The sequence below is a fragment of the Sutcliffiella sp. NC1 genome, assembly GCF_027594365.1.
GTDB classification, from domain to species: Bacteria; Bacillota; Bacilli; order Bacillales; family Bacillaceae_I; genus Sutcliffiella; species Sutcliffiella cohnii.
In genome coordinates this window covers 3487851-3545521 of sequence record NZ_CP115153.1, presented here as the reverse complement: position 1 = coordinate 3545521, position 57671 = coordinate 3487851, and the positions used below count along the sequence as shown (strand labels likewise).

The window sequence follows — 57671 nt, the reverse complement described above, 5'->3', positions numbered from 1 at the left end:
CCTTCGGCTCCCAAAGCGTTTCCTTTATCTCCTACCGGAATAGTCCAGTTTGTACGGGCCAGAGCGAGCCGCCTTCGCTTTTGGAATTTGTCGAAATAAAATTCTAAAAATTATGTTTACAAGGATGGTAATGTTGGATATAATTACCTGTGTAATAAAAAAAGTGAGATAAAGGAGGTCGAATAAAATGATCAGAATCAATGCAATGATGAAACAAACTAAATATGCTTTAAACGTTCGACCAAGCGGAGCTGTGCTCACTTATTAATGTATTGCACTAATCTTAACTTATACATTAAGCTGCAGGTGGAATGTCCGTCTGTGGCTTTTTATATGCTTTAAAAGTCGCAACGGGATACTTGCGGCTTTTTTGTGCCTAAAAACGAAGGGTGGTGAAATAGTATGACATTAAATCTTTTATTTTTAACCGTAACGATTTCAAAAAGAACACAAACGGTAGATGAATATTTACATTATGAACAAATTCACAAAAGGTTAGAGGAACAGAAAGTGCGTCAACTGCTGAACACTTATTTGTAAAACGAAAGGATATGAAAAAGAATGACATTAAATCTATTATTCATGACAGTTACAATTTCGAAAAAAACAACGTCTGTAGAAGAATATTTACATTATGAACAAGTGAGCAAAAGTATAGAAGAGCAGAAAGCTCAACATCCTTTGTACACTCATCTGTAATAACAAGGTGGTGAAAACATATGACATTAAATTTACTTTTTATAACAGTAACGATTAAACGTTACAAAGAAAGTGTAGAAGAAACACTTCATTATGAAGAAGTGCAAAAAAGAATGAACGATGAGAAAGTGAAACAACTAATGGATTACCGTCCATACTAATTTCTGAGAAATGTAGAAAGGGAGGGAATAGTGATGATCATAAAAGTAGTGTATTTACATTGGATGAAAGTGGAGGAAGATTCCACTTAGTTAAAGGAATCGGAGGGAAACGGGAATGTTTTTACATGTAATGCTGCCATCAGTTATTTGGAAACTGATTAATAAGAAACGCAGAGGATAAAGTCCTCTGCGTTTTTAGCTACTCGTTATTCTAAATAAAAGCCATTTTCACTAGCGTAGTTTTCAATACTCCAAATCCCTATTTCTTGTTTTTGTGCTTCCTTCTGGATAGATTGAAAATGATCGACATACTTCGTATTAGGCTCATATATGTAGGCAACTCTTGCCAACCCATTTCGTAGCAGTTCTTCTTGAATATTTTTATCTTCCACATAAAGGTAAGCTAATAAGCGCCCGTATCGGTCCCGCTCACTAATATCAAACTCTAGTTCAACAGTCCCGCCCTCTAACAACTTCTCAACATACTCAGTTGCTTCCACCGCGAAAGGTTGAGGCTCTTCTGGCGTAGAATGATTCATTTCAGGTGTGTCAATTAACAAAAATCTTACTCGTTCCTCTTTTCCATTAATTAAAACTCTAATTGTGTCGCCATCTATCACACTCGTAACGGGTACTTCTATTCTTTGAGCTTCTTCGCTGTTGTTTAAAGAACAAGCAGCAGCTAATAAAGTGATTAACAATAATAATAAAATGATTTTATGTAGTTTTCTCATGCTGACCTTCCTTTTCTCACAAAATTGCCATATTTCTTTAAAGAAATGTTCAATTCTTCCAAAGTGCAACTGCCCTTTAAACACTTATACTATAAGTATAAAGGAAAAGGAAAGAGGGATGCTACATGTTTTCCGCTGTGATAGGACTTGTCATAACGTTAAGTATTTTATTAGTAATTGGTTCAGAGTTGAGTACAGAAGAAATATAAAGAAATACAAAACACACGAGAAATTAGAATCTCGTGTGTTTTATTTCGATTTAAAATATAGTCGAAATTTTATATTATTTATCCGTATTTTGTAAGAAATAAAAAGAGTATAAGTATATGGAAGTAGTACAGTAGTATGATTTTATAGTTTCGTATGTTCTTTCTCTCTCAAATATAGTATTATAACTTTACTTTGAGTTCTTCAATTTTCTCCTTAATATGTTTAACGAAGGTTTGGTCTTCTTGTAAAATAAAAATATCAATTGATTTTTTAAAGTGTTCAATTGCGAGTAGATTGTCATCCCTTAAACTATAATTATAGCCTAGATGATAATATATATCCCCTAATAAATACATGTTATTATGTTTAATACACCATCTAACACCTTCTTTACAGGTGGATATGGATTCTTCTAATCTTTTTAAACGAGTTAAAGATTTTGCCTTATTATATAATAGTTTTGTTTTAATTGTTGGATCATGAATGTATGAAATTTTAATATAATGAACCAAAGCTTCATCGTATGTCTTAATTGCATCCATATAGCAACTAGTTTCCGAATAAATAATTGCAATACTATTTAAAATTTCAACTTCTCTTTCACCTAGCAATTTTGAAGTCATTTTCGTAAGTTCAAGTGCTTCTCTTAACAATTTTAAAGAGGCATTTTTGTCATTCTTCAAATGGAAAATACAAATTCCTTCACTCCATAAAAGGAATTGTTTGTATTTCCTATTATTAATAAATAAGCTGTTTTTCTTTTCTGCTTCAACGATTTTATAGACTTCTTTGTAATCACACTTAACGAGTAAATCTCTTACTTGAGAAATTACTTCTTTAACATACGATAACCTAGGGTTGGTAGCTAGGTCATAAAAATAATTAACATCTACACCTAACCTTTCAGCTATAAAATATAATGTGTTTGCTAGCGGGTACACTTCTCCCTTTTCTATTTTACTTATTTGTGACTGTGTGCAAATACCGTCACTTAATTCCGCTTGGGAAATTCCAAGTTCAGATCTTAGGATTTTTATCTCTCTCCCAATTATTGAAAAGTCCAACTTTATACCCCCTTAAAAATATTCCTACAGTTATAATTTTTATGTAAATTAGAGAAAAATAGAGGAAAGCTTGTATTTTCTAGCCCAAATCGCCTATAATCGCAAATACGTCAATAATTAATATGTTGTATTATTCTTTATAAGAATAGTTTACTAATTTTATTGAATCTTTGTAAAATAAAAAAATTGGAGGTTGGTTGTAATGAAAAAATTCTTAATTACTCTTTTAGTTGTTTCTTGTGCATTGTTTGGTGCTAGTGCGGTGTCAGCGAGTCCATTAGAAATTACTCCTAACGAACTACCACACCGTCACTAAGGAACTGATACTTATGACGACGACTAGTACTAATAAAAAAAGTTCACCATTTTCTTGCTTCTGGTTTATTGTTGTAGATCGTGATGGGGTAGATAGAAAGAATAACTATCGCGTTGCACAGTTAGTGGATTACAAAAACAAATCTTTAGAAGAAGTTGCCAAATGGTTTGAATCATTGTTTCACGAGTACAGCGTCATCAAAGTTGGAAGAGGAACACTTCCGGCAAACTTGAAAGAAATTCCATATATTCATTATTAAGTCTCTCCTATTAAAAGGGGAGGCTTTTTTGTGTTCAATTAAATGCAATTTGTAAAAGCTAAGTTTTCTAAAAATTATACCATTAGTTGAGCGTGAAATACATTAATATTCATTATTTTACCAACAATATTTTTGACAGGTACATGCACAGAAAAGCCCACCTCTACATAAGAATTAATACTAGGCTCTTGCCTATGACAATAAGGTGGAGGTGAGAATGTGTCGAGTTTATTAGCATCAATAGGATACTTATTTCGAGAGTTAGTTTTCTTAGTTTCCTATGTGAAGAATAACGCATTTCCACAGCCATTATCCGCTGCAGATGAAGCAAAATATTTGAAGCTGATGGCAGAGGGCAATGAGGAAGCAAGAAATACACTAATCGAACATAATTTACGACTAGTCGCCCATATCGTAAAAAAGTTCGAAAACACAGGTGAGGATGCTGAAGATTTAATTTCAATTGGAACGATTGGTCTAATTAAAGCAATTGAAAGCTACCATACTGGTAAAGGAACGAAACTAGCTACTTACGCTGCTCGGTGTATCGAAAACGAAATACTAATGCATTTGAGAGCTTTGAAGAAAACGAAAAAAGACGTTTCCCTTCATGACCCGATCGGTCAAGATAAAGAAGGGAATGAAATAAGCTTAATCGATGTGTTGAAATCAGAATCAGAGGATGTTATTGATACAATTCAACTAAATATGGAATTAGAAAAAATAAAAGAATATATCGATGTATTAGATGAAAGAGAGAAAGAAGTAATTATTGGGCGTTTTGGTCTTGATTTAAAAGAAGAAAAAACACAACGTGAAATTGCTAAAGAACTTGGAATATCTAGAAGCTACGTTTCACGTATTGAAAAACGTGCGTTAATGAAAATGTTCCATGAGTTTTATCGAGCAGAAAAGGAAAAGAAAAAAACATAGTAATTGGAGCAACCGTCTATAGGCGGTTGTTTTTTTAATTAATCCGAAAATCCTCAACAATTCTACTACAATTTTCTTTAATCTGTGCGCATGCCCGGTCCAAATTTAGGTGAATGCATATGTTGTAGTATAAACCGTAAGCTAGAGGAGGAGAAAAGAGTGTACGGATATCCTTATGTAAATCCTTGTTGCCCACCTCCATATCCAATTGCGTGTGGTCGCCCTGGTTTTGGAGCTGGCTGGTTATTTGCACTAGTAGTTATTCTTTTCATTTTACTTCTACTAGGTGGAGGCTACTGGTGCCGCCAGAAGTTTTTAAGGTAGAGGATGTATATAGCGAAATGAAACGCAAATGAGGAACTTACGTTTTTATCCAGAAGCTTATGCCCGCGCATAAGCTTTCCATTTTCTCTAACTCCTTCGACTCTCGAATATTTTGTAAAACTAATAGTTTTGAATTGTGCAAAAATTAATTTTCTTTTATAATAAAGACAACTACAAAAAAGGGGGATATAACATGGCGGTAACAACTTATGTAGATACTTGGGATTTAGAAGTATTTTTTAAAGGTGGAAGTGAATCAGAGGAATTCCAAACATACTTAGAGGGTATACATACAGACCTTAACGAATTTGAAACAACTATAGCCAATTTTAACATAGAACAATTAGAAGAAGTGCTCGATCAATTTGAAAGTATCCTTAAGAAAATTGGTCAATCGTCCGCGTTTGTAAGCTGTTTATTTGCAGCAAATGTAACAGATAAAAAAGCCCAGCAGCTACAAGGAAAAGTAGCGGCATCTTATGCGAAGCTACAAGGTTTATTAAGTCAATTAGACGAACAGTTTATTCAATTAGCTGATGAGGAATGGAATACTCTCCTTTCCTCTAAATCATTAGCACCATTACAATATTTTTTAACAGAAAGAAGAAGAAGAGCAAGCGAAAAGCTATCTGCAACCGAAGAAAAATTAATTACTTCGCTATCTGTCGATGGGTATCACGCTTGGGGTAATTTATACAATTCTATTGTTGGAAGAATTAAAGTTCCTTTTGAGGGAGAAGAGCTCTCTGTTGGACAAGCTCATAATAAATTTTCAAGCGGTGATCGGTACGTTCGTAAAACAGTTTTTGAAAACTGGCAAAAAGCTTGGCGAAAAGAAGCGGATACGATTGCTTCATCCTTAAACCATTTAGCAGGTTTCCGATTATCGGTATACGAAAAACGCGGTTGGGATTCTGTGTTAAAAGAGCCACTTGATAATAACAGGATGAAAGAAGAAACGTTAAATACAATGTGGCAAGTAATCACTGATTACAAAGAGGTATTTTCCGAGTACTTACAAAGAAAAGCGAAACTTCTAGGTTTAGAGAAGCTTAGCTTTTACGACGTAGGTGCACCATTATCTCAAAATGAAACGAAGCTTTCTTACCAAGAAGGAGCAGAGTTTATTTTAGAACAATTTGCTAAATTCGGTCCAGAATTAACGAAGTTTACTCAAAAAGCATTTGAAGATCGTTGGATAGAAGCGGAAGATCGACCAGGAAAAAGACCAGGTGGCTTTTGTACTAGTTTTAAAGATTCTGGTCAATCACGAATCTTTATGACGTACTCTGGGACAATGTCCAATGTATCAACGTTAGCACATGAGCTTGGCCATGCATTCCACCAACACGCAATGGCAGGAGTACCAGTGTTAAATAGTTTATATGCAAGTAACGTTGCAGAAACGGCTTCTACTTTTGCTGAAATGATTGTTGCGGATGCGGCTGTGAAAAATGCAAAAACAGAGGAAGAAAAATTAGCATTGCTAGAAGATAAAATCCAGCGTAGTGTAGCATTTTATATGAATATATATGCTCGCTTCTTATTCGAAACAAGATTTTATGAAGAGCGTAAAAAAGGATTAGTATCAGCAGAAAGATTAGATGAGCTGATGGTAGAAGCACAAAAAGAAGCTTTTAATGACCAATTGGCTGAATACGAGCCAACATTCTGGGCATCGAAAATGCACTTCTTTATTACACAAGTGCCATTCTATAACTTCCCTTACACATTCGGTTATCTTTTCAGCCTTGGAATATATGCGCAAGCGTTAGAAGAAGGAACAGCATATGAAGAGAAGTATATTGCACTATTAAAAGATACAGCAAGCATGACAGTTGAAGATTTAGCTGCCAAACATTTAGGTGTTGACTTAACTCAACGTGACTTCTGGGAAAAAGCAGTTCAACTATCTGCTCAAGACGTAGAAGAGTTTTTAAGACTTACAGATAAATAATGGGGCTGTCCTAAAAGTCAGTACAAACTGACTTTTAGGGCTTTTTTTGTTAGTTGACCTTAAAGGGCACAAATACAAATTTTTCTTTAATAGAATGGTATAGATTACTACTTTATTGTTCCCCAAAGAAAGAACTCTTCTTAAAAACAATAGTAGTACTCTATAGAAGATGGTATAATATCAGTCGGAACAAATTACAATATGAATTATACATAATCAATAGCCTATACTAGGAGGAAAAATATTGCGCTCGTTTTTTTATCGTTTTTTTATTGAATTAACGAACCATCGGTTATCATCTTATATCATAAAGTCTTTTGCACAATCAAAGTTAAGCAAGTTAATCGTTCCTTCCTTTGCAAAAGTGTATAACATTAACCAAGAAGAAATGCATGGCGAACTATCATCTTTTCCGACATTACAGCAACTATTTATTCGTACATTAAAACCTGGAGCTAGGAAAATAGATGAAGCATCAAACACAATCGTTAGTCCAGTAGATGCAGTTGTAGAGAAGTCTGGCCCCATTACAGAGAACCTAGAAATGATTGTAAAAGGGAAGCACTATTCGATAAAGGATATGCTGTCTGATAAAAGTATCGCAACGAAGTATATGGGTGGTACATACGTCATTCTTTACTTAAGTCCAAGCCATTACCATCGTATTCATAGCCCAATTGCCGGTCGTGTTACAAATCAATGGACGTTAGGCAAGAAATCTTATCCAGTTAACCGTTTAGGACTACTATACGGAAAGGATCCTCTTTCTAAAAATTTTCGAAAGATAACAGAACTAGAAAGTGACGGCAAGCATGTGGCTGTCGTAAAGGTTGGGGCAATGTTCGTTAATAGTATTGAGATGACTCATAAAGGTGAAGTGTTACAAAAAGGTGAGGATATGGCATACTTTTCTTTCGGCTCAACGGTAATACTTTTATTTGAAAAGGGCACTGTGGAATTGAATGATGCATTGAAAGAAAAAGCAGATGTTAAAGTAGGGCAAGTTATTGCAAGTTGGAAGTGATAGATCCAATAGACTGATGGCTATCTTATTGTCATCAGTCTTTTCTTTGACAAAGAAAAAAGTCCATAAAGGACTTTAAGATGCTTTAATTTTATGGCTGAGACGACGACGTTGTATTTCTAATTCAATTAAACGAATAAAGTCTGAACTTAATTTTAATTCCGTAGCTTTAAAATATGATTCTAATAAAAGCTCATCAGAGAGTTTTCTCATACTGGGGAGGACTTAGCCTCGTACACCTCCTGCTAATATTGTATACTATCAAAAGCGATGAACTGTCAGCTAAGAAGATGGAATCGATGTGGTAGACAGTATTAGTGAAACACCGTCAAAAATAAACGATTTTTCCTATTGTTTTAGTCTATCTATAACGTGATCAACATATAATATTAATTTGATAGTTTTACTCTACCACGTTCTTAAAAGTGGAACAACCGTTCTGTTATCCACAGATAAAAGTGGATAAGTTGTGAGTAGATTGTTTATAATGGTGGAAAACCTTTACATATCAATATGGATAATGTAGATAAGTTTATCCACATTGTAGAATGCTTTTATAATTTGTCGAAAAATTTTTCTTTTTATTCTATATTTCTTTTGTTTTTTTCGTGAAAAGACAGCATTCGACACGTATTTTAGCTTGGAACGTAGAGAAATATTGGATATGATGGTAAAGTATAAATTTTGAGCGGTAGCGTTTGAGGAGAAGCTTTAAAGGGGGAAAATTAGATGTTAAAATACTTTTTACCAGCAGAACATGTAAAAACTGTATATGATATAAAACCTACACATTTAAAAGATAAAGGAATTAAAGCTATCATTACGGATTTAGACAATACGTTAGTAGAATGGGATCGCCCGTTAGCTACACCAGAATTAATGATATGGTTACAATCGATGAAAGATGCAGGCATTGATGTGACCATTGTTTCGAATAATAATATGAAACGAGTTCAAGCATTTTGTGAACCATTAGGAATACCATTTATTCACGAAGCGAGAAAACCGATGAGACGTGCATTTAGACGAGCGCTGAATAACATGAATGTAAAACCAAAAGAAGCTGTAGTTATTGGTGACCAACTAATGACTGACGTACTAGGAGGCAATCGCCAAGGATTACATACAATTTTAGTTGTTCCTGTTGCACAAACGGATGGTTTTTTTACAAAATTTAACCGAATGATGGAAAGACGTATTTTAAATTGGTTACGAAAAAAAGGAATGCTTCATTGGGAGGAAAAATAAAGAATGGAAGAAAGAATTGTTTGTGTCGGTTGTGGAGTAAGTATTCAAACTGAGAATAAAACAGGATTAGGTTATGCTCCGCCGTCCTCATTAGAAAAAGAGGAAATTGTTTGTCAAAGATGTTTTCGATTAAAGCATTATAATGAAATTCAAGATGTTTCGTTAACAGACGATGACTTTTTAAAAATATTAAATTCAATAGGAAATACTGATGCACTTGTTGTGAAAATTGTAGATATTTTCGATTTTAACGGCAGCTGGTTGCCTGGATTACATCGTTTCGTTGGAAACAATAAAGTGTTGTTAGTAGGTAATAAAGTAGATTTACTACCTAAGTCGGTGAAACAACAAAAAGTAGTACATTGGATGAAGCAAGAGGCGAGTCAGCTAGGCTTAAAACCAGAAGACGTATTTTTAATTAGTGCTAATAAAGGAACGGGTGTACAAGAAGTAGCTGAGAAAATCGAAACATATCGAGAAGGTAAAGACGTGTATGTTGTAGGATGTACGAATGTTGGTAAGTCGACATTTATTAATCGAATTATTCGTGACTTCTCAGGAGAAAAAGATGTTATTACAACATCTCAATTTCCAGGTACAACTTTAGATTTAATTGATATTCCACTTGATAATGGTGCTTCACTTTACGATACACCAGGAATCATTAATCATCACCAAATGGCTCATTTTGTAGACAAGCGTGATTTAAAAATGATATCACCGAAAAAAGAAATAAAGCCTAAAGTATTTCAGTTAAATGAAGGGCAAACGTTATTTTTCGGTGGATTAGCAAGATTTGATTACGTTACTGGTGGACGACGTTCTATCACTACGTACGTTTCTAACGACCTGTATATTCATCGAACAAAATTAGAGAATGCAGATTCTTTATACAAGGAACATGTAGGGGATTTATTACAACCTCCTCGACAAGAAGATGTAGAAAGCTTTCCAGAGTTTACAAAACAAGAATTCACGATTAAAGAAGCGAAAACAGACATCGTGTTTTCTGGTTTAGGGTGGGTTACGATTAATGAACCTGGAGCAAAAGTTGTAGCGCACGTTCCTAAAGGTGTAGGTATCATGATTCGCAAATCATTAATTTAAGTAAAGTGGGGGAAATTAATGAGTAATTTATATGGGGTAATCGGATGTCCTATTGCCCATTCACTATCACCGCTCATTCATAATGACGCATTAGCTCAACATCATATAAAAGGCTATTATGACGCTTTTCATGTAGAAGTTGAAAATTTAGAGGACGCGGTGAAAGGATTTCGTGCTCTTGGCGTAAGAGGATTTAATATAACGATCCCGCATAAAGTAGGGATGCTTTCTTTAGTGGACGAAATTGATGAAGGTGCGCAAAAAATAGGAGCTATTAATACAGTCGTTAATGATAATGGAACATTTATCGGATACAATACGGACGGGGTTGGCTTTGTTAACGGGTTAAAAAATGTAACGCAGCTAGATGATAAAAAAATACTCGTAATTGGAGCTGGAGGGGCATCACGTGCGATTGTATATTCGCTTCTTTTAGAAAAAACAGCAAAAGTAGATATTGTTAATCGTTCTACTAAAAAAGCGGTAGATTTATTAGAGGAATATGAAGCATTTAAAAGTGACGTTTTCTCGTTTGATACAATAAATAATATAGAGGATTATGATATTATCGTAAACACAACGTCTGTCGGAATGCATCCGCATGTAAACGAGATGCCGATAAGTTTGGATGGACTAAAAAAAGGTGCAATTGTTAGTGATATAATCTATAATCCACTACAAACTACATTATTGAGTAAGGCTTCTGAAATAGGAGCAATCACGCAAAATGGAGTACCAATGTTCGTAAACCAAGGGGCTGTGGCCTTCCAATTATGGACTGGTATTTATCCGGATACGGAAAGAATGACAAAGTTAGTTGAACAACAATTAGGAGGAACTACATCATGTTAACAGGTAAACAAAAACGTTTTTTACGCTCAAAAGCACATCATCTTGATCCGATTTTTCAAGTAGGTAAAGGTGGAGTGAATGAAAATATGGTAAAGCAAATCTCTGAGGCTCTAGAAGCACGTGAATTATTAAAAGTGAGCGTCCTGCAAAACTGTGAAGATGATAAACATACAGTTGCGGAAGAACTTGTAGATGGAACTAGAGCAGAGTTAGTACAAGTAATTGGAAACACGATTATTTTATATAAACAATCGAGAGAAAATAAGCAACTTCAATTACCTAATTAATGAAAGGAGGTAAGGGATTGAAGATTGGCATTTTCGGAGGAACATTTGATCCTCCCCATATTGGTCATTTAATTATTGCTAATGAAGTGAAGCATCGACTATCGTTAGATGAAATTTGGTTCATGCCTAACCGTATCCCTCCTCACAAACAACGAGATTCGATTACGAGTACAGAACTAAGAATACAAATGATTGAGACTGCCATAAACCATAATCAACACTTTCGACTAGAGACAATTGAGTTAGATAGAGAAGGTCCGTCCTATTCCTATGACACGATTGTTTTATTGTTAAAAAAACATCCAGATAAACAATTTAATTTCATCATTGGGGCAGACATGGTAGAATATTTACCCCACTGGTATAAAATTGATGAGCTAATTAACAAAGTACAATTTGTTGGGGTAAAACGACCAGGTTACCAATTAGAAACGCCGTACCCTGTTTTAGAGGTGGAAACACCACTTTTTGATGTTTCTTCCACTTATGTGAGAGAGAGAGTAAAGGAAGGAAAACCAATTCAATATTTTGTTCCACAAGAGGTGGAGCATATCATTGAGGAGAATCGGCTCTATGGAAAGAACTAAAGCATTACAAATTGTAAAAGAAGCACTAACGGAAAAAAGATATATACATACAGTCGGTGTGATGGAAACAGCAATTCAGTTAGCAAATCGGTTTGGAGCAGATACGCAAAAAGCAGAAATCGCTGCGATTTTTCATGATTATGCAAAATTTCGCCCGGTTGAAGAAATGCGTCATATTATTATCACACAACATATGGCGTCAGACTTAGTAGAGCATAATGAAGAATTGTGGCATGCTCCAGTTGGTGCGTTTCTCGTAGAAAAAGAAGTTGGTGTAAAGGACTCTGAAATTCTTGATGCAATTAAGTATCATACTTCGGGAAGAATAAATATGACCTTGCTAGATAAAGTTATTTTTTTGGCAGATTATATTGAACCGGGACGTGATTTTCCAGGTGTAGAAGAAGTGAGGCAATCTGCGAAAGAAAATTTAGATATAGCGGTCGTTCAATCATTACGCAATACTATTCAATTTCTTTTAAAACGAAATCAACGAATTTACCCCAAAACAGTGGATGCATATAATGACTTACTTTTAAAAATAAAGGGAGGAAACAAAGGATGAACGAAAACTTATTACAAATTACAGCGAAGGCTGCAGATGATAAAAGAGCGGAAGATTTAGTTGCGCTAAACATGCAAGGAATTTCATTAGTGTCGGATTACTTTTTTATTTGCCATGGTAATTCAGATAAACAAGTACAAGCGATTGCGAGAGAAATTAAAGAAAAAGCGGAAGAACAAGGAGTGTCTGTACGAAGAATGGAAGGGTTTGACGAAGCGCGCTGGATTTTAATTGATCTAGGCGATGTTATTGCTCATGTTTTCCATCGTGAAGAGCGTATGTATTATAACTTAGAACGACTTTGGGGCGATGCTCCGCGTGTTGATCTACAAATTAGCGGAATATAATAATGGCTTACGAACAATTTGCTTTTATTTACGACAAGCTTATGGAAGATGTACCATATGATCAATGGGTAACGCTTGTAGAAAAAATAAAAGAACAATATTTCCTGAACGAGGAATCATTCTCCATTTTAGATGTTGCTTGTGGTACAGGAGAGCTCTCGGTTCGATTTGCGAAAAAGGGGTGGGATGTAACTGGGGTAGACTTGTCGGAAGATATGCTTGCAATTGCAAATGAGAAAGCATTCGAAGCACAAATACCCATTCCCTTTTTTCAACAAAACATGGCGGAACTTCAAGGGTTTGAGCGACAAGATTGTATCGTTATCTTTTTAGATTCTATAAATTACTTACAATCGGAACAAGAAGTGATTCAAACGTTTTCTTCTGTTTATGACCAGCTAAAAGAAGGTGGAATCTTCTTGTTTGATGTCCACTCAGCTTACAAAATAAATGAAGTGTTTGCTAGTTCCACGTTCACTCTAGTTGAAGATGAAGTATCCTATATTTGGAACTCATTTAAAGGTGAATATAAGAATAGTATCGAGCATGAGCTTACTTTTTTTGTTTTGGATGAAGATACGGATCAATATGAAAGAATTGATGAATTACATAAACAACGCACTTATCCAATCGAGCAATTTCAAGCATGGCTACAGGAAATTGGGTTTTCAATCGTTTCACTTTATGGAGATGAACCATTTTTACCAGTAAGTGATACTTCTGAAAGATTATATTTCGTGTGTAAAAAATAAAAGAGCAAGAAGAGTAATGTGGACTACTCTTTTTGCTCTTTTTGCTGTAACAAATTTACCTAAACAAAAAATTAATAAAAAATGGTACATGATAAAGGATTTTTGTATGGAAATATCGTATTATTTAAATTGGTCATCCACTTCACTAATATCTTCGTAATATTTATCGTGTGTCTTATGGAATAAATGATGAAATATTTCACCTAGTTCTCCTTCTAGTACTTTTATTCCTTCTCCAGTTACACCACCCTTTACACAAACTTTCTCTTGTAGGGTTGGAAGAGTAAAAATTTGCTTTTCTAACAATTTACCCATACCGATCATCATCTCACTAGCGAGGGAAGTTGCTTGCTCATGTGAAATTTCCGTTTCGCTTACTGCAGCGTCAATAAATCTTTGTAGCAAATAGCTGAAAAATGCTGGTCCACAACTTACGATATCGGAAGCAACTCTTGTTACATTGTTCTCAATTTCAATCGGTGTAGAAAGTTGGGAAAATAATCGCCATAAGTAGTCTTTATAATCTTTTCCCATCGATTGTCCATACGTAAATAACGAAACACCAGCGAGTGCTTGATTCGTAATACTCGGAATAATTCTTGCGATTTGGCACGGTACTACACTTTCTAATTGTTCAACAGACACGGGGCTTGTAATGGAGACGATGCATTGCTCCTTATTTAAATTCGGAAGAAGTTTTGTTAAAAGGGGACGAATCTCTAATGGTTTTACGCAAATAAAGATAACATCACTTTCTTTTGCAACTTCTTCACCTGAATGTTTAACGTTAACGTCATTATATCTTTCTTGTATTGTTAGTGCTTTTTTTATAGTACGATTCGTAATCGTTATATTTTCAGGAGGTACTGCATGTGATTCAACAAATGCGTCAATAAGGATGGTCCCCATATTTCCTGTGCCAATAAATCCTATTTTCATTATTGTTCCCTCCTTTTAACCGTGATTTCTCTCCTAAACTATATGTGTACTTTGTATGAAATATGAATAGAAAGGATGAAAACTTCCATGAAAGAAACATTTGAAGTTCATAAAAATAAGTTTTTAATTGGGATAGGTATTCTATTTGGCTGTTGCCTGTTTTACTTTCTTCAACCACTATTTTTATCGAATGAGGATGATTGGATTGAAATTCAAGATGAAGTAGAGGATTATGAAGGTGAACATGTAGATCCGATAACTGAGGAGAAAAGCGAAGAAAACAATATACTCGTAATTGTAGATGTAAAAGGCGAGGTTAACATACCGGGTGTTTATCAATTAACTACAGGAGAACGAGTGATGGATGCGATTATGAAAGCGGGAGGATTTACGGAAGAAGCTAATAGCCACCATGTTAATCTAGCGGCTCTAGTAACAGATGAAATGGTCATTTACGTACCTAAGCACGGGGAGGAAATGATGGATGTAGCGGTTACTACTCAGCCGATAAATAGTTCTTCCGGTGAATCAGAGGGGAAAATTAACATTAATAGTGCATCAGAAGAAGAGCTTACGAAACTAACTGGGATCGGTCCTTCAAAAGCAAAAGCGATCGTTCGCTATCGAGAGGAGCATGGATTTTTCAAGTCGGTAGATGAATTAGTCAATGTGTCGGGAATCGGTGACAAATCGTTAGCAAGCATTCGAGATGAAATTATTGTAGGAAATTAAATTGCCTATTCACCATTCTGCTTGTACACTTAAATTATAAAAAAATAGAGGAGGATAAAAAGTGGCTAGAATTTCGTGGAATCAATATTTTATGGCGCAAAGCCATTTGCTAGCTCTTCGAAGTACTTGTACAAGACTTGCGGTTGGAGCAACAATCGTTCGAGATAAACGTATCATTGCTGGAGGATATAACGGTTCGATCGCTGGAGGAGTACACTGCATAGACGAAGGGTGCTATGTAATTGATAATCATTGTGTACGAACTATTCATGCAGAAGTAAATGCCCTTTTGCAATGTGCTAAATTCGGTGTTCCTACAGAAGGTGCAGAAATATATGTTACTCATTTCCCTTGTTTACACTGCTGCAAGTCTCTCATTCAAGCTGGCATTAAAGTTGTATACTATGCTCAAGATTATAAAAATCACCCTTACGCAGAAGAACTCTTTAAACAAGCAAATGTAAGAACAGAAAAAGTCGTCATGGCCGAGGATGCGGTAGATCCGGATTTTTCTGCAAAACGTGAACTCTTTGATGAACTGTTAATAAAATTGGAAGCAACAGGTACAACAAAGGAAGAATTATTGAATTACAGTGAAAAAATAGACAAGCTTTTTGAACGAAAGGTGTAATGAGAAATTGAGGAAAGGTGATTTATTACATATTGCTATTTCCTTCTGTTTAGGTATAGCAGCTACCTACTTCTCTTGGTGGTTGCTTGCCCTTTTATTGTTGTACCTTTTCTTTTTTTGTTTGCAACAGCGACGAACCGTTTTTCTTACGATTAGTTTTTTTCTGTTCGGATGTATTTATATTTTTATCTTCGATGCTAATAATGTTACAAAGTTTACAGAAGCTGATGGTGAACACATCGTAGGTGAGATAATATCCATTATCGATATAGATGGTGATAAAGTCAGTTTTACAATTAAGACTAGTGGTGAAAAATTAGTTGTCCAATATTTTATGTCTTCGAAAACCGAAACACAGCAAGCAAAAGAACTTTTTCCAGGAGCCAAATGTATTTGGTCTGGTCGATTAAAGAAACCTTCCTATCCAACTAACCTCTATGCATTTAACTATAACCAATATTTATATCACCAAAAGATACATTGGGTATACGAATTAAATGCTCTTCCTACTTCTTGTAAGGAATCAGAGACTATTTTTACAAAACTCCAACAATTTAGACAAAGCGGAATGACACTCATTCAAGAAGAAATACCTACACCAGCCAGTAGCTTTATCATTGCATTGTTATTTGGGGAAAGAAAATTTATTGAAGAAAATACATTAACCGCCTATCAAAAGTTAGGGATTGTTCATTTGTTAGCAATTTCTGGTTTACACGTAGGAGTACTAACGGGTTTTCTTTTTTATATATGTGTTCGGGTCGGAATAACTCGAGAGCGTGCGTTGAAATTGTTATTATTGTTCTTACCTTTTTACGTAATTATTGCCGGAGCAGCTCCATCTGTTATTAGGGCAAGCTGTATGACGGGATTTGTCCTAATTTTCATGCTTCAAAAAAAACGACTGTTAGCAGTTGATGCAATCGGACTGGCTTGTATCGTATTGCTAATAATCAACCCTTATTTTTTGTTTCATGTTGGATTCCAACTTTCTTTTTCCGTAAGTTTGGCTTTACTCCTTTCGACTAAAATAATTCAAGCAGTAAAAAGCTCCTTTGTTCGTGTCTTACTCGTTTCCTTCATCGCACAATTAGCGTCATTTCCAATCATTATTTATCACTTTTACGAAATATCCTTATGGAGCTTTTTATTAAATACAATTTATGTGCCTTTTTATTCGCTTTTTATCCTTCCGCTAAGTTTTATTATATTTATCCTTTGTATATTAGGCGGTGGCTACCTCTCCGCTATTTTCCCTTTTATGCAATGGCCTTTAACAGTAATGAACGATTTAGCCATCTATCTGGCCGATGTTCCGTTTGGACATTTATCTTTTGGAAAACCACAGTTGCTCATGGTATGTATTTTTTATGCGATTATTATTGCGCTTTTTTATTACATCGAAACTGGTAACCGAAAAAGAATAATAATTATTTTTAGTTTATTATGTGTCCTTTGTTTTGGACAATTAAACAGTGGGTATTTTACTTCATACGGGAAGGTAATTGTTATAGATATAGGTCAAGGTACAGCAATCGTTGTAAAACTACCGTATGGTCAAGGTGCATTTCTAATTGACACTGGCGGTGAAATTCCTTTTGAAAAGGAAGAGTGGAGAAAAAGGAGAAATGAATTTCATAGTGGGCAACAGATTCTTTTGCCGTTATTAAAAGCAGAAGGCGTTCGTACTCTAGATAAACTCATCATTACACACGGTCATTACGATCATTTCGGAAATGCCGAAGTTCTATGGGATAGTCTCAATGTAAAAGAAACCGTTGTTCCATTTACATTTGGCCGAGATGAATTAGAAGAACAATTTATTGAAGATGCAATGAGACAAAACGTACCAATTCGATATGTACGAAGTGGTGAGAGTTGGAAGGTAGGTAAATATGTTTTCCGTATATTAATGCCAGATGTAATGTATGAAAATAAAAATAATGATTCTATTGCCATTTTAACGGAACTAGGCGGTCTAACATGGCTTTTTACAGGTGATATGGAAAAAGAAGCGGAGGAGAAGCTATTAAACCTTTATCCATCACTTAGTGCGGATGTATTATTAATAGCTCATCACGGAAGCGCTACTTCAACGACAGAACCGTTTTTACAAGCGGTAAACCCTAATATTGGTATAATTTCAGTTGGAAGAAACAATCGGTACGGTCACCCTGACGTTGAAGTATTACAAAGGTTACACGACGAGAAAGTGCGAATTTTCCGTACAGATGAAAATGGAGCTATTTTCTATAAATTCACAACAAGAAGTGGAACATTTTCAACTGTATTACCATAATATATTGTATCCATAATAAAATCGTTTGGCGCCTAATCTACATGAAAAAAGAGACTGCTGTCTCTGCAGTCTCTTTTATACGGTACCCTTACTTTTTCACAACTGGCTGTGATGAAACAAGTACGGTATTATGTAATGCCGTAATTAAGATGCTAAAAAGTGAATCACTGTTGCCATTATAAAGAGTGTTGCGAAAAAGCCGAAGGATACGACAAAGCCAATACCAGAATCAACAACGTCGTTACGTTTTGTTTGGACGCTTTTTTCAAATTCGTTCATAAGTATCCCTCCCTACCATCATTAGTATAAGCGATTCATCCTAAAAAATCTACATGTTGAAAATTTTAGTTTTCCACCACTGACAAGAGTTGTCACAAATAGTTCAGAAAGAATCGGACATCATAATTAGTACACACCGGCCGGTTCAGTTATATCGTTAACAGGTAAGAATCCTGGGGCTTATTTGTTAACGTTTATATAAAATGGAGGATTAGTTTGACTTTTGGAAGGAGAACTAATCCTCTTTTGCATTCATTTAAAGAACTGTTTTTAAAACACTTGTCAATTCGAAAATTTCTCGTTACGATAATGACAGAAATGATTGAATGACGGGAGTATACATATGTTATTAGAACAAATAAAAAAGCTAAAAGCCAAAAAATTCGCCAACATTTATTTATTATACGGTTCCGAACAATATTTATTACAAGAAATGAAAAACGCTATTATTGAAAATGTATTAGAAGAACATGAGCATGATTTTAATTTATCTTCTTATGATATGGAAGAAACTTCGATCGATTTGGCTATCGAGGATGCAGAAACATTGCCGTTTATGGGGGAGAAAAGGGTTGTAATTATAACTAATCCGTTCTTTTTAACGGCTGAAAAAAATAAAAGTAAAGTAGAACATAATATAGATCGCTTTTTATCCTATATTGAATCACCAGCTCCATATACGGTATTTGTTATATTAGCATCGTATGAAAAGCTAGATGAGCGGAAAAAGATTGTAAAAACATTAAAAAAGACTTCAGACGTATTAGAAGCTAATACATTAAATGAACGAGATTTAAAGCAATGGATAACTCAAAAAGCTAAAGAATACGGGACTGGAATAGAGGAAGATGCTGCGGAAGAATTATTAAAAATTGCTGGAGTACACTTAGCCGTCCTTGCCCAAGAAATAAACAAGATGGCCATGTATATTGGCTCTGGTAATATTACAACAGAAGTGGTACAAAAATTAGCGGCAAAGACAATGGAACATAATGTTTTTGAACTAATTGAAAGTATTGTTCAAAGAAAAATAGATCGCGCCCTTGAAATATTATTTGAATTGTATCGTAACAACGAGGAACCAATTAAAATACATGCATTGTTAACAAATCAATTTCGTTTAGTGTACCAAGTGAAAGATCTGACAGAGCAAGGTTATAGCCAACAAAAAATCGCAAGTATCGTAAAGGTCCACCCATATAGAGTAAAATTGGCAGCTCAACACGGACGCCGTTTTAGCAGGCCGGAACTAATGAACTTAATTGATAATTTAGCGGAAGCGGATTATTCCATGAAAAGCGGGAACATCGACAAACGGTTAGCAATTGAGTTGTTATTATTAAAATTGGCGAACCTGAAATAAATGAGTTGTCCTAAAAGTCAGTAGAAACTGACTTTTAGGACTTTTTTGTTCGTTAACATTATAAGGTTTTTAAAAAGTTCATTAGTTTTATAACAAATTTTTCACTAATAGTAGTTGCTATAGAATAAAACACATTAAACCACGTATATTGAATCTACTTTCTTAATGTGTACAAACAAAACAGTGGAAAAACATTTCGTTTTTCCACTGTTTTAAGAATATAGGAAAGCGCTTTCTCTTGTGAAAATAAAAAAACGACCCAAGTGGATCGCTTTTTATCATTATGCAGTTACACCGTTAACAGCTTTCGCTAAGCGAGCTTTTTGACGGTCAGCAGCATTTTTGTGGATAAGACCTTTTTGAGCAGCTTTGTCTAAACGGCTTGCAGCTTCTAAGTATGCAGTTTTTGCACCTTCCACATCGTTATTAGCAACGAAAGCTTCTACTTTCTTAACTGCTGTACGCATTGCAGATTTAACAGTTGCATTATGTGCACGACGTTGATCGCTAGTTTTTACACGTTTAATTGCAGATTTAATATTTGGCATGTAGTTCACCTCCATACATTTTCAAACAAATCGAGAATTATATGAACTCGATATTTTTACAATAAGAACAAGTGATATTCTATCAAAATCAAAGAGATTATGCAATAGTTAGTCAAGGTATTTTTCTTGAAAGGCGAATTAGCTTCGATTTTTATCGTACTAAAAACGACTTTTTCGAGAAAAAGTGCCGACCTCGTCCCCTGATGTGGATATAGATGGAAAAAAGTGCCGACATCGTCCCCTAATGGATACAGATGGAAAAAAGTGCCGACCTCGCCCCTTAATGGATATAGATGGAAAAAAGTGCCGACCTCGTCCCCCTGATGGATAAAGGTGGAAAAAGTACCGACCTCGTCCTTTTATAAGATCTGGAGTAAGTATTGCTGACCGAATAAGTCTACTAAAAAAACTTGACGATTAAACTTCTTTGCATGAATAAATGTAAGTTAGGTAAAGATAAAAGTAAATTTTGGTAAGAGATGATAGGAGGACTTTTGACAGTGGAACTAGATTTAAGCCAATACAACATACGAACCGACCTAGCAGTGGAAGCTAGCCAGATGGCATTAGATAAACATAATCAAGATGCGAAGGAGCCTGTTTCGGCACTTGAAGGTGTTGTAATAAAAGATCGCGAAGAAGATGGAGTAAAAATTACGACCGTAACAATTACCGAACAAGGAGCAGAGATTACTGGGAAAAAGCCAGGAAATTATTTAACATTCGAGGTTCAAGGAATCCGGCAAAAGGATACAGAACTGCAAGATAGAGTAGAAACAGTTTTCGCAAAAGAGTTTTCCCGATTTTTAGAACAATTAGGAATTCCGAAAGATGCAAGCTGTTTAGTTGTAGGATTAGGGAACTGGAATGTAACACCTGATGCGCTAGGGCCGATAGTATGTGAAAACTTACTAATTACGAGACATCTATTTGCGCTTCAACCAGAGAATGTACAAGAAGGATTTCGTCCGGTAAGTTCCATCGTGCCTGGTGTTATGGGATTAACTGGAATTGAAACGAGTGACATCATTTTTGGAGTAGTAGAAAAGTCAAAGCCAGATTTCGTTATAGCGATTGACGCATTAGCTGCAAGGTCAGTAGAACGAGTGAACTCTACGATACAAATTTCAGATACTGGTATTCATCCGGGATCAGGAGTAGGAAATAAACGGAAAGAATTGAGTAAAGAAACGTTAGGAATTCCTGTTATCGCTATAGGTATCCCAACGGTTGTAGATGCAGTTTCCATTACAAGTGATACGATAGATTTTATTTTGAAGCATTTTGGTAGAGAAATGAAAGAAGGAGACCGACCATCTCGTGCTCTAGCCCCTGCAGGAATGACGTTTGGTGAGAAAAAAGTGTTAACTGACGAAGATCTGCCATCAGAGGAACATCGCCAAAGCTTTTTAGGAATGGTTGGTACGCTAGAAGAAGAGGAAAAAAGAAGGTTAATACATGAAGTGCTTCAGCCCCTTGGTCATAATTTAATGGTAACACCTAAAGAAGTGGATGATTTTATAGAAGATATGGGGAACGTTATTGCTGGCGGCTTAAATGCAGCACTACATAGTCAAGTAGATCAAGATAATGTAGGAGCTTATACGCATTAATTATTACTTTGAGGGATGTAAAAAATAAACAAGTTTAAAAACTTAAATATAAATAGGACAAGCTTGTTCTAAACCCTTTCCTTCCGACATACACATCTAGTAATCGTGAAGGAAAGGGTGAGTATTTTTCATGAAGGGCTACCGCTCCTCAAGCTTCGTCGTAACAATAAATGGGACAAGCATTAAAAAAACAATCGTAGCAATCATCGCAGGCTTTATGTTAATTTTCGCGGTATCCGGATTATTAACCTCCTTAAAACCAGAGTACCGAGTAACGTTCTCGGCTATAAATGAGTTTTCAAAACGATTTTCTGGAGAGTCACTATTATTTATTTTTGGATACGAAAATGCTTATTTTACTCAAGGAATCTCCGAAGGTGTGAAAAAGCCTAATTATGTATCAGCGCTTTTTCAATTAACGACAAGTTTAAATTTAGACGATCCGCGTAGTTTAATTCGAGGGGAAATTCCTGGTTTTAGGCAATATGATGGAGAAATACTAATTGCAGGTCAAGGGACAAATTATACAAACTTACCATTTGAGTCACCTCCTCCTCGTGATGTAATGATGGCTGAACGAGAGGCTGCTATTATAAATCTTGAAGAAGAAGATTCGACAGGTGAGGGGAACACTACTCCTCCAGCTAATAATACTGGTGATCGTAAGGTTGTTTATATTTATAACACACATAATACAGAATCATTTTTACCATATTTAGAAGGTGTTACAGAAGCTGATCGTGCCTATCATTCACAAGTAAATGTAACAAGGTTAGGTGAAAGATTAAAAACCGAGCTCGAAACACGTGGTGTCGGAGCACAATTTGAAACGAAAGATATTATGGAAGACTTAAATAAACGAGGCTGGGTCTTTGGACAAGCTTATAATGCGTCTAGGCCAGTAGTAAAAGAAGCAATGGCATCTAATCGTGATTTACAATATTTCATTGATATTCATAGAGATTCTCAAGGAAAAGATATTACAACTATTGATCTAAATGGTGAAAAATATGCAAGAGTTATGTTTGTAATTGGGAAGAACAACCCCAACTATGAAAAGAATGAAAGATTAGTTGCTGAATTGCACGAGTTATTCGAGGAAAAATATCCAGGAGTTAGTAGAGGATCTTTTGTTCCTAAAGGTAGCGTAAATGGTGTCTACAACCAAGACTTATCTGAAAATTCCATTCTTATTGAAATCGGCGGAGTAGAAAATACATTTGAAGAAATGTATCGGACAGTAGAAGCATTTGCGGATGTGTTCAGCGAGTTCTACTGGCAGGCTGAAAAAGTAGATGGAACACCACAAGGAGAAGGACAATAAAATGATCTCTCCTACATTCTAATTTGTGAGGTGCGAACAAGTATGATGAAAAGATTTATGCTAAAGTGTACATTTATCGCGCTTGTGTTATTTCTTGGAGTGCTTTTAGGAATAGGTCAAGCGAATGAAGGAATGAAAAAAATGCAAGGTGTTGAAGGCGATACTTCGGGTGGACAACCTTTTCACATTTTTGAAAAAGAAGATGGTGAAAAGCGAACGTTGTTAGGTGCAGAAGGAACGAAACAAGATATAGAGGCAAAGCAACAAAAGTTAGAGCAAATTAAATCACATAACTTTTATTCCTCGATGGGGAAAAAACTTGCTGACGGAGTTACGAATGCAGTAGGGAAAGTGATTCAAGATTCGGTTGAAAAAGTAAAAGAGCTATAATTGTAAAAAAGTTCCACGCTTTGCGTAGGAACTTTTTTGTTATCGCAAATAAAACGTAGTTATCGCAAATAAAACGTAGTTATCGCAAATAAAACGTAGTTATCGCAAATAAAACGTAGTTATCGCAAATAAAACGTAGTTATCGCAAATAAAACGTAGTTATCGCAAATAAAACGTAGTTATCGCAAATAAAACGTAGTTATCGCAAATAAAACGAAAGCGGAGCGCGCCAGCACCTTCAAACGAAATAGGTAAATGTATCCAGTTGACGGGAGCCTATAAATTTCATTGATTCTAAAAATTAATATTGATATAATCAATTGTACTGTATGTTGCCGATTATGTAGGAGTGAACGTGATGAATAGAGAAGAAAGATTAGAACGTCAGTCGAAAATAAGAAATTTTTCCATTATTGCTCATATTGACCATGGAAAATCTACCTTAGCTGACCGAATACTAGAAAAAACATCTGCCTTAACGCAGCGTGAAATGAAAGCCCAATTACTTGATTCTATGGACTTAGAGCGTGAGCGAGGCATTACGATTAAGTTAAATGCTGTTCAGCTTAGATATAAAGCAAAGGATGGAGAAACATATATTTTCCACCTTATTGATACACCGGGACACGTCGATTTTACTTATGAAGTATCGCGAAGCTTAGCTGCTTGTGAAGGGGCTATATTAGTAGTTGATGCAGCACAAGGTATCGAAGCCCAAACGTTAGCGAATGTATATTTAGCACTAGATAACAATCTTGAAATTATGCCGGTTATTAACAAAATAGACCTTCCGAGCGCAGAGCCTGAGCGTGTTCGTCAAGAAATTGAAGATGTTATCGGTTTAGATGCATCTGAAGCTGTTTTAGCAAGTGCGAAAGCTGGTATCGGGATTGAAGACATTTTAGAACAAGCTGTTCAAAAAATACCAGCTCCAGAAGGTGACCCAGAAGCACCTTTAAAAGCTTTGATTTTTGACTCGTTATTTGACCCTTACCGAGGTGTAGTTGCCTATATTCGTGTTGTCGAAGGTACTGTTAAAGTAGGAGACAAAATAAAAATGATGGCAACAGGAAAAGAGTTTGAAGTTAATGAAGTCGGTGTATTTACCCCAAAACCGTTACAACTCGATGAGCTAACAGTTGGAGATGTAGGTTTTTTAACAGCGTCTATTAAAAATGTTGGAGACACTCGTGTTGGGGATACGATAACGAGTGCGAAAAACGGTGCAACAGAACCGTTACCAGGTTATCGTAAATTAAATCCAATGGTATTCTGTGGACTATATCCAATTGACTCTGCTAAGTTTAACGATCTACGTGATGCTTTAGAAAAATTAGAACTAAATGACTCTGCGTTACAATATGAGCCAGAAACTTCTCAAGCATTAGGATTTGGATTCCGTTGTGGGTTTTTAGGTTTATTACACATGGAAATTATTCAGGAAAGAATTGAACGTGAATTTAATATTGATCTTATTACGACAGCACCATCTGTTATTTACAACGTTTTCTTAACAGATGGTGAAGAATTAAGAGTCGATAACCCATCTAACATGCCAGATCCACAATCTATTGACCGTGTAGAAGAACCTTACGTAAAAGCTACTATTATGGTTCCGAATGATTATGTAGGAGCGGTTATGGAACTATGCCAAGATAAACGCGGAAACTTTATTGATATGCAATATTTAGATGAAAAACGTGTAAGCATTATATACGAAATTCCGTTAGCAGAAATCGTATATGACTTCTTCGATCAATTAAAATCTAATACAAAAGGGTATGCATCTTTTGATTACGAATTAATTGGTTACAAACCGTCTAAGCTTGTGAAGATGGATATTTTATTAAACGCTGAATATGTAGATGCACTTTCCTTTATCGTTCACCGCGATGCCGCTTACGAACGTGGAAAAGTAATTGTTGAAAAACTAAAAGATCTTATTCCAAGACAGCAATTCGAAGTGCCGATACAGGCGGCCATCGGACAAAAAATTGTTGCTCGTTCTACTATTAAAGCAATGCGTAAAAACGTATTAGCGAAATGTTACGGTGGAGATATCTCTCGTAAACGTAAATTATTAGAGAAACAAAAAGAAGGTAAAAAACGAATGAAATCTGTTGGTTCCGTAGAAGTGCCACAAGAAGCATTTATGGCAGTACTTAAAATGGACGATAGCAACAGCAAAAAGTAAAACGGAAAAACACCGCAGAATTCAACTGCGGTTTTTTCTATATATAATCTAAACAAGAAAGTGTGAGATAAGTGATAAAAGCTGCCTATTTGCATATACCCTTTTGTGAGCATATTTGTCACTATTGTGACTTTAATAAAGTGTTTTTAAAAAACCAGCCGGTGGACGAATACTTGCAACAAATGGATGTAGAAATGAAAAAAACGGTGGAAAGATTCCCTACAGAAAACCTCGATACTATTTTTGTAGGGGGAGGAACGCCAACTTCCTTATCTGCTAGTCAGCTCGAAGTATTTTTAACATCCATTCATGAGCATCTACCATTTCAAAAAGATACGGTGGAATTTACATTTGAAGCTAACCCTGGAGACTTAACTAACGATAAACTAAAGGTGTTAAAAGATTTCCACGTTAATCGCCTAAGCTTCGGAGTACAAAGTTTTAACGATGAGTTGTTAAAAAGAATTGGACGTTCTCATCGAGCAAAAGATGTTTTTCAATCGATCACAAATGCAAGGGAAGTAGGGTTTGAAAATATTAGTATTGACCTTATTTATAGCTTACCAGATCAAACAGTAGAAGATTTTGAAGAAACGCTAAAAACCGCTCTTGCGCTAGAAATGGAGCATTATTCTGCATACTCATTAATTATTGAGCCAAAAACAGTCTTTTATAATTTAATGAATAAAGGTAAACTTCCGCTACCATCACAAGAAGAGGAAGCACGTATGTATGAAGTATTATTGGAAGAAATGGCCAAGCATAACTATCATCAATATGAAATAAGTAATTTTGCTAAAGTAGGACTGGAGAGCAGGCACAATATCACCTATTGGGCGAACGAACAATATTACGGCATTGGTGCCGGTGCGCATAGCTATGTTCAAGGAGTCCGAAGAGCTAATGTTGGTCCGCTAACACATTACATGAAATCAATTGATGAAACAGGTTTTCCTTATAAAGAAGAACATAATGTAACAGTTCAAGAACAAATGGAAGAAGAAATGTTCCTCGGCTTAAGAAAAACAGAAGGGGTATCCAAAGGTCATTTTAAGGAAAAATTCGGTAAGGCACTCGATGATGTTTTTTCAAAAGAAATTCAAGAGCATATAGAAAAAGGCTTATTGCAGTGGAACGGCGACCAACTTTCTCTTACGAAAAAGGGTAAATTTCTCGGAAACGAAGTGTTCCAATCATTTATTGGGGTAAATTAAGGGAAGACCTCCGCGATAGTAAAGCTTGCACCATGTAATATGAAATTAGAGTGAAGACTCTTACAGTTTAGAACCGTGAGTGACTCGGAGCGTAGGGAACTTGACTCCCTCCCCGCGGAAAGCAAGTTCTCGTAGCGAAGAGGAACGGATTAAATCATAACTCCAACCTATTTTCAGGGCAGAACCATTCAAATTTAACAATAAATCATATTGCATATCCATTGACAGAGTAATGGCATTTTGGTAATTTAATTATAGAATTAGCACTCGATGTTTAGGAGTGCTAACAGAGGTGATGAAACGTGTTAACGGAACGCCAGTTGTTAGTATTACAAGTAATTATTGACGACTTTATCCGTTCTGCACAACCGGTTGGCTCCAGAACGTTGTCGAAAAAAGAAGAAATAACGTTTAGTTCTGCAACGATCCGAAATGAGATGGCAGACTTAGAAGAATTAGGCTTTATTGAGAAACCTCACACTTCTTCAGGTCGTGTTCCTTCTGAAAGAGGATATCGTTACTATGTCGATCATTTGTTATCTCCAGACCGACTATCGGTACGCGAAGTATCAGAAGTAAAATCATTATTTCGAGAACAAATTTATGAGTTAGAAAAAGTTATCCAAAAATCAGCGCAAATTTTGTCTGATTTAACCCAATACACATCCATTGTATTAGGTCCGGCTGTTCATGAAAATAAGCTAAAGAGACTTCAAATCGTTCCTATCAGCAATGATAAAGCTGTAGCAATTTTCGTAACAGATACAGGTCATGTCGAAAATAGAACGATAACGTTTCCGACGAATGTTTCACCATCAGATATTGAAAAAATGGTAAACATATTAAACGATCGTCTAGTAGGGGCTCCGCTAGTAGAATTAACGAACAAACTGTATAAAGAAGTAGCAACTATACTACGCTCACATATAAGTAACTATGAGCTAGTAATGGAATCGTTAAATTCTACATTGCAAATTAATGATACACAAAACATCTTTACTAGTGGTAAAACAAATATGCTTTCATTACCTGAATTTAATGATATTAATAAAGTCAAATCACTAATGCTGTTAATTGAGCAAGGGAAAGACTTATATCAACTCATCCGTGCGAAAGAAGCTGGCCTTAATATAAAAATCGGAAGTGAAACTAACATGGAAGGGCTAGAAAATTGTAGTCTCATTACTGCTACATACTCAATTGGTCCGGAACAATTAGGAACGATTGCAATACTCGGACCAACTAGAATGGAGTATGCACGAGTAGTTAGTCTATTGAAACTAGTAAGTTCCGATTTGACGAATGCAGTCTCTTCCTTGTATCAAAAAGGTTAGCGTTGGAAATATTGAATAGGGGTAGGTAAGGGAAACACCCTTACTTATCCACGTCTGTTTTATTCAATTATTTTACAAAATATAGAGAAGAATGGTAAAATTATTATTTCTTTTAAGGGAGGTGAAACCATTGACAATAGAAAAAGATAATACAGTAGAAATTGTTGAAGAAACAAATGAGCTTACGGAAGAGCAAGAGCAAGTTGTAAGCGAAGAAGAAGCTCTAAACTCTAATGAAGATGCTGAACTAGCAAGTGCAAAGGAACGTATTGCTGAGCTGGAAAATAAATTAGAAGATAGTGAGAATCGTATTCTCCGACTTCAAGCAGACTTTGATAACTTTAGAAGAAGAGTAAGACTTGACCAAGAAGCTGCTCAAAAATATCGTGCGCAAAATTTAGTAACTGACATATTACCTGCGCTAGATAATTTTGAAAGAGCATTACAAGTCAACACTGATGATGAAAAAGTTAAATCAATCCTTCAAGGGGTAGAAATGGTTCATCGCCAACTAGTAGAAGCATTGAAAACAGAAGGTGTGGAAGCTATTGAGGCGGTAGGAAAGCAATTTGATCCGAACGTTCATCAAGCAGTAATGACTGTAGAAGATGAAGAGCATGAGTCAAATACGGTTGTTGAAGTATTCCAAAAAGGATATATTCTAAAAGATCGTGTTATTCGACCTGCAATGGTTAAAGTTTCTCAATAAACTTCATTTACATAAAGATAAGAGCTATAGGAGGAAATCAAGATGAGCAAAATTATTGGTATAGACTTAGGAACTACAAACTCTTGTGTTGCTGTCCTTGAAGGTGGCGAACCAAAAGTTATTCCTAACCCTGAGGGAAATCGAACAACGCCATCTGTTATCGCATTTAAAAATGGTGAAAGACAAGTTGGGGAAGTTGCAAAACGTCAAGCAATTACAAACCCTAACACAATTATGTCTATTAAACGTCATATGGGTACAGATCATAAAGAAGAGGTTGAAGGTAAACAATTTACACCTCAAGAACTTTCTGCTATTATTCTTCAACATTTAAAAAGCTATGCAGAAGAGTATTTAGGAGAGCCTGTAACGAAAGCGGTAGTTACAGTTCCTGCTTACTTTAATGATGCTGAGCGTCAAGCTACAAAAGATGCTGGTAGAATCGCTGGTTTAGAAGTAGAACGTATTATTAATGAGCCAACTGCTGCTGCGTTAGCATACGGCCTAGACAAAATGGAAGAGGACCAAACAATTCTAGTTTATGACCTTGGTGGAGGAACTTTCGACGTATCCATCCTTGAATTAGGAGACGGAGTATTCGAAGTTCGTTCAACAGCTGGTGATAACCGTCTAGGTGGAGATGATTTTGACCAAGTAGTAATTGACCACTTAGTAGCTGAATTCAAAAAAGAAAATGGTATCGATCTTTCTAAAGATAAAATGGCGTTACAACGTTTAAAAGACGCTGCTGAAAAAGCAAAGAAAGACTTATCTGGTGTATCTAGCACACAAATTTCTTTACCATTCATTACTGCTGGTGAAGCAGGACCATTACATTTAGAATTAACATTAACACGTGCAAAATTTGATGAGTTAACTGCTCATTTAGTAGAACGTACGATGAAGCCAGTTCGCCAGGCATTATCAGATGCTGGAATTAGTGCTTCTGAGCTTGATAAAGTAATTCTTGTTGGTGGATCTACTCGTATCCCAGCTGTACAAGATGCAATTAAAAAGGAAACAGGAAAAGATCCACATAAAGGTGTAAACCCTGACGAAGTGGTTGCACTTGGTGCTGCTGTTCAAGGTGGAGTTTTAACTGGTGATGTGAAAGACGTTGTATTATTAGACGTAACACCACTATCTTTAGGTATTGAAACAATGGGCGGCGTATTTACAAAACTTATTGAAAGAAATACTACGATTCCAACAAGTAAATCTCAAGTGTTCTCAACTGCTGCTGACAGCCAAACAGCTGTAGATATCCATGTTCTTCAAGGGGAGCGTCAAATGGCAGCTGATAATAAAACGTTAGGTCGTTTCCAACTAACGGATATTCCACCAGCTCCACGTGGAGTACCTCAAATCGAAGTTACTTTTGATATTGATAAAAATGGTATCGTAAACGTACGTGCAAAAGATTTAGGTACAAATAAAGAGCAAGCTATTACGATTAAGTCTAGTACAGGACTTTCTGACGAAGAAGTAGAACGTATGGTGAAAGAAGCAGAAGAGAATGCTGAAGCTGACAAACAGCGTAAAGAAGAAGTTGAACTTCGTAACGAAGCGGATCAATTAGTATTCACTACTGAAAAAACGTTAAAAGACCTTGAAGGTAAAGTAGACGAAGCAGAAGTGAAAAAAGCTGAAGATGCTAAAGAAGAATTAAAAGCTGCAATCGAAAAGAACGATTTAGCTGAGATTCGTACAAAGAAAGATGCTCTTCAAGAAATCGTGCAACAACTTTCTATGAAGCTATACGAGCAAGCACAACAAGCTGCACAGCAAGCACAAGGTGCTGATGCAGGTGCTCAAGCAGGTGGAAATGCAGATGACAATGTTGTCGATGCAGAATTTGAAGAAGTGAACGACGACAAGAAGTAAGCTACAACTATATAGAAAGTCAAAGCGGTAGCTTTGACTTTCTTTTTCATGTTGGAGGGAAACCTTAATATAAAGAACATTTAAATAAAAGTCACATTCTCACCCTTATGTCATATCAGTCAACTATTTTTATTGCAAAACATAATACAGGTGAGATACAATAACCTTTATGTGAATAATCGGGAGTGGGTATTAATGAGTAAACGCGATTACTATGAAGTGCTCGGTGTGAGTAAAAGCGCCTCTAAAGAGGAGATAAAAAAGGCATACAGAAAGCTTTCAAAGAAATACCATCCAGATATTAATCCAGATGCAGATGCTGCAGAGAAATTCAAAGAAGTGAAAGAAGCTTATGAAGTGTTAAGTGACGATCAAAGAAAAGCTCATTATGATCAGTTTGGTCATACGGATCCAAATCAAGGGTTCGGAGGCGGCGGAGCTGATTTTGGTGGCTTTGGCTTTGAAGATATTTTTGACACTTTCTTTGGAGGTGGTGGTCGTCGTCGACGTGATCCAAACGCGCCTCGCCAAGGATCTGATTTGCAATATACGATGACTATTTCGTTTGAAGAAGCGGCATTTGGAAAGAATACTGATATTGAAATACCTGTAGAAGAAAGCTGTGATACATGTAATGGTACAGGTGCTAAACCAGGTACGAAGGTTGAGACTTGTTCACACTGTCGTGGAACTGGGCAAGAAAGTGTCGAACAAAATACACCATTTGGTCGCATTGTAAATAGAAGAACATGTTCTAGCTGTCAAGGAACAGGTAAATCGATTCCTAATAAATGTACTTCTTGTGGCGGTAATGGACGCGTGAAGAAGCGCAACAAAATTTCTGTGAAAGTACCAGCTGGTATCGATGATGGACAACAATTACGTGTTGCTGGAAAAGGGGAAGCTGGAATAAACGGTGGACCTGCAGGTGACCTATATATCGTTTTCCAAGTACGTGAACATGAATTTTTTGAAAGAGATGGCGACGATGTATATTGTGAAATGCCTATAACTTATGCACAGGCGGCACTTGGCGACGAAGTGGAAGTTCCAACTCTTCATGGAAAAGTAAAACTAAAAATTCCTGCGGGTACGCAAACAGGTACAAATTTCCGTTTGCGTGGCAAAGGAATTCAAAATGTTAGAGGTTACGGACAAGGAGATCAACATATCCGAATCCGCGTCGTAACACCGACAAAATTAACGGAAAAGCAAAAGCAATTATTACGTGAATTTGCAGAAATTAGTGGTCAAACGCCTGATGAACAAGCAGATAGCTTTTTTGCAAAAATGAAGCGGGCATTTAAAGGAGAATAATGAAGGATTGGAGTTGGTAGTATGAAATGGTCGGAAATTAGTATCCATACAACAAATGAAGCAGTTGAACCGATTTCGAACATTTTGCATGAAGCTGGTGCGAGTGGTGTGGTGATTGAGGATCCATTTGAATTAACGAAAGAACGTGAAGATATGTATGGAGAAATCTATCAACTCAATCCTGATGATTTTCCAACAGAAGGTGTTATTATTAAAGCCTATTTGCCAGTGAATAGTTTCTTAGGTGAAACAGTAGATGCTATTAAAGAGTCTATTAACAATTTACTACTTTTTGATATTGACTTAGGGCTAAACAACATCTCAATTAGTGAGGTCAATGAAGAAGAATGGGCTACTGCATGGAAAAAATATTATAACCCCGTAAAAATTTCAGAAAAATTTACTATTGTTCCTACGTGGGAAACGTACGAACCTGTTAGCACTGATGAAAAAATTATTGAATTAGATCCAGGAATGGCCTTTGGTACAGGTACTCACCCGACAACTGTTCTTTGTATTCAAGCGTTAGAAGATACAATCAAAGGGAATGAAAAGGTAGTCGATGTAGGTACCGGTTCTGGTGTATTGTCTATCGCTGCAGCAATGTTAGACGCAAAAGAAGTGCTCGCATTAGACTTAGATGAAGTGGCTGTAGATGCAGCTAAACTTAATATTAAGTTAAATAAAGCTCAAAATACCGTTACAGTACGTCAAGGTAATTTATTAAATGGTGTAAAAGGACCGGTAGATGTAGTAGTAGCAAACATATTGGCCGAAGTTATTTTACGATTCACAGATGATGTATACAATCTGTTAACACCAGGTGGTACATTTATTTCATCTGGAATTATTCATACAAAAAAGCAAGAAGTAAAGGAAAATTTAGAAAAAGTCGGTTTTACAATACAAGAAACGATGATGATGGAAGACTGGGTTGCTTTTATTGCGAAAAAAAGATAAGTGAGGGAACATGATGCAACGTTATTTTATTAGCAACGACCAAATAAATGATAATAACATTGTAATAGTGGGAGATGACGTTCATCATATTACTCGTGTTTTACGGATGAAAACTGGAGATGAACTTTTATGCTCATGTTCAGAATCCGGGAAAACTGCTCACGCAAAAATAGTCGAAATTACCAGTGATACAGTCCAGGTAGATGTTGTAAAATGGTTGGAGACCACAAGCGAATTACCTGTTCGTGTGGCAATTGCGAACGGGTTGCCTAAAGGGGATAAATTAGAATTGGTTATCCAAAAAGGGACAGAATTAGGTGCTCATCATTTTATCCCTTTTATTGCTGCTCGTTCAATCGTTAAGTGGGATGAAAAAAAAGGTCCAAAAAAAGTAGACCGCTGGAACAAAATATCCAAAGAGGCTGCAGAGCAATCACATCGTTCCTTTATTCCTAAAGTAGAGACTCCTCTCACTTTTCAACAGCTAATGGAGAAAAGTAAAGAATGGGACTATAAAATAGTAGCCTATGAAGAGGATGCGAAGGTTGGAGAAAAATCTGCTTTTGCGACAACTTTACAAAAGATAAAACCGAACGAATCCATTCTTCTTGTTGTTGGGCCAGAAGGTGGCTTAACGGAAAAAGAAGTTGATAAATTAAAAGAGCATGGATTTATAAGCTGTGCGTTAGGTCCACGCATACTACGTACGGAAACAGCACCTCTTTACGGACTTGCTGCTATTTCGTACCAATTTGAATTACTGTGAGGTGAGCGGGAAATGTCGACTGTCGCATTTCATACATTAGGTTGTAAAGTAAACCATTATGAAACAGAAGCAATTTGGCAGCTATTTAAAGCGGAAGGATACGACCGTGTAGAATATGAACAAACTGCAGATGTTTACGTTATTAATACATGTACCGTTACAAATACGGGAGATAAAAAAAGTCGTCAAGTTATTAGACGTGCCATTCGTAAAAATCCGGATGCGGTTATTTGTGTAACAGGCTGTTATGCACAAACATCTCCGGCAGAAATTATGGCAATCCCAGGTGTTGATATTGTTGTTGGAACACAAGACCGTGTGAAAATGTTAGAGTACATTGAACAATACAAACAAGAGCGCCAACCGATTAATGGTGTTGGTAACATTATGAAATCTCGTGTTTATGAGGAGTTAGATGTACCGGCATTTACAGACCGTACACGTGCATCCCTTAAAATTCAAGAAGGATGTAACAATTTCTGTACATTTTGTATTATTCCATGGGCTCGTGGGTTAATGCGTTCTCGTGATCCAAAAGAAGTTGTAAAACAAGCACAACAATTAGTGGATGCAGGTTATAAGGAAATCGTTTTAACTGGTATTCATACTGGAGGATACGGAGAAGACTTAAAAGATTATAACTTAGCCATGCTTCTTCGCGATTTAGAAGAGCAAGTAAAAGGCTTAAAACGAATCCGTATTTCTTCCATTGAAGCAAGCCAAATTACAGATGAAGTAATAGAAGTTTTAAGGAATTCAAAAATGGTCGTTCGTCATCTCCATATTCCGCTTCAATCAGGTTCCGATACTGTATTAAAGCGAATGAGAAGAAAATATTCAATGGAATTTTTTGCGGAAAGATTAACACGTCTAAAAGAAGCACTACCTGGCCTAGCTGTTACATCTGACGTAATTGTTGGATTCCCGGGTGAAACAGAAGAAGAATTTATGGAAACATATAACTTTATTAAAGAACATAAGTTTTCTGAGCTTCACGTTTTCCCATATTCTAAACGTACAGGAACACCAGCGGCTAGAATGGAAGACCAGATTGACGAAGAAGTGAAAAATGAACGAGTTCATCGTTTAATTTCTCTATCTGATCAATTAGCAAAGGAATACGCTTCTATTTTTGAAAATGAAGTATTAGAAGTAATTCCGGAAGAGAAATTTAAAGAAGAGCCGAATAGCAATTTATATGTTGGTTATACAGATAACTATTTAAAGGTTGTCTTTGAGGCAAGTGAAGAAATGGTTGGTAAACTAGTTAGAGTGAAAATCACAAAGGCTGGTTACCCATATAATGAAGGTCAATTTTTACGTGTTTTAGAAGATGACCTTACTTCTATTAATGAAAGAATAGAAGATGTAAAATTAAGCTCCTAAACAATTAGGAGCTTTTTTCATCGTTTAGGAAATTATAAAAGTGGAAAGTTGTGGATAACTACTAACTTTGTGTTGCTACATCCAGCTCCGGCGCTTAGGCCCTATCAAACTTCCCTTATCCGAAGTACGATAAGTCAACATCGGCTCCTCCGTCGCCGTGTTTCCTTTATCACAACCGTAACAGTCCAGTTTGTACGGGCCTGAACGAAGCGCCTGCGCTTTTGTTCTTTCTATTCGTAATAATTCCCGGAGCCAAGACCGTCAATTATGTATCTTTTTACGGCTTTTTCATAAATAGGATCTTTACTGTCATCTATTGAAGCTGTAAAAACTGCAACAATTTTTAGTTCTGGAATGACATATAATCGTTGACCGTAAGCACCGTTTGCTAAGTAATATGAGATGTTGTTATGAGAAGCGGTGTACCATTTGTAACCATAGCCTTCTGAAATTCCAGTTATTAATTCCAATTGAGTTCTAGTACTTTCTTTCACCCAATTACTAGGAACTATTTGCTTCCCTTCCCATACTCCCTCATGTAGCATCAATGTTCCTATCTTTGCTAGATCATAAGGTTGTAAATACATTCCTCTGCCTCCATTTGGATTACCTTCCTTGTCATTCTCCCCCCACCTATATTTCGTAATATTCAATGGTTTAAACAGCTTTTCTTCTGCATAAGTAAGTGCGTCCTTCCCAGTTGATCTACCAATAATGACCGATAAGAGATAAGAAGTACCAGAATTATAACTAAAACGGGTGCCAGGGTCCGTTTCGACAGGTTGATTTAATACGTAGGGGATTCGATCGCTGAATGATCTGTATGTACTTTCATTAATTACTTCCCACTGAAGTCCTGTTCTCATCGTTAGGACATCATGAATCGTTATCTTTTTTAAATGATCTTAGTTTTCGTAATCCCTTATTTCTGGTATATATTCCTCAATACTTTGCTCTACACTTTCAATAAATCCTTCTTCAATGGCGATACCGATTAAAATAGAAACGATACTTTTTGTTATGGAGTTAATTTGATAAAATGAATCATTTGAATGAGGCTCTAAAGGCAAGTTTCTAAAAGCGTGATCTTCAATAATTTCCCCATTTTTAATAATAAGCATCGTTTGTACCCCGTCTTTACTCTCAAGCTCTTTGTACAATAGCTCCTGGTTACTAGGTTGGTTAATAAAATATAAATAAGCACCAGCTACTAAACAAATAAAAAAGAATAAAAATAAAATTGTGTTTTTCATTAAATCCCCCTTTGCGAATAATTCAAAATATTTAGGAAATATTTAGCAATATTGTATTATTTTCGTAACGGATTGTAAATATGTAATATTAAATTAAAATTTTTCATTCTTTCGGGTAATAATAATTGTGTAGTATACAAATATTGATATAAATGATATCATGTTAGAGGTCAGACCTTTTAAATTGGAAGGAGTACATAAAATGAATCAAGAATTAGCAAATATGATCGACCATACATTATTGAAAGCGGATGCAACGAAAGAACAGGTAGAGAAACTATGCCAAGAGGCAAAAGAGTATAATTTTGCTTCCGTTTGCGTAAATCCTACTTGGGTAAAAACTTGTGCGGATTTATTAAAGGATAGTGAAAGCGTAAAAGTTTGTACGGTTATCGGCTTTCCTCTCGGTGCAACTACTCCAGAAGTAAAAGCTTTTGAAACAGCGAATGCAATTGAAAACGGTGCAACGGAAGTAGATATGGTAATTAATATTGGTGCACTAAAAGATGGCGATGACGAATTAGTTGAACGTGATATTCGCGCAGTTGTAGACGCTGCGAAAGGAAAAGCGTTAACGAAAGTAATTATTGAAACCTCCCTTTTAAATGACGAGGAAAAAGAAAGAGCTTGTAAACTAGCTGTTGCAGCTGGAACTGATTATGTAAAAACGTCAACTGGTTTCTCTACTGGTGGTGCAACTATTGAAGATATTGCACTAATGAGAAAGACTGTTGGACCAGAAATTGGTGTTAAGGCTTCCGGTGGTGTTCGTGACACAGAAGGTGCAAGAGCTATGGTAGAAGCAGGAGCTACTCGTATTGGAGCTAGTGCAGGGATTGCGATTGTAAAAGGATTAGAATCTAATAGTGATTATTAGAAACATTCGCTAGTCAGGAGTTCTCGTGACGAAGCGCTTCATGTAAAAAACTCGCTTTCATCAAAGCGAGTTTTTCACGTATGAAGCTTTGTGACAAACTTTGCGAACGGCTTTACAAGTGGTAAAGCAATTACAGAACATAACACGTTGAAAATTAAACTTGCATGAGCTAACTGTACCTCGGGGCTTGAAGCAAGGTTCATTACGATATCACTCATCCCATTTATAAGGGGAAGAAACGCTAACACTCCAATAACATTCAACCAAACGTGTGCAAAAGCAACTAGTTTTGCTTCTTTAATGGAGCCGATACAGGCTAAAATAGCAGTTACACATGTACCGATGTTTGCTCCTAACATGATGGCAATCCCTGTTTGGATGGTTAGAATGTCATTCGTAAGAAAGCTCATACTAATACCAATAGTAGCAGTACTAGATTGAATAATAGCGGTAAGAACTGTCCCAATAAACGCTCCAAAGAGTACCGTTTCGTTTGCCTCTAAAATAAATGATTGGACCGCTGGAATTACCGACAGTGGAAAAGCTAGTTTTTCAAAGCCATTCATTGCAACAAAAAGACAGCCTAACCCAAAAAGGGTAGTACCGATACTAAATATTACTTTCTTCTTAGATATCATTAAAAGTACCCCAACTATTAAGAGCGGGACGATATACGAATCTATATTAAAAGTAATAAGTTCAGCTGTAATAGTTGTCCCAATATTTGTTCCAAGCATAACCCCAATCGATTGATAGAATGATAAATACCCGGCGGCTACTAAGCCAATTGTAATAACCATAACAGCCGAACTACTTTGAATGATCGCAGTTATTCCAGCCCCGACCAACATTCCTTTCCATGGCTTGTCTGTTACAGCAAGCAACCACCCTTGTAATTTATTTTCAGATAAATGATAAAGTCCTGTTCGCATCGAAGTCATACCGAAAAGAAAAATAGCTAAGAAGACAGCAAATAACGATATAATAGATATCAAATAACACCACCTCTACTTCCATATATATGGACAAGTACAAAATCAATGACAAGAAGTTTACGTAGAAAGGAGTTTTTTATTTGCGAAAAAGGATAGATAATACAGTTATGCATAGCTACCCAGGTATGGTAGCAATTGTGACAGCTGAATGGAATGGAGAACGAAACGTAATGGCTGCTGGCTGGCATACATATATTTCTTACGAGCCACCGATTTACGGAGTAGCGGTTGCTAAAGAGAGATACACGCACCATTTAATCGAAAACAGCAAACAATTTGCAATTAATTTTGTACCTGCAGATAAGGCGGAAATCATTCAATTTGTTGGATCAAATTCAGGAGAAAATGTAGACAAGTTTGCTCAACTATCTTTCACAAAAGGCGAGACAATCGAAACCCCGATATTGAAAGATGCATATATTGCTTATGAATGTAAAGTAATTGATCAAAATACTTACGGTGATCACGATTTTTTTGTCGGTGAAATCACATGCTTTTATAAGGATGTTTCCTTATTTACACAAGACGGCTTACCACAGTGGGAGAATTTGAATATCCCATTATACTTAGGTCGATCCAAATATTTAATTGCAAATGAGCGTGCTACAATCATTGATTTATATAAAAAGTAAAGGACGATTTCACGTATTATTCATTGATTAAGCGAATAATGTTGACCTTAAAAGATGAATATATTATACTTGAACAGTACATGTTCTATTGTTTTTTCATTATAGGAACATGTTTATTGTTGATAATGCAAGTGGTTGTTCTGGAGGGAGGGAATTAGAATGTCTAAAACTGTAGTTCGTAAAAACGAATCGTTAGAAGATGCTCTTCGCCGTTTCAAACGCTCAGTTTCCAAAACTGGTACGTTACAAGAAGCGAGAAAGCGTGAATTCTATGAAAAGCCTAGCGTAAAGCGTAAGAAGAAGTCTGAAGCTGCTAGAAAGCGTAAATGGTAAAAAGAGGGTGTAAGTAATGAGTCTTCTCGAACGTTTAAACTCTGATATGAAACAAGCAATGAGAGATAAGGATAAAGAAAAACTTTCTGTTATTCGTATGGTTAAATCTACATTGCAAAATGAAGCAATTAAGCTCGGTAAAGATTTGTCTGAAGACGAAGAACTTACTGTTTTGTCTCGTGAATTAAAGCAACGTAAAGACTCCCTCCAAGAATTTGATAAGGCCGGTCGTGAAGACTTGGTTCATAAATTACAGGCGGAAATTATAATTGTCGAACACTATATGCCAGAACAGCTTTCAGAAGAAGAAATTGCAGCGATTGTGAAACAAACAATTGCTGATGTAAATGCTTCCTCTAAAGCAGAAATGGGTAAAGTAATGGGCGCGCTTATGCCGAAAGTAAAAGGAAAAGCAGATGGAAGCCTCGTAAATAAGATTGTCCAACAACATCTTTCATAACAAATGAAAATAGCACCTTACCTTGTAAGGTGCTATTTTTTCATAAACACGGTAAAATACATAATAGGATATTTATTTTTTTGAAACCTTTTCCGCCATGCTGCGTATTACTTAGTATGATTGGAAATCCTATATACAGTTGGAGGGAGGTACGTTCATTCATGAGAAAGTTTTTTCGAATGGGCTCATTATTTACGTTGTTATTAGGTATAATTCTTCTTATTCCTTCATTAATCCCTAGTAAGACAAGCGGAGCTGAACCGGTCGTTCACGTAATTCCGGTACATGATACAGTAGAAAAAGGGTTAATGATGTTTATGGAGAGATCGATAAAAGCAGCTGAACAAGATGCAGCTGATTTAATTGTTTTCGACTTGCATACCCCAGGTGGTGCTGTTGATGCAGCAACTGACATAGCAAGAATCATCCATTCTACTGATATTACTACCGTTTCTTTTGTAAATACTTGGGCTATTTCTGCTGGAGCTTATATTGCTCTAAATACAGATCAAATTTATTTTGCACCAGGCGGGAAAATGGGAGCAGCTGCTGTTATTACTCAAGATGGAAACGCGGCAGATGATAAAGCGCAATCCTTATGGTTAAGAGAAATGAGAGATGCAGCAGAGCATAATGGCAGGGATCCTAAATATGCGGAGGCAATGTTAGACGTGGATGTAGATGCTTCGGAAGTTGGTGCACCTACAGGTAAATTACTAACATTAGGACCAACTACTGCATTAGAAGTAGGCTATTCCGAAGGTACTGTTACAAGTTTAGAAGAACTTTTAAAGACACTTGGCTTGGAAAATGCAAATATTGTGGAAGCAGAAGTTTCGTTTGCTGAAAAAATAGCTCGTTTTATTACGAACCCGATGGTTGCATCTATTCTAATTACAATCGGATCACTAGGCTTAGTTCTTGAGTTATACTCACCAGGCTTCGGAATTCCGGGTGCAATGGGAGTTAGTGCATTATTATTGTTTTTCTATGGACATCTAGTAGCGGGATTAGCAGGAATGGAAACTTTAATTCTATTCATTTTAGGTATTGTGCTCATTGTGCTAGAGTTATTTGTACCAGGAGGAATTTTAGGTATTATCGGTCTAGGTGCCGTTATTACTAGCTTCTTCCTCGCAACAGATGATGTTATGCAAATGGGAATGTCCCTACTATTTGCGTTAACAGTGACGATTATTGTGATGGTTATTATATTTAAAGTATTCGGCAAAAGAATACGAGTATTTGACCGTATCGTTTTAAGAGACTCGACAAGTACAGAGCAAGGATATATTTCCAACATATCAAGGATAGATCTCGTTGGACAAAAAGGAAAAACATTAACAACGTTAAGACCTTCTGGTACAGCTATTATCAATAATGAGAGAATAGACGTTGTAACGGAAGGAACGTATATTGATGCAAATAAAGATATTACAGTAGTAAAAGCTGAAGGCTCACGAATAGTTGTTCGTGAAATCTCTTCATCTAAATAAATTTTTTATTAACGAAAGGTAGGTAATCACATGCAAGATCCAGGAACTTTAATCGTTCTCGTAGCGATTGCGTTAGCTATTATCTTTTTAGCTGTTTTATTAACATTCGTACCAGTAATGCTGTGGATTTCCGCATTAGCTGCAGGTGTACGTGTAAGTATTTTCACATTAGTTGGGATGAGATTACGTCGAGTAATCCCAAGTCGCGTTATTAATCCATTAATTAAAGCGCATAAAGCTGGTTTAGGAGTTACTACTAACCAACTTGAAAGTCACTACTTAGCAGGTGGTAACGTAGATAGAGTAGTTAATGCTTTAATTGCTGCTCATCGTGCAAACATTGAAATTAACTTTGAACGTGCTGCTGCGATTGACTTAGCAGGTCGTGACGTTCTAGAAGCAGTACAAATGTCCGTTAACCCTAAAGTAATCGAAACACCGTTTATTGCTGGGGTTGCAATGGATGGTATTGAAGTAAAAGCGAAAGCTCGTATTACAGTGCGTGCAAACATTGACCGTTTAGTCGGGGGTGCTGGAGAAGATACAGTTATTGCTCGTGTTGGTGAAGGTATTGTAAGTACAATTGGTTCTTCTCATGATCATAAAAAAGTATTAGAAAATCCAGACTTAATCTCTCAAACAGTATTAAGCAAAGGCTTAGATGCAGGTACTGCTTTTGAAATTCTTTCCATTGATATTGCTGATATTGATATCGGTAAAAACATCGGTGCAGAATTACAAACTGATCAAGCAGAAGCCGATAAAAAGATTGCTCAAGCTAAAGCAGAGGAACGTCGTGCGATGGCGGTTGCACAAGAGCAAGAAATGCGTGCTCGTGTAGAAGAAATGCGTGCAAAAGTTGTGGAAGCAGAAGCAGATGTACCACTAGCTATGGCAGAAGCATTACGTTCAGGAAACATTGGTGTTATGGATTATATGAATATCCAAAACATTACTGCTGACACAGATATGAGAGACTCCATTGGGAAATTAACGGATAATAAATCTGAAGAAGATGGAAAATAATTTAAAAGGGCACTATTGTCCCTTTATAAATAAAGAAGGGAGGCTTACTCCTTTTCATGAATATAATTGAATGGATTTTTTCGAACCCTCTTATACTGTTTATTTTAATTGGTATTCTATCTAGTCTGTTTCGGAAAAAAGGTGAAGAACAGCAACAAACTAATAAACCGAGGCCACAGCGACAACAACAGGCTGGCCAGCAAACGCAGCAACAGACTGCGAACGAGGAAAAAGAATATAATTGGGATTTTGATATTTTTGGTGAAAAGGCCGAAGAGCTTGAAAAGCAGTTAAGAGATACTTTCTATCCACCAAAAGAAGAGAAAGTGATGAAAGTGGAGCCTGTTAGAGAGCAATCTAAAGTAGAAAGAGTGCTGGATTTTGAAATTCCGAAAGATAGTCCTATTCTACAAACAGAACTTCAAACATCAGAAGGTAAAGTGTATAAACACCACCACGAAATATCTAGAAAACAAGTTGTAAATGGGGTAATATGGTCAGAAATTCTTGGTCAACCGAGAGCCCAAAAGCCTTACCGACCACCTCACCTTCAAAGGAGAGGTAGGTAAAGAAAAAGAGACTGCTTTTGTGCAGTCTCTTTTTTGTCCTCGTCTAGCTAAGTCACTTAAGCCCTGGCTAACTTCATGATCAAGAGAACGATAACTTCTACTGGAACAGTCTTTTCTTGCAGGTCTAAAGGGATGCGCCTAATTTTTTATAACATAGGTACACACAAAGGGGGGAGGATTCATGTTTCTAGAAAAACTGAAGAGCCAGTTACATCATAATAAATCAATATTTATCGGAGAAGAAACGGCTTTTCGTTCCGCCATATTAATACCTTTAATACGAGTGGATGATGAATGGCATATCCTTTTCGAAGTGCGTTCATTTAAGATGCGAAGACAACCAGGCGATATTAGCTTCCCTGGTGGTCGAATTGACGCTTCGGACGACTCACCGCTGGCAGCCGCATTACGAGAAACATATGAAGAATTAGGTGTGCAACCGAATAAAGTGAATGTGATAGGAGGATTAAGTCCTTATGTTGCTTCACCGACATTTGTTGTCTATCCATTTGTTGCAGCAGTTGATTATAAAGAAATTATCCAATGCTACAATAAAGAAGAAGTGGAAGAGGTATTTACAATACCAGTTAAATGGTTACTGAACTATAAGCCGGATATGCATTTAGTTACAGTTGAACTAAAACCTTCGCTAGATTTTCCTTTTGATAAAATCGTTAATGGGACGAACTATCAATGGGGTACTAGGTCAGTTGAAGAATGGTTTTATTTTTATGACAAGTATACGATTTGGGGATTAACAGCAAGAATATTAAAACATTTTATTCATATTTTAAAAATTGAAAAGTAAGCAGATACAATCCATTTTTTTTTCACGAGAACGGCATCTGTAAAAGCTGAAGCTAGAATCATATTCTTTGGAATAAGACCTCCTTTTTTCTCATACACATGAGATGAAAGGGGGTTTTTCCATGCTCAAGAAATTCCGAGCCAGAATGAATAATTGGGTGACGCAAAATATGGAATTACCCGCAGATGTCATGATGGATCTGCCGAGGATTACAATGATTGGCCAAATACATATATACATTGAAAATCATCGTGGGCTTTTAACTTTTTCTGACACTGAAATAAGGCTTCTATTGAAACAGGGACAACTCCTTGTCAAAGGTGAAGCGTTTGTTATTAAGACGATTATGCCGGAAGAAATTTTACTAGAAGGAAAAATTAGTCAAGTAATTTACTTAACGGAATAAAAAGTTGGGGTGGAGAATAATGAAAAATGATTGGATTCATTTTTTTTCAGGAACAGTAAAAATAATAATAGAGGGTAAAGGGGTAGAACGATTTATAAATGATTGTATACGTGCTAATATTTCGATTTGGAACATAAAAAAATTAGGAATAGAAAATTATACTTGTTATATTCGCCTAAAGGATGTTTCAAGTTTAAGGAGAATTATTAAAAAACATGATTGTCGATTTCGTTTCTTAACAAGGAAAGGTCTTCCTTTCCTTGTTCAATATTCTTGGAAAAATAGTGGCATTATAGCAGGTATCGCAGCATTTTTTATTACAATATTTTTGCTTTCGAATATGGTATGGAGCATCCAAATTAACGGTGCTAATCCAGAAACAGAACATCATATTGCCCAAGAATTGAACAAGCTTGGTGTAAAAAAAGGAAAGTTTCAATTTTTTTTATTAGATCCGGAAAGTATACAACGTCATTTAACAGACACGATTGAAGAATTAACATGGATTGGTGTGGAGCTAAATGGGACATCCTATTCATTCGAAGTAGTAGAAAAGACAGAGCCTGGAGAAGAGGAGTACGTTTCTCCACAAAACTTAGTAGCTAAGAAAAAAGCGGTAATTACCGATATGTTTGTCGAAAAAGGACAACCAGTAGTATCGCGTGATGATTATGTAAAAGAAGGACAGTTACTAGTTTCTGGACTCATCGGAAGAGAAGAGGAACAGAAGGCAATAGCGGCTAAAGGGAAAGTATATGGTGAAGTTTGGTATATGTCTACAGTAACTGTACCATTAAAGGAAACACTACATGTATTGACAGGGGAAAACGAAAAACAACATTATGTGAAGGTGGGGAAACTTTCTCTTCCAGTTTGGGGATTTTTTAAGCCTGAATATGAAGAAATGAAGGAAGAGCAGTCAGAGCGATATTTATACTTTTGGAAGTGGAAATTACCAATATCTTATGTCCAAAAATCCCAATATGAAACAGAATTAATACAAACAATATATAGTGAGGAAGAAGCGATTGAAAAAGGTTTATCGTTAGGAAAAGAGGAGCTTGAAAATAAATTACCCCAAGATGCAGTAATTAAAGGTGAAAAAGTTTTGCACCAAAGTTTAGAGAATGGTAAAGTAAAATTAGCTATTCATTACCAAGTGATAGAAAATATAGTAAAAACAGAACCAATCATTCAAGGAGACTAAAAATGTCAGAAGGATTAGTCATGATGAATCAACAATTAGAAAATCCAAATGAAGCATTAAGTTTATTTGGAAATCAAGACGTACATTTAAAGCGATTAGAAGAAGAGTTAAACGTATCAATTGTTACACGTGGAGAATCATTAAATGTTTCTGGAGAACCACAAAATGTAGAGATAGTAGATCAAATACTACAGCAACTAATTTTGGTCATACGAAAAGGTATAAAAATATCAGAGCGCGATGTTATTTATGCTGTCCAGCTAGCTCGTGAAAACAATTTACAATCATTTCAAGATCTCTATGAAGAAGAGATTACGAAAAACGTTAAAGGGAAATCAATTCGTGTTAAAACGTTAGGACAAAGGCAATATGTTTCAGCCATTAAGAAAAATGATTTAGTTTTCGGTATTGGTCCAGCGGGTACCGGAAAAACATATTTAGCAGTCGTAATGGCTGTTAGTGCATTGAAAAATGGTAATGTAAAACGGATCATATTAACTAGACCTGCTGTAGAAGCAGGTGAAAGTCTTGGTTTTCTACCAGGTGATTTAAAAGAAAAAGTGGATCCTTACTTACGACCTTTATATGATGCGCTCCATGACGTTTTTGGAAACGAGCATACTCAACGTCTTATTGAAAGAGGAGTTATTGAGATTGCACCACTAGCATACATGCGTGGCCGAACTTTAGATGATGCATTTGTTATTTTAGATGAAGCGCAAAATACAACACAGGCACAGATGAAAATGTTTTTAACTCGTTTAGGTTTCGGTTCAAAAATGGTGATCACTGGGGATGTTACTCAAGTAGATTTACCAAAGGGAGTTCAATCAGGATTATCTGTAGCAAGGAAGATTTTAGATAACGTAAATGGTATTAAATTTATCGAATTAGAGCAATCAGATGTTGTGCGTCATCCTCTTGTTGCAAAAATTATTAATGCATATGAAAAGACAAATGAAAAATAATTAAAAAGCCCCATATTTTGGGGCTATTTCAGCTGTTCAAAAAGTAAAGAATTTTATATGCTTATTAAAAAGTCAAATGAATGGATAAAAGGAGGGAAATTATGAGAAGGAATGCACCCTTTTATACATATATAAAGCGTCTGAAAAAATTCAGATTTTATCATATTATCGTATATGCATTACTTGGTCTTATTATGTTTGCACTAATGTATTCAAACGTAACTCCTGAAAATTTACAGCTAAGCATTGGTGATAAGGCTGATCGGAACCTACGTGCCCCTCAATTTACAATCGATACAGAAAAAACAGAAGAAAAAAGAAACGAAGCTGCTGGTGCAGTGGAACACGTATACGTGTTGGATGAGGAAAAGGCTGTTCAACAAGTAGAGAGAATCCATATTATTATTGATTCTGTTGAGACAACGAAGCAAGAGGTAGCAAAACAAGGGGAACAAGAAGTACTAAATGAAGAAGGCGAAATCGAAATACAACAAGTAGATATTCCTCTAGAAGAGCAAATGGCTATTCTTCAAGAAAAGCTAACTAGCAAATTGCCAAGTGATTGGAGAAGAGATATACAAGAAGAGGATTTAATTACTTTATTAAATGCAGATTTTAATCAGTTAAGTGTATTAAGAAATGCAACTATTACGGCTGTTCATAATGCGATGCAACAAGAAATATTAACGGTTGCAGACAGGGATGACGCGCGTAAATCGTTTGAAACGGAAATGCGGATTACAAGTATTCCAGGTGATAGTGAAAACATCATCCGTAACGTTGGGATAAACATTGGTAAAATCGCTATAATCCCTAATAAATTTTATGACTCGAAAGCTACACAAGATGAGCGTCAAGCAGCAAAAGATGCTGTAGAACCTGTTGAAATCGCTACTGGTCAGCTTCTCGTAAAAGAAGGAGAAACAATTACTAGAGAGTTGCATAGACAATTAGAAGTTGCAGGACTTTTAAATACGAATAAATCCATTTTTTCTTATATAGGTTTAGCGTTATTAATTGCTATTATGCTTTCTTCATTAGTCTATTTATTTAACGGGAAAGAAATTAGTAGCCATAATAAAAATTCTTATTTAACGATGTATTTAATTATTTTTACTATTACACTACTTATTATGAAAGTGATAAGTCTTTTCCAGCAGTTTGAAAACGCGGCTCAAATAGGCTTTATTGCACCAGTTGCAATGGGAGCAATGTTAACGAAAATGCTAATTAACGAAAGAACAGCAGTGATCACTAGTATTATTTTTGGTATTTGTGGAAGTATCATTTATAATGAATTTCCAGGTACTCTAAACTATTCTTTAGGTATTTACCTACTAGTATCATCGGTTGCGGGTGTTTTATTTTTAAGCCAACATAACCGTAGATCAACTATTTTACAAGCGGGTATGTTCATATCCTTAATTAATGTTGGGATGATTATATCTTTATTAGCTATTAAAAATACAAATTTCTTTATGATGAATGGATTGTTAAATTTAGGAACGAACATTACAATGGCTGTTGGTTCTGGCGTTGTTGCAGCTGTTTTAACAATCGGATTATTGCCTTTTTTTGAAGCAGGATTTGGGATGCTTTCTACGATGAAATTACTAGAACTATCTAATCCGAACCATCCATTATTACGAAAAATACTTATGGAAACACCAGGCACTTATCATCATAGTGTGATGGTTGCTAACTTAGCAGAATCAGCATGTGAGGCAGTTGGAGCTAATGGGCTGTTAGCAAGGGTTGCATCTTATTATCACGACATTGGAAAAACAAAAAGGCCGAATTACTTTATTGAGAATCAAATGGGGAGAGAAAACCCGCACGACAAGTTACCGCCACAAACGAGTAAAAATATTATAGTAGCCCATGCAACAGATGGGGCTGAAATATTAAGGCAACACAATATGCCAAAAGAAATTATAGATATTGCAGCGGAACATCATGGAACGAGCCTTCTGAAGTTTTTCTACCATAAAGCAAAAGAGCAAAATAGTGAGGTAGAAGAACAAGAGTATCGTTATCCAGGTCCTAAAGCACAATCAAAAGAAGCAGCCATTGTAGGTACTGCAGATAGCATTGAAGCAGCTGTTCGATCGCTAAACAATCCAACTCCTGAAAGAATTGAGACGATTGTTAAAGCAATCATTAAAGACCGAATCCAGGATGAGCAATATAGTGAATGTGATATAACGTTTAAAGAATTAGAATTAATAAGCCAATCATTCTGTGAGACGTTGCAAGGAATATTCCATTCAAGAATAGAATATCCAGAAGCAGCTAACAAGAAAGTGGAGGTTAAATAATGTTACAAATCGATTTAGTAGACGAGACATCACTGTTAAATGAACAACAATTTACAGGACTAGAAGATTTGTTGCAGTTTGCGGCTAAAATGGAAAAAGTCCCTAACAATGCGGAACTCTCCGTCACTTTTGTGACAAATGAACGCATTCAAGAAATTAATCGAGAATATCGAGATAAAGACTATCCAACTGATGTTATATCCTTTGCCCTAGAAGAGATGGGAGAGGGAGAATTAGAGATTGTGTATGCGGAAGAAGAGCCGACTATCCTCGGAGATATCATTATTTCTATTCAAAAGGCAAAAGAGCAGGCCGAGGAATACAATCATTCATTTGAACGCGAATTAGGCTTTTTAGCTGTGCATGGTTTGTTACATTTACTAGGATATGACCATGAAACAGAAGAAGAGGAAAAGGAAATGTTTCAAAAGCAAAAGGATATTTTAAACGCGTATGGCCTCAAAAGAGACTAAAAAGAGTTTTAGAGGGTCGTTATCGAAAAGTTTCTTTTTTGCACTAGAAGGATTTATGTATGTGTTGAAAAAAGAAAGAAACATAAAAATCCACATTATTATTGCAATTTTTATGATACTTCTCTCTCTTTACTTAAATATTTCCAAAATTGAGTGGGTTGTGTTGTTTCTTATAATAGGTGGAATGGTAGTAATAGAGATAATAAATACAGCGATTGAAAATGTTGTTGATTTAGTAACGGAAGATTTTCACCCGTTGGCAAAAATAGCAAAAGATGTTGCGGCATCTGCGGCTTTAGTCTTTGCGGTGGTTGCGGTGGTTGTTGGCATTATATTATACTTACCGTACATTGTTCAGTTAGTTAAATAAATTGAAAATTTTAAATTTTAAATTTAATTCCTAGAAAACTAATGATTTATTACTCAGTTTCATGTAAAATAATATATAGGTATACAGTTAGTATACCGCTGAAAGGAAGACATGTTGTGAACATTAATGCATTAATTGAAGAAGCAAAATCAGCAAGAGAACGAGCATACGTACCTTACTCTAAGTTTAAAGTGGGCGCTGCTTTACTAATGCGTGATGGGAAAGTTTTTAAAGGTTGTAATATAGAAAATGCTTCATATGGCATGACGAATTGTGCAGAAAGAACTGCTCTGTTTAAAGCGTATTCAGAAGGGGAAACAGAAGTAGCAGCAATTGCTGTTGTTGCTGATACTGATAGACCTGTCCCTCCGTGTGGAGCTTGTCGCCAAGTGATTTCCGAATTATGTTCAAAAGATACGAAAGTGATCTTAACGAACTTAAAAGGTGATATTCAGGAACTAACTGTCGAAGAATTACTACCAGGAGCATTTACAGCGGAGGATATGAATGAATAATCAAGCTTTTAAATCAGGTTTTGTTTCCATTATTGGTCGTCCGAATGTTGGAAAATCAACCTTTCTAAATAGAGTTATTGGACAAAAAATTGCAATTATGAGTGATAAACCACAAACAACCCGTAATAAAATTCAAGGTGTTTATACGGAAAACGATGCACAAGTTATCTTTATCGATACACCAGGTATTCATAAACCGAAGCATAAACTTGGTGATTTCATGATGAAAGTTGCCCAAAATACGTTAAAAGAAGTAGACTTAGTCCTTTTTATGATAAACGCGGTAGAAGGATACGGTAGAGGTGACGAATTCATCATTGAACGTTTAAAAGAGACGAAAACACCTGTATTTTTAGTCGTTAATAAAATTGACGAAGTGCACCCTGATGAGCTATTTCCGTTAATTGACCACTATAAATCTTTATTCCCGTTTAAGCAAATTATTCCGATATCTGCTTTACAAGGGAATAATGTTGGGACGCTGTTGGACTTAATTAAAGAATTTCTTCCAGAAGGCCCACAATATTACCCTGCTGATCAAGTAACGGATCATCCTGAACGCTTTATTGTTTCAGAGTTGATAAGAGAAAAAGTTTTGCACTTAACACGAGAAGAAGTTCCACATTCTATTGCAGTGGCAATTGATTCGATGAAACGTAGACCTAATGGCGATATTATTGATGTTCAGGCAACAATCGTTGTGGAAAGAGATTCACAAAAAGGTATTGTTATCGGAAAGCAAGGAAAAGTTTTAAAAGAAGTTGGGCAACGTGCCCGTGTGGACATTGAAGCATTACTCGGATCGAAAGTCTTTTTGGAACTTTGGGTAAAGGTACAAAAGGATTGGAGAAATAAACAATCACAATTAAGAGACTTTGGTTTTAGAGAAGACGAATATTAAAAGTTATTCATGGAGACTAAACATTTTACAAAATTTATATAACATGAAAAGAGTAAAAAACGGTCATCATACAGTTAAGTGTAGTTGTTCCAAACGTCGACGTGAGAACAATGTAAATAAACTAAACCTCTGAATAATTTACATGAAAAACACTTAGAGGAATTGGAAATCATTTGCTAGTACAACAGAAAGGGTGGGGTTAAAGATGTTAGATTTTACCTGGAAAGTTTTTACCGAGACAGGTAATATTGATACCTATCTATTATTTAAAGAGCTTGAAAAGGATCGAACTGAATTACCCGAAACAGACGAAGAACTAGCGCATCGAGATGTACCAATTTCGTAATATAAGCAATCACCCCTAAGGCAATCTACAATACGTAGATTGCCTTAGTTTGTTGTAGAAGTAACATTCTCAAGGAAGGCATCATTGCATGTGAACATATGCACCATGGGCATGAAAATGGATATCGAGCTCTTTTGAAAGGTATAATCTTTTTCCTTTTAAGATTTAGAACCGTGAGTGCAACGGAGCGGAAGGCACTTGACTCCAGCGGGAGCTAGACATCTCCCCGTGGAAAGCAAGTGTCTGTAGCGAAGTGAAACGGACTAGCTTAAAACTAAAGAAGCCTATTTTCAAGGCGGACACCAAGAATTTTTATTAAAACTATAAACAACTTTACTTGCTCTTTTATCTTTAAATTCATTACAATACAGTTAGATAAACAGAAATGGTGTGGAATCATTGTTACATAAATGCGAAGGAATCGTTATTCGAACAAACCAATACGGAGAAACGAACAAAATCGTGACACTTTACACAAAAGAAATAGGGAAAGTCGGTGTCATGGCAAGAGGTGCTAACAAACCAAGTAGCAGACTTACAGCAGTCTCCCAATTGTTTTGCCATGGATATTTTTTATTTCAAAGAGGCAAAGGATTAGGCAGTCTTCAACAAGGTGATATTGTAGAATCCATGAGAAAAGTAAGAGAAGACATCTTTTTAACGGCTTATTGCTCCTACATTGTTGAATTAACCGATAAAGTAACCGAAGATAATCAAAAGAACCCCTTTCTTTTTGAACTATTACGACTTACTTTACAATCGATCAATGAGGGGAAAGACCCCGAAATATTAACTTTTATATATGAAATGAAAATGTTGTCTGTTATCGGTATCGCTCCTGAATTAAGCCAATGTTCGTGCTGTGGGGCATCAGAAGGAAAATTTGCTTTCTCTGTACGTGAAGGTGGTTTTATATGTCATCGTTGCTTTCATCGTGACCCGCATCTCTTAAAAGTGTCAGAAGGAACACTTAAGCTTCTTAGAATTTTTTACTTTTACGACCTTCATAAAATTGGGAATATTTCCGTGAAGGAAACAACGAGAAAAGAAATTCGTAAAGTATTAGATGCATATTATGAAACATATTCAGGGATAGTATTAAAATCAAAGAGATTTCTAAATCAAATGGGCTCACTGCGTGCTACTTTGTCAGATGATTCGAATGAAAGTTGACAGGGATGTAAAAATCATATATTATTCCAATTAAATAATATGGTTGTGTTGAAGGAAAGGAGTACTTATCCTACTCTATAAAAGCGAACCTAGGACAGTGGAAGCTAGGGTATGGAGAGATAAGGAAGGGCGTTCTGGAGCAACATTCGTAAAGTGGTAAAAGGAATTTTCCTTTTACAAATAGGGTGGAACCGCGGGTAAACTCTCGTCCCTATGCTAAAGAATTAGCATAGAGATGAGAGTTTTTTTATTTCTAGCTGCTAATTCAAAAAACACAAACAAGGAGGAAAAAGCATGAATATTCAACAAATGATTTTAACTTTACAAAATCATTGGTCAGAACAAGGTTGTATTTTAATGCAAGCATATGATGTTGAAAAAGGGGCGGGAACGATGAGTCCATATACGTTTTTACGCAGTATCGGACCGGAGCCGTGGAATGTAGCATACGTTGAGCCATCTAGGAGACCAGTGGATGGGAGATACGGGGATAATCCTAACCGACTTTATCAACATCACCAATTTCAAGTTATCATGAAACCATCTCCAGATAACATTCAAGAGTTGTACTTACAATCATTAGTTAAACTAGGAATTGACCCATTAAAACATGATATTCGCTTTGTAGAAGATAATTGGGAAGCACCGACACTAGGTGCTGCTGGACTAGGATGGGAAGTTTGGTTAGACGGCATGGAAATTACCCAATTTACGTATTTTCAACAAGTTGGTGGAATAGAGTGTAAACCAGTTTCAGTTGAAATTACGTACGGTATTGAACGTCTAGCATCGTACATCCAGGATAAAGAAAATGTGTTTGACTTAGAATGGACAGATGGATTTACAGTTAAAGATATTTTTTATCAGCCAGAATATGAACATTCAAAATATACGTTTGAAACGTCTGATCCTGAAATGCTATTCCATTTATTCGATGTTTATGAAAAGGAAGCTCATAGGCAGATGGAACATGGATTAGTTCATCCGGCTTACGATTATGTATTAAAATGCTCACACACGTTTAATCAATTAGATGCTAGAGGAGCAATATCCGTAACAGAACGTACTGGATATATAGGGCGTGTTCGGAATTTAGCTAGAAAAGTAGCAAGAACGTTCTACGAAGAAAGAGAAAAGTTAGGTTTCCCAATTTTAAATAAGGAGGGAAAATAAATGGCAAACAGAGATTTATTAATTGAAATTGGTCTAGAAGAAATGCCAGCGCGATTCGTTACTAGTTCAATGAACCAACTTTCAGATAAAATAAAAGAGTGGGCAACGGAGCATCAACTTTCGTTTGAGCAAATTTTACCTTACTCAACTCCACGCAGATTAGCAATAGTTGTAAAAAACTTATCGGAAAAACAAAGTGACGTAACAATAGAAGCTAAAGGACCTGCCAAAAAAATTGCACAAGATGAAGATGGAAATTGGTCAAAAGCAGCGCAAGGATTTGTGAGAGGTCAAGGCGTATCTGTTGATGATATATTTTTTAAAGAGATAAATGGGATTGAATATGTACATGTGCAAAAACATGTTAAAGGAAAAGAAACTTCTAAATTATTAAAAGAACTAACAGAAGTAATTACTTCCCTACATTTCCCTAAAAATATGAGATGGGCAAATGAAGACTTACGTTATGTTCGTCCGATAAAATGGTTAACTGTACTGTTTGGAGAAGAAATTGTACCTGTTGAGATTGCAAATGTAAAAGCAAATCGTTTCACATATGGTCACCGTTTCTTAGGAGAGAAAGTTACAATCGCATCTCCAGAAAAGTATGTAGAAACATTATTAGGCCAATTCGTAATTGTCGATTCAATGGAAAGAAAAGAAGCGATTCGTTCTCAATTAGCTATTCTGGGTGATGAAAATGGGTGGAGCATTCCTGTAGATGCTGACCTTTTAGAAGAGGTAAATAATTTAGTTGAATATCCTACTGCTCTATTCGGCAACTTTGAAGAAGAATACTTATCACTACCGGAAGAAGTATTAATAACTTCAATGAAAGAACATCAACGTTACTTCCCAGTGAAAAGTAAAGAAGGTCAGCTGTTACCTCATTTTGTTACAGTGAGAAATGGTAATCATGAACATTTAGATGTTGTAGCTAGAGGTAATGAAAAAGTTTTACGTGCAAGATTATCAGATGCAGCATTTTTCTATAAAGAGGACGAAAAACTTGTCATTGACGAGGCGGTTGCGAAGCTAGATAAAATCGTATTCCATGAAGAAATCGGAACAACCGGAACGAAAGTAAAAAGAGTTCGCGCTTTTGCTGAACATATAGCTAAACAATTAGAAATGGACGACGAAACGCTTCAACACGTTTTAAGAGCAGGGGCAATTTATAAGTTTGACCTAGTATCTCAAATGGTGTATGAATTCCCAGAGCTACAAGGCATAATGGGAGAAAAATATGCAAAAGCAAAAGGTGAAGCAGATGTTGTGGCTGTAGCGATTAATGAACATTATATGCCACGTTCGGCAGACGACAATACTCCATCTTCGGACATCGGTGCATTACTAAGTATTGCTGATAAGCTAGATACTATTGCAAGTTTCTTTGCAATTGGAGTAATTCCAACAGGCTCTCAAGACCCATACGCGTTACGCAGACAGGCTTCTGGAGTAGTTCATACGCTTTTAAATAAAGGATGGTCAACGTTATCTTTACAATCTTTACTTCAATATTTAATAGACGAGTATAAAAATGTGGAAATATTAAAACGTGACAAAGAGGAAGTTCTACAAGAACTACTTTCATTCTTTGGATTAAGAATGAAAAATCTCCTTCAAGAGGAAAATGTACGATATGATATTATCGATGCGGTGTTATCCTTACCGTTATCCGACGTATCTTCTATCGTTACGAAAGCGAAAGTGTTAGAAGAGAAAAAGCAAACAAACAACTTTAAAGGTATTGTTGAATCATTAAGTCGTGTATTAAACATTGCGAAAAAGGCAGTTGGAGAGCACGAAATTAACCCATCTTTGTTTAAGCAATCTGAGGAAGAAGCTCTATATGCTGCATATAAAGAACTTCAAGAAAGTATTAATATAACGATAGAAGAACAGCGTTTTTCAGACGCGTTTGACATGTTAGCGAATTTACAACAACCAATTGATGCTTATTTTGATAACATAATGGTCATGACAGATGAAGAGGAAGTAAAGGTAAATCGTCTAGCACAAATGGCTAAATTAGCATCTGTAATCGCTACTTTTGGTGACTGGAATAAAATATTAGTAAAGTAATCTTATGAGACAACGAGAGTACCTTATGATAAAATGATGGAAATGGAAGGGCTGACTCAAAAAACATTTAAGTCAGCCTCTTTCCAATTTTTTTATGTAGCATTATAATTAGTATATAATAGTTACATAAAAGTATGACACATTGTGTCGTCATCCGCTTAATTAGTGTGGATGAGATAGGTGGTGAATGATATCGAACTTAATAAGCGTCAAAAACATATTTTAGAAATTGTAAAGGACCATGGACCGATTACTGGAGAAGCGATTGCGGATCAATTAAACTTAACTCGTGCTACTTTAAGGCCTGACTTAGCAATATTAACAATGGCAGGGTTTTTAGACGCTCGGCCACGTGTAGGGTATTTTTACACAGGAAAAACAGGCTCTCAACTTCTATCTGATAAAATTAATAAAATTAGAGTAGAGGACCATCAATCCCTCCCAGTTGTCGTAAATGAAAGTGTTTCTGTTTATGATGCTATCGTTACGATGTTTTTAGAAGATGTAGGGACACTGTTCGTTGTAGATGAACACTCAACGTTAGTAGGAGTATTATCGAGAAAAGACTTATTAAGAGCGAGTATTGGAAAACAAGAATTAAATACAATACCTGTTAATATTATCATGACAAGAATGCCCAACATTACATTTTGTTTAAAAGAGGATTTAATAATTGATGTTGCAAACAAACTGATTGAAAAGCAAATCGATGCTCTTCCGGTCGTGAAAAAAACAAACAAAGGTTATGAAGTGGTAGGCAGAATTACGAAAACGAATATAACAAAATTACTTGTTGCCTTATCAAACGATGAAATAATGTAAAGGATTGGGGGAGAAGGATGAGTAGAAAAATCATTTATGTAGTATCAGACTCCGTAGGCGAAACAGCAGAACTTGCAGTAAAGGCAAGTATTAGTCAATATAATGGGGAAGACTTTATTTTAAAAAGAATTCCTTATGTTGAAGATACAAAAACTATTTCCGAAGTAGTCTCCCTTGCAAAAATGAACGAAGCGGTAATTGCTTTCACGTTAGTTGTTCCGGAAATGCGAAAATTTTTAATGGACGAAGCGAATAATGCAAATGTTCCTGCGTATGATATTATTGGTCCATTTATTGATCTCATCCAAGATAAATTTAAGATACAACCAAGAATGCAGCCTGGGCTAGTGAGAAAGTTAGACGAGGATTATTTTAAGAAAATTGAAGCAGTTGAGTTTGCAGTTAAGTATGATGATGGAAGAGATCCGAGAGGGATATTAAAAGCAGATATCGTTTTAATAGGTGTCTCAAGAACATCGAAAACGCCACTTTCACAATATTTAGCTCATAAACGTTTAAAAGTTGCTAATGTACCTATCGTTCCAGAAGTTAATATTCCGGAAGAATTATATAAAGTCTCTCCTTCTAAATGCTTTGGGCTGAAAATTAGTCCAGAAAAGCTTAATGAAATAAGAAGAGAAAGACTGAAAGCGTTAGGTTTAAATGATCAAGCATCATACGCTAATGTCTCCAGAATTAAAGAGGAACTCTCGTTTTTCGATGAAGTTGTAAGTAAAATTGGTTGTGAAGTTATTGAGGTAACGAACAAAGCTGTAGAGGAAACAGCTAACATCATATATAACAAATATCATAAGCGTACGTGAGGAGCACAAATGAATGTGCTCTTCTTTTTCGGTAAGGAAAGGAAAATTAAAAATCATGTACTAAAAATGGATGAAAAACAATATTTTTTATAGAGATAAATCACTAGTCTTTTTAATATTTATATATTATAATTAAAAATTGTGATAAAAATATGCCTTTGCATGTTTAGATAGACCAATAAACGAATAAACTAAAAATATCTGTAAGTCAAGGTATCGTAGATATTTTCGTTCGACAAAAGAAAAAAAGAAATCGAAAAAAGAAGGTTTTTGAGAAGGGATGTAGAAACCATTATATATGCAAGAAAACAGTTTTCCAAAAGTGTTAAGTAG

At 35.9% G+C, this 57671-nt stretch carries 63 protein-coding genes; 54 read left to right on the top strand and 9 right to left on the bottom strand.

Going from position 1 to position 57671, the window contains the following annotated elements:
- Positions 1-402 precede the first annotated feature (402 nt).
- From O1A01_RS18615 to O1A01_RS18605, 3 genes are read left to right on the top strand one after another with little or no spacing between them, the layout of a single operon-like run.
- Positions 403-540: a YrzI family small protein gene (locus O1A01_RS18615; protein WP_084380354.1), complete on the top strand. Its 138-nt coding sequence runs from the start codon at positions 403-405 to the stop codon at positions 538-540.
- A 21-nt stretch (positions 541-561) separates the two neighbouring features.
- The gene (locus O1A01_RS18610) at positions 562-699 is read left to right on the top strand and encodes a YrzI family small protein (RefSeq protein WP_084380352.1); all 138 of its coding nucleotides are present in this window, start codon (positions 562-564) and stop codon (positions 697-699) included.
- A 20-nt stretch (positions 700-719) separates the two neighbouring features.
- Positions 720-860 (top strand): YrzI family small protein, encoded by a 141-nt coding sequence (locus tag O1A01_RS18605; RefSeq protein WP_084380350.1) that lies wholly within the window; start codon positions 720-722, stop codon positions 858-860.
- Between the two features lie 206 nt (positions 861-1066).
- Here O1A01_RS18605 and O1A01_RS18600 read toward each other — a convergent pair whose 3' ends face one another.
- Positions 1067-1594 carry a thermonuclease family protein gene (locus O1A01_RS18600; RefSeq protein ID WP_270064715.1) on the bottom strand — a complete coding sequence of 176 codons (528 nt, stop codon included), beginning with the start codon at positions 1592-1594 and terminating at the stop codon, positions 1067-1069.
- A 389-nt stretch (positions 1595-1983) separates the two neighbouring features.
- Positions 1984-2868, bottom strand: coding sequence for a helix-turn-helix domain-containing protein (locus O1A01_RS18595; protein WP_066414810.1), 885 nt, complete (start codon positions 2866-2868; stop codon positions 1984-1986).
- Between the two features lie 329 nt (positions 2869-3197).
- On the opposite strand from O1A01_RS18595, the gene O1A01_RS18590 reads away from it, so the two are divergent.
- The 5 genes from O1A01_RS18590 (at position 3198) to O1A01_RS18570 (ending at position 7681) form a co-directional block, all read left to right on the top strand.
- The gene (locus O1A01_RS18590; RefSeq protein ID WP_270064714.1) at positions 3198-3443 is read left to right on the top strand and encodes a hypothetical protein; all 246 of its coding nucleotides are present in this window, start codon (positions 3198-3200) and stop codon (positions 3441-3443) included.
- 219 nt (positions 3444-3662) lie between these two features.
- Positions 3663-4376: an RNA polymerase sporulation sigma factor SigK gene (sigK, locus tag O1A01_RS18585; RefSeq protein ID WP_066414802.1), complete on the top strand. Its 714-nt coding sequence runs from the start codon at positions 3663-3665 to the stop codon at positions 4374-4376.
- Positions 4377-4535: 159 nt separating this feature from the next.
- The gene (locus O1A01_RS18580) at positions 4536-4700 is read left to right on the top strand and encodes a sporulation protein YjcZ (RefSeq protein ID WP_157076625.1); all 165 of its coding nucleotides are present in this window, start codon (positions 4536-4538) and stop codon (positions 4698-4700) included.
- Positions 4701-4893: 193 nt separating this feature from the next.
- Positions 4894-6657 carry a M3 family oligoendopeptidase gene (locus O1A01_RS18575; RefSeq protein WP_066414800.1) on the top strand — a complete coding sequence of 588 codons (1764 nt, stop codon included), beginning with the start codon at positions 4894-4896 and terminating at the stop codon, positions 6655-6657.
- Between the two features lie 244 nt (positions 6658-6901).
- Positions 6902-7681, top strand: a complete 780-nt coding sequence (locus O1A01_RS18570) for a phosphatidylserine decarboxylase (RefSeq protein ID WP_270064713.1) — start codon at positions 6902-6904, stop codon at positions 7679-7681.
- 75 nt (positions 7682-7756) lie between these two features.
- Here O1A01_RS18570 and O1A01_RS18565 read toward each other — a convergent pair whose 3' ends face one another.
- The gene (locus tag O1A01_RS18565; RefSeq protein ID WP_066414795.1) at positions 7757-7894 is read right to left on the bottom strand and encodes a sporulation histidine kinase inhibitor Sda; all 138 of its coding nucleotides are present in this window, start codon (positions 7892-7894) and stop codon (positions 7757-7759) included.
- A 516-nt stretch (positions 7895-8410) separates the two neighbouring features.
- Between O1A01_RS18565 and O1A01_RS18560 the strand changes: the two genes are divergently transcribed.
- The 8 genes from O1A01_RS18560 to O1A01_RS18525 are packed head-to-tail and all read left to right on the top strand — an operon-like array spanning position 8411 to position 13426.
- Positions 8411-8929: a YqeG family HAD IIIA-type phosphatase gene (locus O1A01_RS18560; protein ID WP_270064712.1), complete on the top strand. Its 519-nt coding sequence runs from the start codon at positions 8411-8413 to the stop codon at positions 8927-8929.
- A 3-nt stretch (positions 8930-8932) separates the two neighbouring features.
- On the top strand, positions 8933-10036 hold the full coding sequence (gene yqeH, locus O1A01_RS18555) for a ribosome biogenesis GTPase YqeH (protein ID WP_270064711.1): 1104 nt from the start codon (positions 8933-8935) through the stop codon (positions 10034-10036).
- An 18-nt stretch (positions 10037-10054) separates the two neighbouring features.
- On the top strand, positions 10055-10888 hold the full coding sequence (gene aroE, locus O1A01_RS18550; RefSeq protein ID WP_270064710.1) for a shikimate dehydrogenase: 834 nt from the start codon (positions 10055-10057) through the stop codon (positions 10886-10888).
- The gene (yhbY, locus tag O1A01_RS18545; RefSeq protein ID WP_066414781.1) at positions 10882-11175 is read left to right on the top strand and encodes a ribosome assembly RNA-binding protein YhbY; all 294 of its coding nucleotides are present in this window, start codon (positions 10882-10884) and stop codon (positions 11173-11175) included. Before aroE ends, yhbY begins: the two co-directional genes overlap by 7 nt.
- Positions 11176-11192: 17 nt before the next feature.
- Positions 11193-11762, top strand: coding sequence for a nicotinate-nucleotide adenylyltransferase (locus tag O1A01_RS18540; RefSeq protein ID WP_412766302.1), 570 nt, complete (start codon positions 11193-11195; stop codon positions 11760-11762).
- Entirely contained in the window at positions 11749-12327 is a 579-nt protein-coding gene (gene yqeK, locus O1A01_RS18535; RefSeq protein ID WP_066414777.1) for a bis(5'-nucleosyl)-tetraphosphatase (symmetrical) YqeK, read from the top strand. The genes O1A01_RS18540 and yqeK overlap by 14 nt, the downstream gene beginning before the upstream one ends.
- On the top strand, positions 12324-12674 hold the full coding sequence (gene rsfS / locus O1A01_RS18530) for a ribosome silencing factor (protein ID WP_066414775.1): 351 nt from the start codon (positions 12324-12326) through the stop codon (positions 12672-12674). The genes yqeK and rsfS overlap by 4 nt, the downstream gene beginning before the upstream one ends.
- A 2-nt stretch (positions 12675-12676) precedes the next feature.
- Positions 12677-13426, top strand: a complete 750-nt coding sequence (locus O1A01_RS18525; RefSeq protein WP_270064708.1) for a class I SAM-dependent DNA methyltransferase — start codon at positions 12677-12679, stop codon at positions 13424-13426.
- 120 nt (positions 13427-13546) lie between these two features.
- Here the strand turns inward: O1A01_RS18525 and comER are convergent, their stop codons facing one another.
- Complete coding sequence (gene comER / locus O1A01_RS18520) at positions 13547-14365, bottom strand: late competence protein ComER (RefSeq protein WP_066414772.1); 819 nt, start codon at positions 14363-14365, stop codon at positions 13547-13549.
- 87 nt (positions 14366-14452) lie between these two features.
- Between comER and O1A01_RS18515 the strand changes: the two genes are divergently transcribed.
- The 3 genes from O1A01_RS18515 to O1A01_RS18505 all read left to right on the top strand — a co-directional run bounded on the left by O1A01_RS18515 (position 14453) and on the right by O1A01_RS18505 (position 18027).
- Positions 14453-15097 (top strand): helix-hairpin-helix domain-containing protein, encoded by a 645-nt coding sequence (locus tag O1A01_RS18515; RefSeq protein ID WP_270064707.1) that lies wholly within the window; start codon positions 14453-14455, stop codon positions 15095-15097.
- A 61-nt stretch (positions 15098-15158) separates the two neighbouring features.
- Positions 15159-15728 (top strand): ComE operon protein 2, encoded by a 570-nt coding sequence (locus tag O1A01_RS18510; RefSeq protein WP_066414769.1) that lies wholly within the window; start codon positions 15159-15161, stop codon positions 15726-15728.
- Between the two features lie 7 nt (positions 15729-15735).
- The gene (locus O1A01_RS18505) at positions 15736-18027 is read left to right on the top strand and encodes a DNA internalization-related competence protein ComEC/Rec2 (protein WP_157729286.1); all 2292 of its coding nucleotides are present in this window, start codon (positions 15736-15738) and stop codon (positions 18025-18027) included.
- A 144-nt stretch (positions 18028-18171) separates the two neighbouring features.
- Here O1A01_RS18505 and O1A01_RS18500 read toward each other — a convergent pair whose 3' ends face one another.
- Positions 18172-18306, bottom strand: coding sequence for a YqzM family protein (locus O1A01_RS18500; RefSeq protein ID WP_084380342.1), 135 nt, complete (start codon positions 18304-18306; stop codon positions 18172-18174).
- 343 nt (positions 18307-18649) lie between these two features.
- Between O1A01_RS18500 and holA the strand changes: the two genes are divergently transcribed.
- Positions 18650-19669: a DNA polymerase III subunit delta gene (holA, locus tag O1A01_RS18495; RefSeq protein ID WP_066414766.1), complete on the top strand. Its 1020-nt coding sequence runs from the start codon at positions 18650-18652 to the stop codon at positions 19667-19669.
- Between the two features lie 281 nt (positions 19670-19950).
- On the opposite strand, the gene rpsT is transcribed toward holA, so the two are convergent.
- The gene (gene rpsT, locus O1A01_RS18490) at positions 19951-20217 is read right to left on the bottom strand and encodes a 30S ribosomal protein S20 (RefSeq protein ID WP_066414764.1); all 267 of its coding nucleotides are present in this window, start codon (positions 20215-20217) and stop codon (positions 19951-19953) included.
- 494 nt (positions 20218-20711) lie between these two features.
- Between rpsT and gpr the strand changes: the two genes are divergently transcribed.
- The 12 genes from gpr (at position 20712) to mtaB (ending at position 35308) form a co-directional block, all read left to right on the top strand.
- Positions 20712-21830: a GPR endopeptidase gene (gpr, locus tag O1A01_RS18485; RefSeq protein WP_094366147.1), complete on the top strand. Its 1119-nt coding sequence runs from the start codon at positions 20712-20714 to the stop codon at positions 21828-21830.
- Between the two features lie 130 nt (positions 21831-21960).
- Complete coding sequence (gene spoIIP, locus O1A01_RS18480) at positions 21961-23154, top strand: stage II sporulation protein P (RefSeq protein ID WP_270064706.1); 1194 nt, start codon at positions 21961-21963, stop codon at positions 23152-23154.
- Between the two features lie 42 nt (positions 23155-23196).
- The gene (locus O1A01_RS18475) at positions 23197-23544 is read left to right on the top strand and encodes a DUF3679 domain-containing protein (RefSeq protein WP_235858336.1); all 348 of its coding nucleotides are present in this window, start codon (positions 23197-23199) and stop codon (positions 23542-23544) included.
- A 358-nt stretch (positions 23545-23902) separates the two neighbouring features.
- Positions 23903-25738: a translation elongation factor 4 gene (gene lepA / locus O1A01_RS18470; RefSeq protein WP_066420957.1), complete on the top strand. Its 1836-nt coding sequence runs from the start codon at positions 23903-23905 to the stop codon at positions 25736-25738.
- A 71-nt stretch (positions 25739-25809) separates the two neighbouring features.
- On the top strand, positions 25810-26952 hold the full coding sequence (hemW, locus tag O1A01_RS18465) for a radical SAM family heme chaperone HemW (protein WP_066420959.1): 1143 nt from the start codon (positions 25810-25812) through the stop codon (positions 26950-26952).
- A gap of 302 nt (positions 26953-27254) precedes the next feature.
- The gene (hrcA, locus tag O1A01_RS18460; RefSeq protein WP_066420961.1) at positions 27255-28286 is read left to right on the top strand and encodes a heat-inducible transcriptional repressor HrcA; all 1032 of its coding nucleotides are present in this window, start codon (positions 27255-27257) and stop codon (positions 28284-28286) included.
- Between the two features lie 91 nt (positions 28287-28377).
- Complete coding sequence (gene grpE / locus O1A01_RS18455; RefSeq protein ID WP_066420962.1) at positions 28378-28995, top strand: nucleotide exchange factor GrpE; 618 nt, start codon at positions 28378-28380, stop codon at positions 28993-28995.
- A 42-nt stretch (positions 28996-29037) separates the two neighbouring features.
- Positions 29038-30879: a molecular chaperone DnaK gene (gene dnaK, locus O1A01_RS18450; protein ID WP_066420964.1), complete on the top strand. Its 1842-nt coding sequence runs from the start codon at positions 29038-29040 to the stop codon at positions 30877-30879.
- Between the two features lie 195 nt (positions 30880-31074).
- On the top strand, positions 31075-32196 hold the full coding sequence (gene dnaJ / locus O1A01_RS18445; protein ID WP_270064705.1) for a molecular chaperone DnaJ: 1122 nt from the start codon (positions 31075-31077) through the stop codon (positions 32194-32196).
- Between the two features lie 21 nt (positions 32197-32217).
- Positions 32218-33156: a 50S ribosomal protein L11 methyltransferase gene (gene prmA / locus O1A01_RS18440; RefSeq protein WP_270064704.1), complete on the top strand. Its 939-nt coding sequence runs from the start codon at positions 32218-32220 to the stop codon at positions 33154-33156.
- A gap of 13 nt (positions 33157-33169) precedes the next feature.
- A complete protein-coding gene (locus tag O1A01_RS18435) occupies positions 33170-33922 on the top strand; it encodes a 16S rRNA (uracil(1498)-N(3))-methyltransferase (RefSeq protein ID WP_066420974.1) in 753 nt (250 codons plus the stop codon).
- A 12-nt stretch (positions 33923-33934) separates the two neighbouring features.
- Complete coding sequence (mtaB, locus tag O1A01_RS18430; protein ID WP_066420975.1) at positions 33935-35308, top strand: tRNA (N(6)-L-threonylcarbamoyladenosine(37)-C(2))-methylthiotransferase MtaB; 1374 nt, start codon at positions 33935-33937, stop codon at positions 35306-35308.
- Positions 35309-35538: 230 nt separating this feature from the next.
- Here mtaB and O1A01_RS18425 read toward each other — a convergent pair whose 3' ends face one another.
- Together O1A01_RS18425 and O1A01_RS18420 are read right to left on the bottom strand one after the other, a co-directional pair.
- A complete protein-coding gene (locus tag O1A01_RS18425; RefSeq protein WP_270064703.1) occupies positions 35539-36174 on the bottom strand; it encodes a serine hydrolase domain-containing protein in 636 nt (211 codons plus the stop codon).
- A gap of 39 nt (positions 36175-36213) precedes the next feature.
- Positions 36214-36561 (bottom strand): serine hydrolase, encoded by a 348-nt coding sequence (locus tag O1A01_RS18420; RefSeq protein ID WP_270064702.1) that lies wholly within the window; start codon positions 36559-36561, stop codon positions 36214-36216.
- 202 nt (positions 36562-36763) lie between these two features.
- Between O1A01_RS18420 and deoC the strand changes: the two genes are divergently transcribed.
- Positions 36764-37438 carry a deoxyribose-phosphate aldolase gene (deoC, locus tag O1A01_RS18415; protein WP_066418642.1) on the top strand — a complete coding sequence of 225 codons (675 nt, stop codon included), beginning with the start codon at positions 36764-36766 and terminating at the stop codon, positions 37436-37438.
- Between the two features lie 74 nt (positions 37439-37512).
- Here the strand turns inward: deoC and O1A01_RS18410 are convergent, their stop codons facing one another.
- Positions 37513-38433: a Na/Pi symporter gene (locus O1A01_RS18410; RefSeq protein ID WP_066418644.1), complete on the bottom strand. Its 921-nt coding sequence runs from the start codon at positions 38431-38433 to the stop codon at positions 37513-37515.
- A gap of 80 nt (positions 38434-38513) precedes the next feature.
- Between O1A01_RS18410 and O1A01_RS18405 the strand changes: the two genes are divergently transcribed.
- From O1A01_RS18405 to O1A01_RS18305, 21 genes are all read left to right on the top strand, one after another.
- Positions 38514-39065, top strand: coding sequence for a flavin reductase family protein (locus O1A01_RS18405; RefSeq protein WP_270064701.1), 552 nt, complete (start codon positions 38514-38516; stop codon positions 39063-39065).
- A 159-nt stretch (positions 39066-39224) separates the two neighbouring features.
- Positions 39225-39398 carry a 30S ribosomal protein S21 gene (rpsU, locus tag O1A01_RS18400; RefSeq protein WP_066418648.1) on the top strand — a complete coding sequence of 58 codons (174 nt, stop codon included), beginning with the start codon at positions 39225-39227 and terminating at the stop codon, positions 39396-39398.
- Positions 39399-39414: 16 nt separating this feature from the next.
- The gene (locus O1A01_RS18395; protein WP_270064700.1) at positions 39415-39858 is read left to right on the top strand and encodes a GatB/YqeY domain-containing protein; all 444 of its coding nucleotides are present in this window, start codon (positions 39415-39417) and stop codon (positions 39856-39858) included.
- A 161-nt stretch (positions 39859-40019) separates the two neighbouring features.
- Entirely contained in the window at positions 40020-41354 is a 1335-nt protein-coding gene (locus tag O1A01_RS18390; RefSeq protein WP_270064699.1) for an NfeD family protein, read from the top strand.
- Between the two features lie 30 nt (positions 41355-41384).
- The gene (gene floA / locus O1A01_RS18385; RefSeq protein WP_270064698.1) at positions 41385-42380 is read left to right on the top strand and encodes a flotillin-like protein FloA; all 996 of its coding nucleotides are present in this window, start codon (positions 41385-41387) and stop codon (positions 42378-42380) included.
- A gap of 56 nt (positions 42381-42436) precedes the next feature.
- Complete coding sequence (locus O1A01_RS18380) at positions 42437-42949, top strand: hypothetical protein (RefSeq protein WP_270064697.1); 513 nt, start codon at positions 42437-42439, stop codon at positions 42947-42949.
- A gap of 181 nt (positions 42950-43130) precedes the next feature.
- On the top strand, positions 43131-43757 hold the full coding sequence (locus tag O1A01_RS18375) for an NUDIX hydrolase (RefSeq protein ID WP_270064696.1): 627 nt from the start codon (positions 43131-43133) through the stop codon (positions 43755-43757).
- Between the two features lie 121 nt (positions 43758-43878).
- Positions 43879-44163, top strand: a complete 285-nt coding sequence (gene yqfC / locus O1A01_RS18370; protein WP_270064695.1) for a sporulation protein YqfC — start codon at positions 43879-43881, stop codon at positions 44161-44163.
- A 19-nt stretch (positions 44164-44182) separates the two neighbouring features.
- Positions 44183-45370: a sporulation protein YqfD gene (gene yqfD, locus O1A01_RS18365; RefSeq protein WP_270064694.1), complete on the top strand. Its 1188-nt coding sequence runs from the start codon at positions 44183-44185 to the stop codon at positions 45368-45370.
- Positions 45371-45372: 2 nt separating this feature from the next.
- Positions 45373-46338: a PhoH family protein gene (locus O1A01_RS18360; RefSeq protein ID WP_066418663.1), complete on the top strand. Its 966-nt coding sequence runs from the start codon at positions 45373-45375 to the stop codon at positions 46336-46338.
- Positions 46339-46439: 101 nt separating this feature from the next.
- Positions 46440-48656 (top strand): HD family phosphohydrolase, encoded by a 2217-nt coding sequence (locus O1A01_RS18355; RefSeq protein ID WP_270064693.1) that lies wholly within the window; start codon positions 46440-46442, stop codon positions 48654-48656.
- Positions 48653-49129 (top strand): rRNA maturation RNase YbeY, encoded by a 477-nt coding sequence (ybeY, locus tag O1A01_RS18350; RefSeq protein ID WP_270066436.1) that lies wholly within the window; start codon positions 48653-48655, stop codon positions 49127-49129. The genes O1A01_RS18355 and ybeY overlap by 4 nt, the downstream gene beginning before the upstream one ends.
- Before the next feature lie 55 nt (positions 49130-49184).
- The gene (locus O1A01_RS18345) at positions 49185-49499 is read left to right on the top strand and encodes a diacylglycerol kinase family protein (RefSeq protein WP_270064692.1); all 315 of its coding nucleotides are present in this window, start codon (positions 49185-49187) and stop codon (positions 49497-49499) included.
- Positions 49500-49615: 116 nt separating this feature from the next.
- On the top strand, positions 49616-50014 hold the full coding sequence (locus tag O1A01_RS18340) for a cytidine deaminase (RefSeq protein ID WP_270064691.1): 399 nt from the start codon (positions 49616-49618) through the stop codon (positions 50012-50014).
- On the top strand, positions 50007-50915 hold the full coding sequence (gene era / locus O1A01_RS18335) for a GTPase Era (protein WP_270064690.1): 909 nt from the start codon (positions 50007-50009) through the stop codon (positions 50913-50915). Before O1A01_RS18340 ends, era begins: the two co-directional genes overlap by 8 nt.
- A 205-nt stretch (positions 50916-51120) precedes the next feature.
- Positions 51121-51261 carry a YqzL family protein gene (locus O1A01_RS18330; protein ID WP_084380572.1) on the top strand — a complete coding sequence of 47 codons (141 nt, stop codon included), beginning with the start codon at positions 51121-51123 and terminating at the stop codon, positions 51259-51261.
- 399 nt (positions 51262-51660) lie between these two features.
- Positions 51661-52434 (top strand): DNA repair protein RecO, encoded by a 774-nt coding sequence (recO, locus tag O1A01_RS18325; RefSeq protein WP_066418684.1) that lies wholly within the window; start codon positions 51661-51663, stop codon positions 52432-52434.
- A gap of 294 nt (positions 52435-52728) precedes the next feature.
- A complete protein-coding gene (gene glyQ, locus O1A01_RS18320) occupies positions 52729-53607 on the top strand; it encodes a glycine--tRNA ligase subunit alpha (RefSeq protein ID WP_270064689.1) in 879 nt (292 codons plus the stop codon).
- The gene (gene glyS / locus O1A01_RS18315; RefSeq protein ID WP_270064688.1) at positions 53608-55692 is read left to right on the top strand and encodes a glycine--tRNA ligase subunit beta; all 2085 of its coding nucleotides are present in this window, start codon (positions 53608-53610) and stop codon (positions 55690-55692) included. It begins immediately after the preceding gene.
- Between the two features lie 180 nt (positions 55693-55872).
- Positions 55873-56514 carry a transcriptional regulator CcpN gene (locus tag O1A01_RS18310; protein WP_066418690.1) on the top strand — a complete coding sequence of 214 codons (642 nt, stop codon included), beginning with the start codon at positions 55873-55875 and terminating at the stop codon, positions 56512-56514.
- Between the two features lie 17 nt (positions 56515-56531).
- A complete protein-coding gene (locus tag O1A01_RS18305) occupies positions 56532-57338 on the top strand; it encodes a pyruvate, water dikinase regulatory protein (protein ID WP_066418695.1) in 807 nt (268 codons plus the stop codon).
- Positions 57339-57671: the final 333 nt, after the last annotated feature.

Coding starts and splice junctions, on each gene's coding strand:
- O1A01_RS18380 (WP_270064697.1), top strand. CDS start 42,437: ATGAATATAATTGAATGGATTTTTTCGAACCCTCTTATACTGTTTATT.
- yqfC (WP_270064695.1), top strand. CDS start 43,879: ATGCTCAAGAAATTCCGAGCCAGAATGAATAATTGGGTGACGCAAAAT.
- aroE (WP_270064710.1), top strand. CDS start 10,055: ATGAGTAATTTATATGGGGTAATCGGATGTCCTATTGCCCATTCACTA.
- mtaB (WP_066420975.1), top strand. CDS start 33,935: ATGTCGACTGTCGCATTTCATACATTAGGTTGTAAAGTAAACCATTAT.
- yqeK (WP_066414777.1), top strand. CDS start 11,749: ATGGAAAGAACTAAAGCATTACAAATTGTAAAAGAAGCACTAACGGAA.
- rpsT (WP_066414764.1), bottom strand. CDS start 20,217: ATGCCAAATATTAAATCTGCAATTAAACGTGTAAAAACTAGCGATCAA.
- comER (WP_066414772.1), bottom strand. CDS start 14,365: ATGAAAATAGGATTTATTGGCACAGGAAATATGGGGACCATCCTTATT.
- spoIIP (WP_270064706.1), top strand. CDS start 21,961: ATGAAGGGCTACCGCTCCTCAAGCTTCGTCGTAACAATAAATGGGACA.
- dnaK (WP_066420964.1), top strand. CDS start 29,038: ATGAGCAAAATTATTGGTATAGACTTAGGAACTACAAACTCTTGTGTT.
- O1A01_RS18565 (WP_066414795.1), bottom strand. CDS start 7,894: ATGAGAAAACTCTCTGATGAGCTTTTATTAGAATCATATTTTAAAGCT.
- O1A01_RS18390 (WP_270064699.1), top strand. CDS start 40,020: ATGAGAAAGTTTTTTCGAATGGGCTCATTATTTACGTTGTTATTAGGT.
- O1A01_RS18515 (WP_270064707.1), top strand. CDS start 14,453: ATGAAAGAAACATTTGAAGTTCATAAAAATAAGTTTTTAATTGGGATA.
- O1A01_RS18560 (WP_270064712.1), top strand. CDS start 8,411: ATGTTAAAATACTTTTTACCAGCAGAACATGTAAAAACTGTATATGAT.
- O1A01_RS18375 (WP_270064696.1), top strand. CDS start 43,131: ATGTTTCTAGAAAAACTGAAGAGCCAGTTACATCATAATAAATCAATA.
- glyS (WP_270064688.1), top strand. CDS start 53,608: ATGGCAAACAGAGATTTATTAATTGAAATTGGTCTAGAAGAAATGCCA.
- yqfD (WP_270064694.1), top strand. CDS start 44,183: ATGAAAAATGATTGGATTCATTTTTTTTCAGGAACAGTAAAAATAATA.
- dnaJ (WP_270064705.1), top strand. CDS start 31,075: ATGAGTAAACGCGATTACTATGAAGTGCTCGGTGTGAGTAAAAGCGCC.
- rsfS (WP_066414775.1), top strand. CDS start 12,324: ATGAACGAAAACTTATTACAAATTACAGCGAAGGCTGCAGATGATAAA.
- O1A01_RS18610 (WP_084380352.1), top strand. CDS start 562: ATGACATTAAATCTATTATTCATGACAGTTACAATTTCGAAAAAAACA.
- O1A01_RS18435 (WP_066420974.1), top strand. CDS start 33,170: ATGCAACGTTATTTTATTAGCAACGACCAAATAAATGATAATAACATT.
- yhbY (WP_066414781.1), top strand. CDS start 10,882: ATGTTAACAGGTAAACAAAAACGTTTTTTACGCTCAAAAGCACATCAT.
- O1A01_RS18475 (WP_235858336.1), top strand. CDS start 23,197: ATGATGAAAAGATTTATGCTAAAGTGTACATTTATCGCGCTTGTGTTA.
- O1A01_RS18355 (WP_270064693.1), top strand. CDS start 46,440: ATGAGAAGGAATGCACCCTTTTATACATATATAAAGCGTCTGAAAAAA.
- O1A01_RS18600 (WP_270064715.1), bottom strand. CDS start 1,594: ATGAGAAAACTACATAAAATCATTTTATTATTATTGTTAATCACTTTA.
- prmA (WP_270064704.1), top strand. CDS start 32,218: ATGAAATGGTCGGAAATTAGTATCCATACAACAAATGAAGCAGTTGAA.
- grpE (WP_066420962.1), top strand. CDS start 28,378: ATGGTAAAATTATTATTTCTTTTAAGGGAGGTGAAACCATTGACAATA.
- O1A01_RS18500 (WP_084380342.1), bottom strand. CDS start 18,306: ATGAACGAATTTGAAAAAAGCGTCCAAACAAAACGTAACGACGTTGTT.
- yqeH (WP_270064711.1), top strand. CDS start 8,933: ATGGAAGAAAGAATTGTTTGTGTCGGTTGTGGAGTAAGTATTCAAACT.
- O1A01_RS18425 (WP_270064703.1), bottom strand. CDS start 36,174: ATGAGAACAGGACTTCAGTGGGAAGTAATTAATGAAAGTACATACAGA.
- era (WP_270064690.1), top strand. CDS start 50,007: ATGAATAATCAAGCTTTTAAATCAGGTTTTGTTTCCATTATTGGTCGT.
- O1A01_RS18305 (WP_066418695.1), top strand. CDS start 56,532: ATGAGTAGAAAAATCATTTATGTAGTATCAGACTCCGTAGGCGAAACA.
- O1A01_RS18330 (WP_084380572.1), top strand. CDS start 51,121: ATGTTAGATTTTACCTGGAAAGTTTTTACCGAGACAGGTAATATTGAT.
- O1A01_RS18575 (WP_066414800.1), top strand. CDS start 4,894: ATGGCGGTAACAACTTATGTAGATACTTGGGATTTAGAAGTATTTTTT.
- O1A01_RS18420 (WP_270064702.1), bottom strand. CDS start 36,561: ATGAAAAACACAATTTTATTTTTATTCTTTTTTATTTGTTTAGTAGCT.
- O1A01_RS18525 (WP_270064708.1), top strand. CDS start 12,677: ATGGCTTACGAACAATTTGCTTTTATTTACGACAAGCTTATGGAAGAT.
- O1A01_RS18360 (WP_066418663.1), top strand. CDS start 45,373: ATGTCAGAAGGATTAGTCATGATGAATCAACAATTAGAAAATCCAAAT.
- O1A01_RS18395 (WP_270064700.1), top strand. CDS start 39,415: ATGAGTCTTCTCGAACGTTTAAACTCTGATATGAAACAAGCAATGAGA.
- holA (WP_066414766.1), top strand. CDS start 18,650: ATGTTATTAGAACAAATAAAAAAGCTAAAAGCCAAAAAATTCGCCAAC.
- O1A01_RS18345 (WP_270064692.1), top strand. CDS start 49,185: ATGTATGTGTTGAAAAAAGAAAGAAACATAAAAATCCACATTATTATT.
- glyQ (WP_270064689.1), top strand. CDS start 52,729: ATGAATATTCAACAAATGATTTTAACTTTACAAAATCATTGGTCAGAA.
- deoC (WP_066418642.1), top strand. CDS start 36,764: ATGAATCAAGAATTAGCAAATATGATCGACCATACATTATTGAAAGCG.
- floA (WP_270064698.1), top strand. CDS start 41,385: ATGCAAGATCCAGGAACTTTAATCGTTCTCGTAGCGATTGCGTTAGCT.
- O1A01_RS18590 (WP_270064714.1), top strand. CDS start 3,198: ATGACGACGACTAGTACTAATAAAAAAAGTTCACCATTTTCTTGCTTC.
- rpsU (WP_066418648.1), top strand. CDS start 39,225: ATGTCTAAAACTGTAGTTCGTAAAAACGAATCGTTAGAAGATGCTCTT.
- O1A01_RS18615 (WP_084380354.1), top strand. CDS start 403: ATGACATTAAATCTTTTATTTTTAACCGTAACGATTTCAAAAAGAACA.
- O1A01_RS18605 (WP_084380350.1), top strand. CDS start 720: ATGACATTAAATTTACTTTTTATAACAGTAACGATTAAACGTTACAAA.
- lepA (WP_066420957.1), top strand. CDS start 23,903: ATGAATAGAGAAGAAAGATTAGAACGTCAGTCGAAAATAAGAAATTTT.